Here is a 57671-nt window from a genome sequence, read left to right as displayed (position 1 = left end):
ATAGTTTGCAAAAAATAAAAGTCTAGAGAAATTTAAGGTTAACTAGCAAGTAATAACTTACAACTTGTTAGGTTACTTCGTCGCTTACGAGCAGTTTTACTACAATAACTTTCAATAGCACCCACTCGACCTGCAGCTCCACGAAATAAATTTTCAAATTGAGTTGTTAGTGTTAACCATTTTTCCGGTTCGAAATTCAGCCTTTCAAGAATAGGAGGTAAATGATGCTCTATATATCCAGGCTTATCCGCGCTGATACAACGCCCAGTTTTCTCTACCAGTAACAAGTATGACTTTAACTCAAAAGGTATACCCTTTGATTTATACTTACTCATTCCACCAATAAAACGAGCTAGTAATTTAGGTTGCTTTGACTCCTTCGCGCTCTGGCATCGCTTTTTAAAGCTGGTATAGTCCGATTGCTCCGGCGTGCTCTCAGCTTTAGCACGAACAGGGTTTAAATCAACATAGGCCATACATGCTAAAAGTGCTGACTCATCAAGCAATGCTTGGCTCTTAAATCGCCCTTCCCAAAAGTGACCTGTACACTCGTCTTCTTTATTTGCACGTCTAGCTATATATTCATTAAGCATTCGCATAAACCAACTAATGCTCGAAAGACGCGCTCTGTATTCTGCAACCTCTTTCTTTAAGAAGACTTGTTGGCCGTCACTTAAAGGCTGACCATGAAGGAACTTTTGACCTAAAGGCGTCATTTTACTGAGCTTAAACCAGCGTAAAAGAATGGCTTTATCCGATAACCTATTTGCTTTTTTATCATCAACATAAAGAACAAGATGCGTATGATTGCTCATCACTGCGTAAGCACACACATCAATACAAAATACCTTTGCAAGAAAAAGCAGGCGCTCTTCAACCCATCCTCTGCGGTGTTCATATGATTTACCAGTGAGTGCGTCTTCTCCACAAAGGTAAGCGCGTCTAACGCAACGGGATACGCAGTGATAATACTTAGTGTTCGACAAACAGATTTGCCGCTTCCTTGCTAAAGCCATCGTTCACTCCTTGAACTGATAATTTGAAATGCATTAGCTGTAACTAAAGTTTAGACAAAATCTTCTTTACTGCAAGAGTAAGTTAACAGATAAAAGTGACTGTCTATATAAAAATACAGTGACTGTCCTTGTAAAATTTAGCTATTAAAAAAGCGCCTTTGGGCGCTTTTTTGTGGTTAAAGAATTTGATTCTCTTTCCAGACTTGTTCTTTTGCCATGCGCTTTTTACGCTTGTCACATGGGTCGTCGCAGTCGCAGGCTTTGTCGATACCAACAGCGCCTAGGCCACCACAACTACTGGCCATAGATTTCTTTTGCACAATCATGCCGACAGCCATCGCTGCCACAATTAAAATGAGTAGACCAAATGTAAGAAGAAAAAGTGACATTGCTTTGCCCCTATCGTCAGCAATTAAATCGAGCCCAACTAATTAGGCTGCATGTATTATATACCCAAACCACCTCAAGGTGCGAGTTTCAGTTGGAATTAAAAGCGATTTAGGCAAGGCATTGATTGCAAGCAATAGTGGTTCTATTGTTAAAATCAATAACGCAGTATAAATCGCTTTTAAACCAACCCTTTGGGCGCTTCACAGGCGCTTAGTCTCATCGTTGTTACTTCTTAAAAGGGACTGCCATTGTTGCAAAGTAACGCCTTGATATTAAACACCTGTGAAACGCTGAATTCTGCATCTTGAGATGGCTTGGGTATGCACTGCTTCTTGCCCTGCTACAAATATGGTTTAAATGCAGGGCTTGAATAAGTTACTAAGCCATTGTCTGACTTACCAATTAAATACACTGGCAAATCGTGCTCTTCGGCGTATTTCTGCGCCTTTTCCATGCCCATCACAGTGATTGCCGTCGCTAAGCCATCTGCAGTCATCGCTGATGGGTGTAAAACAGTAACTGATACCAAATCATGACGGCTCGGCATGCCTGTTACAGGGTCAATTAAGTGGCTATAGGTTACACCATCCATTTCGTAAAAAATTCGGTAATCGCCCGATGTCGCAATACCATTAGTACCCGGCTCAATTACTTTATGTACTTTACGCACGCCTGGTTCAGCATCAGGCTGTTCAATAGCTATTTTCCAAGTAATATTATTTGGCTTAATACCCGACACACGAAGCTCACCACCAATCTCAACCATATAATTAGTGAAACCATGGCTTTCAATCACTTCTGCGACTTTATCAATACCATAGCCTTTTGCTGTAGCAGAAAACGACAGCTCTAAACCATCAATTGTTTTCATCAGGCCAGCATCTGTAAGTTCAAGCTTATCAACACCAATTTTGGCAACCATTGCAGCCAAAGCTTCATCGCTTGGGCGTTTAGTCGGCTTTTTATCTGGACCAAAGCCCCACAAGTCAATAAGTGGCCCCATAGTCACATCTAACGTTTTTGTTGATTCGCCAAGGCGAATTGATTCAGCGACCACGTTTCTAAAATCAGCGCTTATTGGCATTACCTGCCCTGCTGGTAACTGGTTGAACTGGTTAATTTCTGAATCGGGAATGTAAGTTGACATAGATTGATTTACACCTTTAAGCACTTGCTTAATTTCAGGATGTAAATCAACACCTGCAACCTTTGAAGACTCTGCAAACACCTTAATATGATAAGTGGTGCCCATTGTCTTACCTTCAAAATAAAGCTCTTCAGCCTTATCAGCTTGGCTGCAGCCAGCCATGAGTAAAGTCATAGTTAATAGAAAAAAGGCCATCAAGCCTTGGCGATAAAACACTCTATTCATAGCATTCACCTTTTAGATACCACAGGGTTAGGTATAGAAATAAAAAAGCCTCGTAACACTGAGTGTTACGAGGCCTGTATTCTAACCAAAACTTATTGTTTTGTGTATGGTGTTAGCCACCGAAGTCATCTAATAAGATGTTTTCGTCTTCTACACCAAGATCTTTAAGCATGTTGATAACAGCCGCGTTCATCATTGGAGGACCACACATGTAGAACTCACAATCTTCTGGCGCTTCATGATCTTTCAAGTAGTTTTCATAAAGTACGTTATGGATGAAGCCTGTGTAACCTTCCCAGTTATCTTCTGGTTGTGGATCAGACAGTGCTGTGTGCCATACAAAGTTATCGTTTTCTGCTGCTAAGCCGTCGAAATCTTCTACGTAGAACATTTCACGCTTAGAACGCGCACCATACCAGAAACTCATCTTACGCTTAGATTTTAAACGCTTAAGTTGGTCAAAGATATGTGAACGCATTGGTGCCATACCTGCACCACCACCTACGAATACCATTTCTGCATCAGTGTCTTTCGCGAAGAACTCACCGAATGGGCCAGAAATAGTCACTTTATCACCTTCTTTTAATGACCAAATGTACGAAGACATTTTACCACATGGAAGGCTTAGGTCTCTTGGCGGCGGCGTAGCGATACGCACGTTAAGCATGATGATGCCTTCTTCTTCTGGGTAGTTAGCCATTGAGTATGCACGAATTGTTTCGTCGTCTACTTTAGACTCCAGATCGAAGAAACCGAAGTGGTTCCAGTCGCCACGATACTCTTCTGGAATATCGAAATCAGCGTACTTAACGTGGTGAGCTGGTGCTTCAATTTGAATATAACCACCGGCACGGAAAGGTACTGACTCGCCATCAGGAATTTGTAACTTAAGTTCCTTGATGAACGTTGCCTTGTTATCGTTAGAGATAACGGTACAGTCCCACTTCTTAACACCGAAAATTGACTCTTCAAGTTCAATTTCCATGTCGTTCTTAACATTTACCTGACACGCTAAACGGCAGCCTTCACGAGCTTCACCTTTAGAGATGTGATCAAGTTCTGTTGGTAAGATATCGCCGCCACCTTCTTTGATGTGTACACGACACTGACCACAAGAGCCACCGCCACCACATGCAGATGAAACGAAGATACCTGAATCAGCTAGCGCGCCTAATAGCTTGCTACCTGCAGATGTTTTAATAGCTTTTTCTGGGTCGCCATTAATTCCGATGATGATATCGCCGCTTGCTACTAATTTAGATTTAGCACCAATGATAACTAAAACTAAAATAACAACGATAGCGATGAAAACACCAACGCCTAAGAAAATCTCATTCATGATTTATCCTCGCTACCTATTAAAGTGAAATACCAGAGAATGACATAAAGCCAAGACCCATAAGACCAACAGTGATGAAAGTAATACCTAAACCACGTAAGCCATCAGGAACGTCTGAGTACTTCATTTTTTCACGGATACCAGCAAGTAAAGTAATTGCTAGTGCCCAGCCCACACCTGAACCGATACCATAAACAACAGACTCGCCGAAGTTATAGTTACGCTCAACCATGAAAGATACCGCACCGAAGATCGCACAGTTAACTGTGATCAGTGGTAAGAAGATACCTAACGCGTTGTAAAGTGCAGGGAAGAACTTATCTAATGCCATTTCAAGAATTTGTACAAGTGCTGCAATAACACCGATGAAAGTCAAGAAACGTAAGAAGCTAAGGTCTGCTTCTGGGTAGCCAAGCCACTCTAATGCACCAGGTGCAAGAACAGCGTGATAAACCAAGTTATTTACAGGTACTGAGATACCTAGTACCACGATAACTGCCACACCTAGGCCGATTGACGTTGTTACTTTCTTTGATACAGCAAGGAAAGTACACATACCTAGGAAGAAGGCTAAAGCTAAGTTTTCAATGAAAACCGCTTTTACAAATAAACTAATATAATGTTCCACTGCTCGCCCCTTACGCTTTTGCTTCTACTTGGTCTTTCTTGAAGGTACGAAGTACCCAGATGAATAAACCAATAATGAAGAATGCACTCGGTGGTAAAATCAATAGACCCATTGGTTGATACCAGCCACCATTTTGAACTAATGGAATAATATCAACACCGAATAGTGAACCTTTACCGAATAACTCACGGATGAAACCAACAGTTAGTAGTACTACTGAGTAGCCTAAACCGTTACCGATACCATCTAAGAAAGACATTAACGGTGGTGACTTCATTGCGTATGCTTCAGCACGACCCATTACGATACAGTTTGTAATGATTAGACCAACGAATACTGAAAGCTCTTTAGCAGTTGCATAAGAGAATGCTTGCAGTACTTGGTCAACAACGATTACAAGTGATGCGATGATCGTCATTTGCACGATGATACGCACAGATGATGGGATGTGGTTACGAATTGACGAAATAAACAAGCTAGAAAACGCAGTTACTAGTGTCAATGCGATTGACATGATTAGTGCATTTTTTAAGCTTGATGTTACCGCTAGCGCAGAACAAATACCTAGTACTTGTAATGCGATCGGGTTATTTGCGAATACCGGGCCAAATAGGACCGACTTCATTTCTTTAGTATCAGCCATTATTTCAACGCTCCTTCACGTACTTTCGCAAGGAATGGACCAAAGCCATGCTCGCCAGTCCAGAAGTCAACTGTGTGATCAACACCGTTTGAAGTTAATGTTGCACCAGAAAGACCATCGATTTGATGTTCGTTCTTCGCACCGCTCTTCATGATATTGATTGGTAACTCTTTACCTTGCCATTTAGCAGTCCATTGTGGATTTTGGATTTCACCACCTAGACCTGGCGTTTCGTTGTGCTTGAAGAAGTTGATGTTTTTAACTGTTTCACCATCGCTTTCAAGCGCTAAGAAGCCGTACATTACACCCCAAAGGCCATAACCTTGGATTGGTAGAATGATTGCGTCTGTAGAACCATCAGGTTTCTTCGAAATATATACAGGTGAATTTTTTGTCATACGCTGAATACCAGCGATGTCTTTAATTCCTTCTGCTTTCAACGCAAAGCTACGAGCTTGGTCGAATTTTGTTTTCTCGAAGTCAAATGAGTTAGGATCAGCACCTTCAACAAACTCACCTGTGTTCATGTCTACAACACGTGCTTCAATTTTTGAGTTAAAGGTATCTGACACAGTACCTGATACTTCAATGCCTGCAGCCGCTAAGATATTGCGTTGAATATCTTGTGTTTTGTTAGCTTGCTGTAAAGGACGAAGCTGAACTGAAGCAAACGATACGATGATTGCACACACTAAACATAGTGCAACAACAACGGTTAGCGTTTTGCCGATTGATTCGTTATTACTAGACATTACGTGCCAACCTCCGCTTGATATTAGCTTGCACTACAAAGTGATCGAATAATGGTGCAAATAAGTTAGCAAATAAGATTGCTAGCATCATACCTTCTGGGAATGCCGGGTTAACAACACGGATCATTACAACCATAAAGCCGATTAACGCACCGTAAGCGAACTTACCTTTGTCTGTGAATGATGCAGATACTGGGTCTGTTGCCATGAAGAACATACCAAATGCAAAACCACCAAGAACTAAGTGCCAGTGCCAAGGCATAGCAAATACAGCGTTGGTTTCTGAACCAATTGTATTTAGTAAGAATGCCGTTGCAACCATACCTAGGAATACACCTAGTACGATACGCCATGAAGCGATACGCACGTAAATTAGGAATAAACCACCGATTAATAGTGCTAGTGTTGACGTCTCACCCATAGAACCTTGAATGAAACCGTAGAACGCATTCCACCATAGCTCCATGTTGCTGTAATCAAGTGAACCAACAACAGCTTGGCCAAGCATAGTTGCACCAGAGAATGAATCTACTGCTGTCCATACTGTGTCACCTGAAATTTGCGCTGGGTATGCGAAGAATAAGAACGCACGACCGGCAAGAGCAGGGTTAAGGAAGTTACGACCTGTACCACCAAAGATTTCTTTAGCGATTACAACACCAAACGTAATACCTAGTGCAACTTGCCATAAAGGAATCGTCGCAGGCAGGATTAGTGCGAATAATACAGATGTTACGAAGAAACCTTCATTTACTTCGTGCTTACGCACTGAAGCAAATAGTACTTCCCAGAAACCACCCACAGCAAACGTTACTGCGTATATTGGTAGGAAGAAGCAGGCACCGTAAAACATTTTCGCGCCCCAACCAGAGTCAGCAGTTAATTCACCACCGAATAATTGGAACAGACCAACTTGCCATGTGTTTGCTAGTTCAAAACCTTGCGCTAAAGCACCAGCGGCCTGATGACCGATGTTGAACATACCAAAGAACATTGCAGGGAACGTCGCCATCCACACTAAAATCATCATACGTTTTAGGTCGATGTTATCGCGAACGTGTGTTTTGCCTTTATTTACATAACCTGGCGTGTAGAAAATAGTCGCTGCAGCTTCGTAAAGCGCATACCATTTTTCGTGTTTACCACCCGGTTCAAAATGCGGCTCAATATCTTCTAGAAATTTCTTTAAACCCATCTCTCTAGCCTTCCTTCTCGATCGTAGTCAAGCAATCGCGTAGGATTGAACCGTACTCGTATTTACCTGGACAAACGAAGGTACATAATGCTAAATCTTCTTCATCAAGCTCTAGCGCACCTAACGAAATAGCACCATCAAGATCACGTGCGATTAAATCACGTAATAATAGTGTAGGTAGGATGTCTAAAGGCATAACACGCTCATAGCTACCAATTGGAACCATGGCACGCTTCGAACCACCTGTTGAAGTCGTCATGTTAAATAGACGGCTAGGAGCAAGGTGAGATAAGAAGGTACGTGTTACTGAGAACTTGTTAGCACCTGGTGCGATCCAACCGAATAGCTCTTTTTCGCGACCTTCAAGTAATACAGATACTTGAACATGGTAACGACCTAAGAACGCGTGTGGACCTTGAGAGATAGCGCCTGATAATACAGAACCAGAAATTACACGGTTATCACCGTCTTCTAATTCACCAGCAACTAAATCATCTAAAGATGCACCTAGCTGAGTTTTCACTAAGCGTGGGTTTTTAACACGTGGACCAGCAAGAGAAACAACACGGTCTGTGAAGATTTCACCTGTTAGGAATAAATTACCAAACGCGATTACGTCTTGGTAACCTAAGTGCCAAACCTGCTTGCTTGCAGAAACTGGGTCTAAGTTATGAATGTGTGTACCAACAAGACCTGCCGGATGCTTGCCACCAAACTCATGTACTTCTACTTGAGGGATTGATGAACTAGGCACTTGGCTACCAGCTTGTTTACAAACAAATACTTTGCCGTCAGTTAAACGAGATACCACAGCTAAACCAGCTTCAAATGCTTGAGTGTTCTCAGCAATGATTACTGCAGGATCTGCAGCTAGCGGGTTAGTGTCGATAGCCGTTACAAAGATAGAGCTAGGATTTGCATCCAAAGCAGCTACTCTGCTGAATGGGCGAGCACGTAGTGCTGTCCATTGACCTGACTGAACTAGTACTTCTTTAACTTTTTCACGGTCTAAGCCCGAAAGCTCGTCGGCCTTGAAAGAGTCAAAGGTGATTTGCTCACTGCCATTAACTTCAATAACAACAGATTGCAGCACACGTTTAGCACCACGATTGATTTCTTTAACTACCCCAGAAGCTGGTGCAGTAAATAAGACGCCTGGGTTCTTTTTGTCTTCAAAAAGTACCTGGCCTTTTTTGACTTGGTCATCCACGCGAACATGCATGGTTGGACGCATACCAATATATTCTTCACCTAGCACAGCTACACGTTTGACGGCAGAACCATCGTGAATAACTTGCTGAGGTGCGCCCTCTATCGGTAAATCCAGACCTTTTTTTATGTTGATCATACGCACTTGCATTACATTAACGGAAAGAAACTGAAAAATCGTACCAACCACGTCGCCATTTGATATGCTCAAGTTAAACTCTAAGTATCAAAGAATAGCCTGTTTAACACCCCAAACAAGCAACGCAGTAAACTCCTCACATATATTGCCCGAATTTTAACATCAATCAGGGTGACTATGCGAGAGCAAATATGAAATTTATACGACAGATACGGTTATTTAGACTACAAAAACCTTTTGAATAAAATTCAATATAGACCAAAGTGCTATTGATGATGTTTTATTTTCATCCAGAAACAAAAAAGTCGCTTAAAAAAGCGACTTTACAAAATCAAGTTTGTTTAGCAATTAATCGATTAATTGTGAAATCGCAACATCAGGATTCACATCTTGCTCGTAATCTACGCTGTCGATACCAAAGCCGAATAAACGTAAAAATTCATTGTGGTAACCCACGTAGTCCGTTAATTCGTCAATTGTATCTGTATCCACTGTATCCCAAACATGTTGTACACGAGCTTGAACATCATCTTCTAACTCTTTGTAGTTTTGGAATAAATGACCACCTTCGTCAAAACGTGGTGTTTCACCGTAAAGGTTTTCAGTAAATAGTGAATGAATTTGCTCAATGGTACCTTCGTAAGTACCGTCTGCTTTCATTACTTTGAATAAAGCAGAGATATATAAAGGCATAATTGGAATTGCCGAGCTTGCTTGTGTCACAACCGCATTTAATGAGGAAACATACGCTTCGCCATTTAAGCCTTTTGTAGACTCTTTGATTGCTTGTGTTGCACGGTCAAGATCTTCTTTCGCTTTACCAATTGTCGCATGACCGTAAATTGGCCACGTTAATTCTTTACCGATATATGTGTAAGCGGTTGTTTTGAAGTTATCTGCTAGCACATCCGCTTCTTTTAATGCGTCAATCCACATTTCCCAATCTTCACCGCCCATTACTTTAATTGTATTGTCGATGTCTTCTTGGCTTGCTGCTTCAACGGTTACTTCATCAATCACACGCTTTGAAGTGTTTAGGTTCTTCGTAGTGATATCTGAGCCAATAGGCTTAAGTGTTGATGAGTAAGTCTCACCCGTATTTGGATCAGTACGACGAGGTGACGCAAGGCTATAGATAACTAAATCAATTTTACCTAGATCAGCTTTGATAGTATCAATTGCTTTTTGCTTGATTTCGTTAGAAAACGCATCGCCATTGATATTTTTAGACCATAAACCTGCTTCTTCAGCAGCTGTTTGGAATGCTGCTGTGTTGTACCAACCTGCAGAACCCGTTTTGCGTTCGCTACCTTCTTTTTCAAAGAAAATACCTAACGTTTTGGCACCGCCACCAAATGCAGCTGTGATACGTGATGCTAGGCCGTAACCTGTAGACGCACCAATCACTAATACATTCTTAGGTGCATTGCTCAGTGGTCCTTGCGCTTTCACATAATTAATTTGTTCTTGTACGTGCTCAGCACACCCTACTGGATGCGCGTTAGTGCAGATAAATCCACGAATTTTCGGCTTAATGACCATTGATCATCCTATATCTATCACAATAAAAATTAGCGCTAGTTTAAAGGCTAATAGTTAAAATACAGGTCTGATCAGTAAAACTTTTCAGACCCACTTAAATCTTTCGAGCTTAAAACCCCAATTGACAAGCAGTTTAGAGTGACTGTCCTTCTAACTTAGAATGACTGTCCTTCTAACTTTGAGTGACTGTCCTTCTAACTTTAGGTGGCTGTCCTGCTAATTTAGTCGAACTTTGAGCCACCTAAGCATTTTGGTGATTCAGGTGCCTGTCCATGTTGTTCACTGAACTCTTCTGGAGTAAATGTGTGAATTGCTAATGCATGAATATGGTTTGCTAATTCATCTTTTAATAGCTCATTAATTTGACGGTGACGGGCAAGTAAACGTTTACCCGCAAATTCTTCACTCACAACCACCACTTTGAAATGCGATTCAGTTCCACGGCTATGCATATGGCTTTCATTGACAACATTCAGGTGTTTACATTCGATACCCGCAGCAAGCTTTTGCTCTATTTGTTGTTGCATTGACATGTGTCATAGACCTTTAATAAGAAAATAATTGGCAGCTACTATATCAAGGGCATGAGTCATTTTGCCAATGATTTTATATGATTGAACGAAAGGTAAGGTTAATTCGAGGGTGTTTGAGTCTTTGCTGCTTTGGCAAACTATGCTGGTAATCGCGCTGGCTAAAACCATTCATGATTAAACAGCTACCACTTTGCAGCACAATGCTATGTTGTTCATTATTATGTTTGTGCTTTATTTTAAATATCCGTTCGGCCCCTAGTGATACAGAAGCGATTGTCGGTTGCTCCCCAAGTTCTTTCTCATCGTCACTATGCCAACCCATACAATCATGACCATCTCGATACAAATTAACTAAAAGCGCATTGAATGGTATCTGCAAAGTTCTTGTTAAGCGTACACGCATAGCATCAAGCACCTCCGGCCATGGCTCAACGATTAACTGTGAACCCGAGTAGCCATAACTTACATTCTGATCAGCAATAAAGCATTGCAAACGTGGGATCACATGGCTTTTTCCGTACACTTTTATAGTTGGTTGTTGCCAATTTAGCTGCTGCTGAAGAAAGTAAAATAATTCGAGGCTTTTTTGTGCACTCAATGCATTAGCTTGGTAAGAAAACCCATCAGGTAAATGATTAGGGTTGGCGTTTGGCTGTTGCATGTTAGAATTTACCTATACATTAATACATTCGTAAAATCATGATGACCACCCAAGCACAGCTCGGTGATAACACCTATACCCTAGAACGCTTTCCGTTAGATCAAAAGAATCGCAGTCTTCAAGCGTGGGACTCAGGCGATGAGTACCTTGTCAATTATGTACAAGAGCACTATCCAGATGCAAATTCAATCCTGATACTCAATGACAGTTTTGGCGCTTTAGCCTGTGCCTTTAATACGTTAACAGTTTATTCAGTTAACGACTCGTATATTGGTCATCAAGCTACCCGCTATAATTTACAAGCTAATGAGTTATCAACAGATTCTTTAACGCAACTGGACTCATTAGCAGCATTACCTAATCAGGTTGATTTAGTGATATTAAAAGTGCCACGCAATTTAGGCTATCTTCAGCATCAACTTGCCGCAATCAGTGCAGCTTTACCTGCCGACATTGATGTTATTGCAGCTGGAAAAACGAAAGACATTCACAACTCAACTATAAAGGCTTTTAGTCAGTATATCGGTGAAACATCAACCAGCTTAGCGGTTAAAAAGTCCCGCTTAATTATCAGTAAAACCAGTGGTCTTAATAAAGTTGCCCCCTTCCCTGTTAACTGGCCACTTGAAGGAAGTGAGTTTGAAATCCAAAATCATGCCAATGTATTTTCTCGAGACTCATTAGACATTGGCGCGCGCTTTTTCTTTAACTATTTGCCACAAACAAGTAAAGCTCGCAGCATCATTGATTTAGGCTGTGGTAATGGTGTTGTTGGCTTAATGACCTTAAAGCGTTGCCCTAAAGCCCATGTGACCTTCGTTGATGAGTCGTTTATGGCCGTTGAATCAGCTAAATTAAACGTCGCTCACAATCTACCAGAGCAATTAGAGCAGTGTGAGTTTGTCCAAAACGATTGCTTAACCGATTTTCAACCTAACAGTGTTGACCTCGTTTTATGTAATCCGCCATTCCACCAAGCGCAAGCGGTTACTGATCATATTGCTTGGCAAATGTTCAAACAGGCAAAACACACATTAAAGCACGGTGGTGAATTAAGAATTATTGGTAATCGTCATCTAGACTATCATGAAAAGTTAAAACGCATGTTCGGCAATTGTAAGTTGTTAGGGTCTAACAAAAAGTTTGTCGTACTAAGTGCAACAAAGAATAATTAATGGAGCTAACTAAATGAAAAAAATACTTCCTTTATGTGCGGTGCTTGCGCTTGCGGCATGTAGCAACCAACCCAATCAATTAATTTTAAACCCCGTTTATCAAGGCGGCAAAATTTCAAACCTTAGTACTAGCGTTAGTACTAGCGTAATTGATTTACGCGGCGACAACGTGACCCTAAAAATTATTGAATCAGATAAAACTAAAACCCTTGCCAGCCCAGGTATTACTGATTCAGTGAAAAGCGCTCTAGACAGTGCGTTAAGCCGTAATGGGGCGAGTATCTCAAACTTGGCAACAAAACGCTTTGAATTAGATATTCATAAGCTACAAGCAGTTGTTACTGAAAAGATGATGACTCACACAAGTGACGCAACTATTGAATTAGGCTTAAGAGTAATCAGAAACTCAAGCACTTTCAGCAAGATATACCGTGGTAATGCAAACCTAGAAGGGCCACTCAGCCATGACCGTGCAAAAGTAGAAGGTCAGCTTAATAAGTTGACTGAGCAAATAATTACCCGCATTGTATCTGACCCAGAATTAATCGCCTATTTAGAAGGTTAACTATGAAGCGTATTTTATTACTTAGTTTTATATTGTTTTTTGCTCACAGTTCATTCGCAGCGACTGAGGGTAAATTTATTCAAAAAGATAATATGTTTCCACGCGTAGAAATTGTCACTACGCTTGGCAGTATTGTGGTCGAAATGGATCGTTCACGCGCACCAATAACCGTAAATAACTTTCTAACTTACGTTGCCGACGGTAGCTATCAAGGTAGTGTGTTTCACCGTGTAGAACGTGATGAAGACAACGAACGTGATTTTGTTATTCAAGGCGGTGGTTACGATAAAGACTATGATGGTCTGTACGAAGGTGACCCTATTTTTAATGAAAGTGGCAACGGGTTAAAAAACGATATGTATAGCATCGCAATGGCATATCAAGACCGTAAACCTCACTCAGGTACTCGTCAGTTTTTCTTTAATATGGACGATAACGATCATCTTAATCCTGGTCGCGACTGGGGCTTTGCCGTATTCGGTATGGTCATGGATGGCTATGACACACTAGACAAAATCATGCGTGTCGAAACCGCTTTTAACGAAAAAATCGGTTACAGCTTTGTACCCAAAGATCCTGTTGTTATCTTAAACGTAAAAGTGCTTGACGCTAATCAATAATAAATAGGGGCGCACGCCCCTTAAACTGGCAACACTATGACAAAACCCCTTTCTATTTCAGAGTATTTCTCGTACTTCAAAGATAAACGTTTAATCAATATATTCATCTTTGGTATCAGCAGTGGCTTTCCTTGGGTATTGATTGGCTCTGTCATGTCGGCTTGGCTAAAAGACGAAGGCTTAAGCCGCAGTATGATCGGGTTATTTGGCATAGTGTTTGGTGCGTATAGCATTAACTTTTTATGGTCACCGCTCGTTGACCGTGTAAAGTTACCTGTTTTATTTAACTGGCTAGGCCAGCGCCGTAGCTGGATTTTACTTTGCCAGTCAGTGATTTTTATTGGCACCTTTTCACTTGCTGGGCTCGATATCAAGGCCAACCTCTGGTTTGCTGCCGCGCTGTGTTTAGTTATTGCTATCGCTTCTGCGACTCAAGATATTGCTATTGATGCATTTCGTATCGACACTTTAGCCGAAAACGAAAGCCACAAAGCCACCGCAGCAGCTGCAATGGCCACTTCAGGTTGGTGGAGCGGTTACGCCCTATTAGGCGCCCTGCCATTTTATATGGCCGACATCCCTTCAATTGATTGGCCACAAGTTTACTTTTTCTTATCTGTGGTAATGCTGCTATTAATGAGCAGCGTATTGTGGGCAAAAGAACCCGAATCAAACCGTGATGCTGTTCAAGCTGAGCTTGAACAAACCTATCAACAAAAGCTAGCTGGTAGTACGCAGACTCGCTTTGCTAAAGTGATTGCATGGCTTGCTGTAACCGTTTTTGATCCTTTCAGAACCTTCTTTGCCCGTAATGGCGTAAAAACAGCATTGGCATTATTGGCCTTTATTTTCTTATTTAAAATCGGTGAAGCCTTTTTAGGGCGAATGTCTATCGTGTTTTATAAAGAAGTCGGCTTTTCAAATAGTGACATAGCGACCTTCTCAAAAGTGGGCACTGCAGTGCTCACCATCGCTTTTACTTTTTTAGGAAGCTTATTCAATCAACGCTATGGCATTGTAAAAGGCTTGTTTATTAGCGGTATTGCGATGGCAGCTTCAAACTTAGCTTTTGCCTGGATCGCTATTGCAGGCCCCAAACTGAGTCTGTATGCATTTGCTATTATTATTGATGGTTTTACCCAAGCTTGGTCACTGGTAGCCATGGTGGCGTTTATATCAATGTTATGCGACAGAGCATTTAGTGCGACCCACTATGCACTACTTGCTTCATTGGGTAATTTAGGCAGAACTTTACTGTCGAGCTACAGCGGCGTGGTTATTGATGACTGGTTAGGTGGAAACTGGGCGATGTTCTTTGTGCTAACTGCATTGATGGTGATCCCATCACTGGTATTTTTATTCTTAATTCGTCATAAGCTTTATGCGTTAGAAAACAACTATCACCAAAACAATTAACAAATCTGATACGTATGTGATTAAAGAGAGGATGATGCAAGGGAGAGGCTTTAAATAGCGCTTCCTTGCACTATTTATATTACTTTAAAAGCGGCGTTTCGCTTTTAGTAATGAATAATTAAGCGTCTTTAAGTAAATTAAGGCCTTCGTACGGGTCAACTTCTAAAGCATCACAATAACGCATGAATTCAATTACATCTAAACGACGTTCTTGGTTTTCAATTTTACCAATGAAAGAATGCGGCGTACCTAAAACCTGTGCAAGGCTACGCATTGTGTGACCTTTCTCATGACGCTTAGTTTTAAGCCATTTCGTTAATTTCGAGTTTTCTTCAGAAGAAACTGTTTTACCCATCATAAAATACATCTCCTACTAGATGATTCAAGTTAATAATTTAAGAGTGAAATTTGCCCGTCTCACTCTTGGACACATTATATACTAATAATTTTCAGTTTGAATGATTAATTATACAAATGTCCACCTTTTAGGTATGGACCGTTTTAGTATACAAGTCTAAGTGTAGCTAAAATTAAAGCATGTGCTCTATAGTTAACTGGTTAACTGTACCAAAAAATTGATCAATTGGAAGTGTAACAGGATGAAAGTATCACTTTAAAATCTGCATATTTATGCTTAAAGTGTATGTAAATACTGAAAAAGGTTAAGAAATGTTTCGTATATTATTTTTGTTGCCAATTGTACTGTGTGTCGCGTGGTACCTATTTTTAAAACAGAATCGTGTACCAATTAAGCAAGGTAAGAAGGGGTTTGTGTATATTTTGATCGCCTCTGCGTTAGTTTTAGGCTTCTTTTTACTGATGATTAAAGTGACCCAACACTAGGGTCACTCATTTTTAATTAATCAGTAACGAAATTACCGATTACCGACGACGATCTCGCAGCATTAACAAGCAAGGCGTAAGTACCAGTGTTAATACAGTAGCAAATGTTAATCCACCCGCAACAGCCGTGGCCAATTGCACCCACCACTGAGTAGATGGCGCACCAAAATCAATATGACGGTTAAATAAGTCAATATTCACTTGCAGTACCATCGGCATTAATCCCAATATGGTGGTTACGGTAGTTAATAGTACTGGCCTTAAACGCTGAGCACCAGTTCGTAAAATCGCATCTTTTGCAGCAAGACCTTGGCTACGTAAAACATTATAGGTATCAATCAATACAATATTGTTATTAACCACAATACCTGCAAGCGAGATAACCCCGATGCCTGACATCACGATACCAAACGGTTGCTGTAATACGATTAAACCTAAGAACACACCCACAGTTGAAAACAGTACAGCACTTAAAATCAAAAATGCTTGATAAAAGCTATTAAATTGCGTTACCAGAATGATCCCCATCACAAACAGGGCAACCACAAAAGCCTGCTCAAGGAAGGCTTCTGATTCATCTTGATCTTCTGTTTCACCACGCACTTTAATTTTCACGCGCGGATCTAGCCCTTGCTTCTCTAGTTGCGCTTGTAAGCGTGGCAACGCTTTAGCAAGTTGTTCACCCGGTTTCATGTCTGCATTAACGGTAACAACGCGCTGAGAATCAACACGGCGAATTGTATCGACCTTAGGGGCTGCTTGGCGCTCAACAAAGTGACTAATTGGCACTTGCCCGTGCATAGTTTTTACACGCAACGTTTCAAGACGTCCTAAATCTCGCTTGTCATGAGGAAAGCGTACGCGAATATCAATCTCGTCATCAACATCATCGGGGCGGTATTCCCCTAGTTTTAAACCATTAGTAATAAGCTGAACATTCGCCCCTAGCATACTGGCATCCGCACCAAAACGAGCCGCATCCGAACGATTCAATTTAAGTTGCCACTCAATGCCCGGTTTTGAAGCACTGTCATCAACATTTCGAAACGCGCCATCATTTTCGATAGCTTGTCTTACTCGTTTTGCTTCACTGTTAAGCACATCAACAAATCGAGAGCTGAGTTCAATACTCAGCGCTTTGCCACCACCGGGGCCGTTTTCATCTTTACGAAGTTCAATTTCGACACCAGCATAACTTGCCGTGATTTCGTTAACTTGACTGATTATATCTTCTGCAGGTGGGCGCTCATCCCAGTCTTTTAGATTCATTCTAAACGTGCCTACCTGATCTTTACCGCCAGTACGGGCATACAAGGTTTTAATACCTTCCACTTTTAAGATGCGTGACTCAATGTCTTTCATGATCACGTCTTTTTCAAAAATAGATAAGTCACTGTAAGAGCGTACTTTGATATTGACGCCATTTGGCTCAACATCAGGAAAGAACTCAACCCCTAACTTAGAAACAGCAAATGCAAAGAACACCAAAATAGAAAACACGATTGCAGCAGCAAGGCTCCACCAAGGACGCTCTGTTGCATAATCAAGCACTCGAATATAACGCCCAAGCATCCCTTTAATTTGTGTTAAGTCACCAGACTCAGCTAACTCTAAATCATGTTTTTGCTGCTCAGAAAGCGGCCTTGATTTTCCTATTAATCCACCAATGGTTGGCACAAAAACCAATGCCATAAGTAATGACGCAGTCAAGGTGGCAATAAGCGTAATCGGCAAGTATTTCATAAACTCGCCCATCATTCCCGGCCAAAATATTAGCGGTGCAAAGGCAGCTAATGTCGTTGCCGTAGAAGCGATGATTGGCCACGCCATTCGCTCAGCAGCTAGTTTATAAGCAGCCTTGCGTGGTTTGCCTTCACTCATCGCTCTGTCAGCAAACTCACTGACAACGATTGCACCGTCCACCAGCATACCGACAGCCATGATGAGTGCAAAAAGCACCACGATATTCACCGTTAAACCAAATACAGAGATCACTAAAATCCCGGTTAAGAATGAACCAGGAATGGCAATACCTACTAAGAAGGCGGTGCGCGCGCCAAGTACCGCCACAATCACAATAACTACCAACAATACAGCAGACAGCACATTATTTTGCAGATCAGAGAGCATCATTTTCACGTCTTTTGACATGTCGCCGGTGTAATCCACTCGTATATGCTCAGGCCAAATTTCCTTGGCCTCATTCACCACTTTTTTAACTTGATCGACCGTATCAATAATATTTTCGCCAGCACGTTTTTTTACTTCCAGCGAAACCGCGTGGCGGCCATTAATACGTGCGATTGAGGTTGGATCTTTATATGCTCGGCAAATTTTTGCTACGTCCATAAAACGCACCACCCTATCGCCAACAACTTTCACAGGTTGCTCCATCACATCCTGAATCGTCTCAAATACCGATGGGATTTTTACAGCAAAGCGGCCTTTACCAGTATCAAGGGTGCCAGCAGCAACTAAGCGGTTGTTATTTGATAGCAGTTGAATAATGTCATTCGGTTCAAGGCCATAAGAAATCATCGCCAATGGATCGACCTCAATTTCGACCATATCCTCGCGGTCACCACCTACATCAACTTCTAATACACTAGAAATGCTTTCTAGTTCATCTTTTAGATTACGGGCCAGGGTTAGTAAACCTCGCTCTGGCGCATCGCCTGACAAGGTTAATGTAATGGTTGGCTGCTGATCTTCCATCAAGATTTCATGAACTTCTGGTTCTTCTGATTCAGAAGGCAGTTTTGCCTTAGCTAAACTAACTTTATCTCGTACATCAGCTAAGGCTTCTTTGGGATCCATACCCGCAATAAACTCAAGGGTCACAGAGGCATGTCCTTCACTTGCCACCGCTGACATTTCTTTTACGCCTTCAATCGAGCGTAGCTCAATCTCCATTGGCCTAACTAATAGCCGCTCAGCATCTTCAGGGGAAATACCGTCATGAATAATCGACACATAAATAAAAGGAATAGTGACATCAGGATTCGCTTCTTTAGGGATGGTTTGATATGTCACCCACCCCGAGATCAGCAACAAGATGAAAATAGATAAAACTGTACGCGTGTGAGTCAACGACGCTTCAATTAAGTTTTTCATACTTAGTTGCTCGTTGCTTCAGTAAACACAGGCTCAACTTTGTCACCGGCACGCACAAAACCTTGACCAAGGGTAATAACATTCGCTTGCTCACCTAAACCCCAAAGCCAAACGCCCTGCTCGGTGCTTTTAGCTAGATTTACTGACTTAAACTCTACAATATTGTCGTCATTCAGGACTTTTACGCCGATATTACCTTGTTCATCTAGGGCCATAAAAGCCGGGCTTAATAACATGGCAGGCTCAGTTGGCAACTCAATATTAAGCTGAGTCGAAAAACCTGCTTTATATTTCATACCCGGGTTTTCAAACGCCGCTTCGATGCGAAATGTATTAGTGCTGTCATCAGCAACAGAGGCAATATAACGAATTCGACCCGGATAGGTTTTGTCATTTAACACATGAGCAAAGGTAGCTTGCCCAACTTCTAAGCCTTGCACTTCTTTTTGAGTCGCATCGGCTCTGACAATTAACGGGTCTAAATCAGCAAGCTGCAAAATAGGGTCGCCTATGCCAACATAATCACCAATTTCGACTAAACGTTTGTTGATAACGCCATCAAAAGCAGCACGTACTTCAGTGCGCTCTAGCTTTAATTCAAGGCTTACCAAAGTTGCTTTTGCTTGTTGCAACATAGCTTGTGCTTGCATGGTCAATACTTTGTTTTGTAAACCTTGCTGATTAAGTTTAAGCGCGCCTTCGTATTCAGTTTGATACTGGGCAACTAAGGCTTCTGCTGATGTGATTTGGGCGGCTAAATCAGATTTATCGAGACGTAAAATAACCTGATCTTGTTTTACAAACTGACCTTCTTCAACCAAAATTTCGAGTACTTGCCCTGCTTGCCTAGCGCTAATGTTCGAGATTTTGTCAGGCTCTGACTTTCCATAAAAAGTTAGGTTTTTATTAATATTCTTAGCGACCAACGGCATCACTTGCACTTTAGGTAAGCGCTCTTGAACTTGCTCATCACCTTGCAGTGCTTTTTGATCTGCTTTGCTATCCCCAGACAGCATCCACAGTACAATCACCAAAACAATGGCGATAGCTAAAATATAGGGTTTCTTTTCTATAATTGTAGTTATATTTGGCAACGCAAAATTCCTTCTAATAATGCGTAAAATTTAGCAGAGGCGGGATACTATGAGAAGTTAAAGCAATAAAAAAGCCACATAAAGTGGCTTTTTTAAATAATTCATTAAACGCTGAAGCTGGCTCCGCAACCACAGGTTGTTGTTGCATTCGGGTTATTAACAAAAAAGCGTGCGCCTTCAAGCCCTTCAGTGTAATCCACGGTACCATCAACTAAATATTGAATACTCATAGGGTCAATTACTAGCGTTACACCATTTTTAACAATTTCTAAATCGCCAGGGTTAGCTTTTTCATCAAAAGTAAAACCATATTGGAAACCTGAGCAACCACCACCTGTTACATAAACACGTAGTTTAAGATCTGGATTCTCTTCTTCTTCGATTAACTGTTTAACACGAACAGCTGCTGCATCGCTGAACTTGATTGGCAACTCATCTGACATACCAAAACCCTCAAAACCTATATTGGCCGCAATTATCTAATACCCGAGTGTTTTAATCAAGTATCACCAGAAGAGCATCTCAATTATGGTGAGGGCAACTGGCTAAGCCATTCGACTTGGACTAAAGTTAATTTGTACTACATTTGGGCTGGCATGAGTTTGCACTGAGGGAAGATAATTGTGATAGAGCATTTCAAGCTGCATTTTATAACTGATAATTTAAGCAGTGCGCAGGTCATTCCAGCTGAATACGATTTACTCCTTGTTTTTGCTTCAATCCTCACAGCCGTATTTGCTTCGTATATCTCATTTTTATTATCTGCTCGTATCAAACACTCTTATCTAAAAAATGAAAGTCAGATCTGGACCATCATGGCATCGTGTTTTTTAGGTATAGGTATTTGGGGTATGCATTTTGTAGGTATGCTTGCCTATACCTTACCCATCCCTATTGAATACAACATTAGCATTACCTTGATATCAATTTTGCCAAGTGTGTTTGCCAGTTACATCGTACTCTCACCAGCACTACAAACCGACAAAGGGCTACTATTTAGAAGTGTGCTAATGGGTGCTGGGATTGGCTCGATGCATTTTGTTGGCATGATGGCGATGGTGATGCCTGCAAAAATGGCTTATGAGCCTTGGTTGTTCTCTTTATCTATTATCGTCGCTATTGTACTGTCAGGTATCGCATTAAAAATTAATGATTTTCGACTTGCTAAAGGGGTTCATCAAACACGGATGAACTTGGTGGTGGCTTTGATAATGGGCAGTGCAATTTCGGGAATGCATTACATCGGCATGATTTCGATGTCTGTTTTTGAAACTGAATACACCACCTATGTTACAACCCACGACTACTCGACGTTAGCACAACTTATTATTTTTATTCTGGTGGCATTAAGTCTGTTTGTATTGGGTGCTGTTGAGCTCAGAGCAAGGAGCTTATTATCAGCAAAACTAAAAGCAGTACTTAATACCGTACAAGATGTGGTAATTAGCTTTAATAATGAAGGAAAAATTGAATTTGCAAACCCGGCTGTTAACCAAGTTTTTGGCTATCAGCCACATGATTTAATAGGCAAACATATTCGTACCCTGATCCCCGAAAGATCGTTAGAACTTGATGAAATCCTCAGAGATTCACAGCTCAGTAAAAAAACGGCGGGTAAAAGTAGCAGTCGGCTCTTAAAAGGACAACGAGCCAATAAAAAACGATTTCCCATTACATTAACAATCAGCTCAATTGGTAAAAAAGAGTCAGGTCCTTATGTGGCGACAATAAAAGATCTCTCTGATATTCGAAACCAAGAAGCCTTTACACAAACTATTTTCGATAATTTACCCATCATGTTGTTTGTAAAAGAAGCTGAGCATCTTACATTTAGCCATGTAAATAAAGCGGGTGAGCAACTCCTCGGTAAAAATAAAGACCAACTAATCGGTTTAAATGACTTTGATATTTTCAGTAATGAACAAGCAGTCAGTTTCGTGCAAACCGATCGGGATGTATTGAAAAGTGATGACACTCTAACTATAGAGGAAAAGCCGGTTACTATTGATGACAATACTCATTACTTAAGAACACGGAAACTCACAATTAAAGACAGTAATGGTAAAGCGCAATATTTATTGGACGTTTCTGAAGATGTTACTGAATTAAAACAAGCAAAAACCGAGCTTGAAAGCTTACACCAACGCATGTCTATGGCTGCAGATGCTGCTCATATTGGTATATGGGAGTGGAATTTTGACACTAATGAACTGATTTGGGATGACTGGATGCATACCTTATTTGAAATTCCAAAATCAGAATTCAAAGGGGACTATTCAGCATGGGCAAATAGCTTGCATCCAGATGAATATGAAGACGTGACTAACAAGCTAAAACTCGCAATTTTAAATGGCGAAGAGTTTCACGCAGAGTTTCAGATTGTTCTACCCTCTGGCAAAACACGCTATATCAATGCAGATGGAAGAATATACGGCAACCGCATGATTGGCGTTAACTTCGATATCACGAAACGCGTCATGGCAGAGAAGAAAATTAGGCAATTAGCACAAACAGACTACCTTACTGGTTTAGCAAATCGTAGTGCGCTTGAGCGATTCATCAAGCAAGAATTTGCCCGTGTTGAGCGCACAGGCTCTAAGGTAGGTTGTCTGTATTTTGATCTTGATAAGTTTAAGCCGATTAACGACACCCATGGCCATGCAGTGGGAGATAAAGTACTGGTAGAAGTTGCTAAACGCTTACAAGATACTGCTCGCAAAACCGATTGTGCTGCACGCATTGGTGGTGATGAGTTTGTAGTTATTGTTACCGACATAGAAAACCAAGTACAAATAAACCGTGCACTATCACGATTGATCTGTGCGATTAAGGCGCCGATAAAATCAGAGTATGGTGACTTGCTCGTTGAGGCGAGTGTTGGCTTTGCATTATATCCTGACGATGCGCAATCATTTGACGAATTACTTAGCATGGCCGATAAGCGTATGTATGACCAAAAACATCACTGCTTTAGTTGTAATGTTATGAACTGCAAATAAGCAAATTAATAATGCTAAAAAATCTAATTTAGACGTATACTTATTAAACAATTAATAATGATTCTTTTTCCATGCTTTCTCGCTTTTATTATTTTATGGTACTTGTTTTTAGCTCGCTTGCAGCTGCTGATAGCACGTACCAAGAAACATGGGAAATCACCTCTTTAGAAGCCCCGCCGTATGCAAGTAGTACAATGGAAAATGGCGGTGATGCTATTGCACTACTAAGAGACAGGCTTGCCAAAAAATCGATAAACCTCGAAGTTGAATATTTACCTTGGCAAGATGCAATAAAAAAAGCCCAGTTAACCGGCTACCTGGGTTATTACCCTGCTTGGCCATCTGAAATGATGCCCGGCTTTGTTGCTTCACCCACTATTTTAAATTCTCAACTAGCTGTCATTACCACTCAGTCTAATCCACAAGATTTTGAAATCCTTGAACAGCTTTTTAATGAGCACAAAGTTGGCGTTGTTGAGCCTTATATTTACCCGGGTGTGGTCGAAAAAGTAATTCAATCCTATGCTGACAGCATAGTGCAAACAGCAAACGATGAAGAACTATTTCACTTATTTCAAACTAAGCAGATTAATTTTGCGATTACTGCACCAAAAGTGCTTAACTATTTTGCTGAGCAACAAAACCTATCTGAGCCAAAAATAGTAACTCAGTTTACCGACTCCCCATTAGTGATTGGCATACGCAATGACGCTGAAAACAAAGCTAAAATAGCCTTACTCAATGATTTATTTACTGACGCAAAGCCATCTGCAACAAATTACTCTCGGCCAAAAAAGCTGTTGTTAACCTATATAGATATTCCGCGTGTAGCACCATTTAAAGCGTTAATGAGTGATGTTTATAATGATTTAAATATCAAAGTCCAGATGCAAGCAACACCATCTCGAAGAGGCGTATTGTTATTAAATGCAGGCATCGTTGACGGCGATATTGTGCGCTCACAAAGTAATATGCGTAAATTCGAGAATATTATTGTCGTAGAACCTAGCCTTGGCGTTATTAACTTAGTGCTTCTATGTCGAAAAGCGCTGCCATGCGATAGAGATAATTTATACAACCCAAACAACCGAATTATGAGCTCGATTGGTGATATCGAAATTCTTAATGAGTTTGATATTAAAGCCGAGATCATTCATAACGAAGACTTGAGCCATACGCTTACTATGCTAAAAAAAGGTCGTGTCGATTATGCACTTTATCCTGCGCTCAATAACGATATAACTACCTTTAAAAAAGATTTTTCTGTAATTGTACTAAGGCAAATGGCTATCAACACGGTTATTCATAAAAAACATGCCCCGTTGGTAGATGAAATATCAAAAGCCATTACAGCTCGCTTACCTGAATTAACGCAGCGAATTAATAACGACAGCAAAGATTAGCTAGATTTACCCAAAATGCAGATAAAATTATAAAATCCCAACGACTTAGTTAATTTGATTTGCTAAACTGCGGCTCAAAAGTGCTGTGAGGAAATATGCATGTGGCTTGAGAGACTAAGACGTCGCCTAGCAAAGCCTAAAACATCTGTGCAATTGTGCTTACTTGGTGTAAGTGCAGGGTTAATTGCGGCAGTGTTGATCATACTTTTTCGCCTCACAATCATGTTTTTTCAAAGCTTATTTTTAGATAAGCCTGATGACTTCACCACTTTACCAACCTATGAGCGGATGATACTGCCAGTTGGTGCAGCCTTACTAATTGCCTTATTCGCCGCCCTAACAGGCTTTAAGCATTATCGTCTTGGCATTCCATTTGTAATTCACCGTATTAAAAAACATTATGGCCATATGCCGCTTTACAACACGGTAAACCAATTTGTCGGCGGTGCATTAGCCCTTATTAGTGGCTTTTCGGTCGGTCGAGAAGGCCCCTCAGTACATATGGGTGCAACGGGTGCCAGTTTACTGGCCGATAAACTACACCTTCCGCACAATGCAATGCGTACCCTCACCGGTTGTGGTGTTGCAGCTGGTATTGCTGCTTCATTTAACACCCCACTTGCAGCCGTTATCTTTGTCATGGAGGTGGTACTGAGGGAGTATAAGGTGCATATTTTCGTGCCCATTATGCTCGCAGCGGTTACCGGCGCATTAGCCACTCAATTTGTCTTTGGTGACGCTTCAGAGCTTGCACTTATCACCATGAACCCATTGAGTGGTTGGCATTACCCATTTTTAATCATTTTTGGTATGGCACTTGGCGCTGTTGCTTATGCATTTAACCAAAACTTGATGCTTATAATCCGTACCTTCAAACCACTAAGTATGTTCCCTCGTCTATTACTAGCAGGATTAATAGCTGGTTTAATTGCTTATATGGTTCCTCATGCAATGGGCTCTGGTATGAGTGCTATCACTATTGCTATTGAATCACCAGATGATGTGCAGTTTTTAACTACCATCTTGATTGCTAAATTACTCGCCACCTTATTTGCCATTGGTTTAGGTATTCCAGGTGGGATCATCGGCCCTGTTATTGGACTTGGGGTATTAATGGGCACCTTAATGGCCTTTTTCGCGCAGTTTATTAGTCCGGGTGTTGATATCACAGGTACCTATAGCATGCTTGGCATGGCAGGGTTATTGGCAGCAACATTACACGCACCACTGGCAGCTCTCACTACGGTTATGGAATTGACCTCAAGCCCCGAGATCATTGTGCCAGCCATGTTGGTGATCTCAACGGCTTATGTCACGGCGTTGCAGTTTTTTGGTAACCGCTCTATTTTCATGCAACAACTTGATTTCCAAGGGCTTGAATATCAAATATCACCAGCTACCGAAGCATTACAAAAAGTAGGTGTGATGGATGAAATGGATGAGCAATTCAAGCTGCTTTACAGTGACGACAAACAACAAATTAAAGAGTCGCTCGATGCCCTTGATAGCCAAACCCCGCTGATTGTTCATGATGAAGAGAATGGCTATCGTCTTGCAGAATATGATTTAAGCCTGATGTCTGACCAAGAAAGTAATATCAAATATGTCAGCCTTGCCGGCCTTAGTAGCCAAGCAACATTAGCCGATGCTTTTGACTTATTAAAAGATAAACGCAGCGGTGCGGTATATATTTACAACCTGCTTGATAACCAACAGATTATGGGCCTTTTGCGTTGGGACCAAATCAGACATATCCTTACCATTCGCAACAGTTTGTTATAACAATTAAAATGGATGCTTAAATGACTGCGCTATTAGTTTATAAAACCTTCCACGTATTCTTTATGATTGCTTGGTTTGCCGGTATTTTTTACCTGCCACGTCTTTTTGTTTACCACGCAATGAGTGAAGAAAAAGCCTGTAACTCAATGCTGAAAGTAATGGAACGCCGCTTACTGTTTTTTGTGACACCGTTTGCTGTTTTAACATTGGTATTTGGCGTACTGACCATTTTTGAATATGGTCGAGACTGGTTTAGATACAGCATGTGGCTGCACTACAAACTGGTGTTAGTGATTATTCTCTATATCTACCACGGCTATTGCTTTAAATTACTGGCTGACTTTAAGCATGATCGCAATACACGTAGCGATCGCTTTTACCGTATTTTTAATGAAGTTCCGGTACTCATCCTTTTAGCTATAGTGGCACTGGCAATTATTAAACCTAACTTATAATTTGCTGCTGTGAACGCTAAAAATTTGCTATAGTACTGCGCAAATTTATGCGGCCTCCCATACCGAGTGCCAGCGCCCTATAAATGTGATTAGGAACAAACCCCATGCTAAGTTTCCAAGGTGAAAATATCCTGTCGGTCAATCAGCTTGATCGAGATTGTATTGAACGTATTTTTGCAGTTGCTAAGAAAATGGAGCCTTATGCTAAAAAGCAAAAGCGCACCAATGTTTTAGAGGGCGCAATTTTAGCGAACTTGTTCTTTGAACCAAGCACGCGTACTCGCGTAAGTTTTGGTACTGCATTTAACTTACTAGGTGGTTTAGTTCGTGAAACAACGGGCATGCAAAGCTCAGCGCTTGCAAAAGGTGAATCTTTGTATGATACCGCACGCGTGATCTCAGCGTATGCAGATGCAGTCGCAATGCGCCACCCTGACGCAGGCTCTGTTGCCGAGTTTGCCACCGGGTGTGACGTGCCAGTGATTAATGGCGGTGACGGCCCGAATGAGCACCCAACACAAGCCTTACTAGACTTACTAACGATTGAACGTGAGCTAGGTCGTTTCAACCAAAGTATCGACGGTATGCATATTGCCCTAGTAGGTGATTTAAAATACGGCCGTACTGTGCACTCTTTATCTAAATTACTTTGTCATTATAAAGACGTTAAATTCTCTATGGTGGCACCTGATGGCTTACAAATGCCAGACTACATTTTAGATGCTGTTGATAACGCAGGTCATAAAATTCAAGTAGTAGATAAAATGGAAGGCAACTTGGCCGCCGATATTGTTTATCAAACCCGTATCCAAGAAGAGCGCTTTCCTTCACAAGAAGAAGCTAACAAATACCGTGGTGGTTTCCGTATCAGTCAGGCAATTTACAACGCACACTGTAAGCCTAACTCAGTACTGATGCACCCACTTCCTCGTGATAGCCGTTTAGAAGCAAACGAGCTAGATAACGATTTAAATAGCAACGACAACCTAGCGATTTTCCGCCAAGTGCAAAATGGCGTGTTAATTCGCATGGCGTTGTTTGCTCTAACCTTAGATGTTGCCGACAAAGTTGAGCAATATGAAGTCGACGTGCCTTGGTTTAGCCGTAAACGTAATAGCTAAGCTACTTCGTTTGGGCTCTTTGAGCCCTTGCAAACCAACTCATTTAACGTGACAACCCAATAGGACTATTCATGACAATTAGCCAAGATCTTTTTAATCGCGCGCAAGAATCAATCCCAGGCGGTGTTAACTCACCAGTTCGTGCCTTCAATGGCGTTGGCGGTACTCCTTTATTCATCACTAAAGCTGAAGGCCCTTTTACCTTTGATGCTGATGGTAACCGTTATATCGATTACGTTGGTTCATGGGGACCAATGATCATGGGTCATAACCACCCAGCTATTAAGCAAGCGGTATTAGAAGCCGTTGAAAATGGCTTAAGTTATGGTGCACCAACCGAAACTGAAATCTTAATGGCCGAAAAAGTAAAAGAGCTAGTACCATCAATCGAAAAAGTACGTATGGTAAGCTCAGGTACTGAAGCAACAATGAGTGCAATTCGCTTAGCACGTGGTTTCACTGGCCGTGACAAAATCTTAAAGTTTGAAGGCTGTTACCACGGTCATGCTGACTCACTACTAGTAAAAGCAGGCTCAGGCGCACTGACTATGGGTGTACCAAACTCACCGGGTATTCCTGAAGACTTTGCTAAGCACACATTAACTGTGTCGTTTAACAACCTTGATGAAGTAAAAGCAATTTTCGCAAAATACGCTGACGAAATCGCTTGTATCATCGTTGAACCAGTTGCTGGCAACATGAACTGTATTCCACCTGTACCTGGCTTCTTAGAAGGTTTACGTGAGGTGTGTGATGAATACAAATCTGTGCTTATTTTTGATGAAGTAATGACAGGTTTCCGTGTTGCTTTAGGCGGCGCACAAGCTTACTACAACATCAAGCCAGACCTAACGTGTTTAGGTAAAGTGATCGGTGGCGGTATGCCAGTGGGTGCATTTGGTGGTAAGAAAGAAATCATGGATTACATCGCACCTGTTGGCCCAGTTTATCAAGCAGGTACATTATCAGGTAACCCAATTGCCATGGCTGCTGGCTTAAAGTCTTTAGAGCTATTAAGTGCTGAAGGCCTGCACGATGAACTTGAAGCAAAGAGCAAAGCAATTTGTGAAGGCTTTGAAGCCGCTGCGAAAAAAGCAGGCATTGCACTTACAACAAACTACGCAGGTGGTATGTACGGCTTCTTCTTTACTGATAAAGAAAAAGTAACTAGCTACCAACAAGCGACTGAGTGTGATTTAGAGCGCTTCAAGAAGTTCTTCCACTTAATGCTAGAAGAAGGTGTTTATCTAGCTCCTTCGGCGTTTGAAGCAGGCTTTGTGTGCGCTGAGCACTCTGAAAAAGAGATCAACGACACCATTGCTGCCGCAGAGCGCGCATTCGCGAAGCTTTAATAAGCGTTAAGCAAGTTAATAAAAAGCCCCAGCATTTTTCAATGCTGGGGCTTTTTTTATTCTTTGCCAATTCGTTTATTTAAGTATTAATGCGAGTTGGTGTTATTAATCTCTAACGCAAGTTGGTCTAGGCTCAAACTCACTGGCACGTATAGGTAGCTGCACTACTTTGCCGCAACCCGGAGGCGCTTGCAGACCAGTCTCTTCGTTAATAAAGGCCCAACGAATAGAAGCAGGGCGAGTATCCGCTATGGCTTCAGGGTTGAGTGGCTTAAGGTAACGAATGTAAGCTTCTAGTGCGCCAACACTTCCTGTTAAACCTGTGCTCTTGTTATCGTCGCGACCAATCCATGCAACAGTCACGGTGTTTTGGTCAAAACCTGCAAACCAACTATCGCGTAAGTCATTACTGGTGCCTGTTTTACCAGCAAGCTGAATTGATGGGAAATGAGCATTTAGGCGTTTAGCCGTGCCATCTTTAGTCACGCGCTTCATTGCATACTTAGTCATGTAGATTGATGCATCATCAAAACGTTTTTGTGAGCTGACATCATGTTTATAAAGCACCTTACCTACTGAGTCTGTCAGTGCTGAAATAGACGTTAATTCGCGGTACTGACCATCAGCAGCAAGGGTTGTATAAAGCTGCGCTACCTCAAAGCTTGAAAGCTCAAGAGCGCCTAATAACAATGATGGATATTGATCAATTCGCCCTTCTACACCTAAACGCTTCAAGGTATCAGCTACTTTATCAACCCCAACATCAAGGCCCGTGTTAACCGCAGGAATATTTATACTGTTACTAAATGCTTTGTATAGTGGCATAGGGCCGCGAAACTGCTTGTCGAAGTTCTCTGGTTGCCATACTTTCCCCTGCTCATTAGTCACTTGCAGCGGTGAGTCATCCACCAACGTAGCAACATTAAACTGACCACTTTCAAATGCCGTTAAATAAACGGCAGGCTTAACGAGTGAGCCAATATTACGCTTGGTATCAAGCACACGGTTAAAACCAAAATAACGTACGTCACGGCCCGCAACTAATGCCGACACCCCACCCTTTTCAACGTTAACAGAGATCATCGCCGCTTCAAGCTCTTCTGTTTTAGGGCGTCTTTCTAGATAAGGTAAACTTGCCTCAATCGACTCTTCCATGGCCGTTTGCTTTTGTAAGTCAAAATAGGTGAATACACGCACCCCGGCATCTAACACTTGCTGATCAGGTAGCAGGCGCTTTAATTCTCGATTAACTAATTCTAAGTAACCCGGATACGACTTTTGCAGACTGTCTTTCATTGGTGCAATATCAATTGGTCGCTTTAATGCCGCACGATATTCACGGGTATCAATCAATTTATTTTCAACCATTAAGCGCAGTACTAGATCACGACGCTCCATTGCGCGCTCACTATAACGACGTGGGTTGTAATACGATGGACCTTTCACCATAGCCACTAAAAGCGCAATTTGGTCGTATTCAAGCTCATCCACAGGCTTTGAGAAATAAAACTCAGCGGCAAGGCCCATACCATGAACGCCTTGATTGTAAGACTGACCTAAATACACTTCATTGAGGTAAGCTTCTAAAATGTCATCTTTGCTGTAGCGGTAATCCAATATCAAGGCGATAAGCGCTTCATTAAACTTACGCACCAGAGAACGCTCACGGGTAAGGTATATATTCTTTGCTAATTGCTGGGTTAAGGTACTGCCCCCTTGCACTGTACGTCCGGCTTTAATATTGCTGTATAAAGCGCGCATAATTGACCACACAGATACGCCATGGTGTTGATAAAAATTACGATCTTCAACCACTAGTAAAGTGTCTTTTAGCATCGGCGGAAATTTATCTAGCGGCACAAACTCGCGGTCTTGTTTTGAATCATTACCAATGCGAGCTATTTGAACTGGCTCTAATCGAGCGCTGTTTAAACGACGACCAAATTTATCTTTGATAGTTGCTAATTTCTGCCCTGAAAAACGCAGCTCAATCACTTGTGAATCTTCAAGGCCATCATAAAATTCAAATTCACGGCGGTACACTTTAATACTGTTAGCTGATTTAACATACTGGCCAGTTCGGCTTAGCTTGTTTACAGATGAGTAATTTAAACGGTTTAACTCCCAAATAACCTCTTGCTGAGACAAATACTGCCCAGGATAAAAGCTCATTGCACGAGCATACACTTGTGCAGGTAACTGCCATTTATTGCCTTCAAATTGGCGAGTAATTTTTGCATCTAAATAAATTAGATACAGCACCATGGCAACAATCACAGCAAGTGAAAGCTTCCAAAAAATTGACCAAAGTTTTCTTAATACACTAGCTTTAGCTGGCCCTTGAGGTGCGCGTGAGCGCTTAGCGGTAGTTTTTTTTGATGTCGCCTTCGGTTTACTAGACGATTTTTTTGCAGGAGTTTTTTTATCAGCCATTGAGTTCGCTATTGGTCAGTTAATTTTACAGGATTACGCCTTGAACAGCGCAATATTAACACCTGTAAAATTAACAGTCACTTAAACTCGTTTAGCGTGTACACAACCAGAGTGAGTGGATCACAGCAGGTATAAAGAAGATAAAGCATAGAATAATGTTAATCACTAAGTCTTTACCTGCGCCCGCTTTTAAGAATACCGCAACAGGCGGTAAAAATAGCGAAATAATTATAAGCAAGAGTTTGTTATCCATCGTTTTTCCTTGTTAGAAATGAACATTAAGCATAGTCAAAAAATAGCGATTTCGCCTATCAGAAAAGACTTATTTAAACGCAAAAAAGCCCTACCTAAGTAGAGCTTTGTTTTGAACACACAATGATATTGTTATGGGCGTGCTATTTGCACGCACCAAGATTAGTTACTGCGAACTGATACAAACTCAGGGTAAGCATCAATACCACAATCATGTTGATCCATACCGTTTAGTTCTTCTTCTTCGGTAACACGGATACCCATGGTATTTTTCAGGATTGCCCATACGATTGATGACGCGATGAACACAAATCCTAAGATACATACTAAGCCAATTAATTGATTAACAAAGGTTGCATCAGAATTTGAAAGTGGTACTAACATGATACCTAGTGCACCACACACACCGTGTACAGAGATAGCACCTACAGGGTCATCGATTTTCGCTTTATCAAGAGCAACGATGCTAAATACAACCAGTGAACCACCTAATAGACCAAGTAAACAAGCAAGTAATGGCGTTGGAGATGCAGGCTCTGCAGTAATCGTTACTAGACCTGCTAGTGCACCATTAAGAACCATAGTTAAATCAGCTTTACCCCATAACACTTTACATACGAATAGTGCTGCAATTGCGCCACACGCTGCTGCTGCGTTAGTGTTTAAGAAGATTTTACCAACCGCTGTTGCGTTTTCAGCGTCAGAAACAAGTAGCTGTGAACCACCGTTAAAGCCGAACCAACCCATCCAAAGGATTAATGTACCTAGAGTTGCTAACGGTAAGTTAGAGCCAGGAATTGGGTAGATTTCACCGTTTTTACCGTATTTCCCCTTACGAGCACCTAGGAAAAGTACACCAGCTAGCGCTGCCGCAGCACCTGCACCGTGAACGATTGCAGAACCAGCGAAGTCAACAAAGCCCATTTCAGATAAGAAACCTGCGCCCCAAGTCCAGTAACCTTCGATTGGGTAGATGAAACCAGTTAAAACAACAGTGAAAATTAAGAATGCCCATAACTTCATACGCTCAGCAACCGCACCAGATACGATTGACATAGCTGTTGCTACGAACACAACTTGGAAGAAGAAATCAGACTCTAAAGAGTGATCCGCATCAGCAGCTTGAGTGCCGATTAATGCGCCAAATGAAGGGATGAAACCACCTTCTGCGTTATCAACATACATGATGTTGTAACCCACTAATAAGAACATAGTGCAGGCAATAGAAAATAGTGCAACGTTTTTAGTTAGGATTTCTGTTGTATTTTTTGCACGAACTAAACCTGCTTCAAGCATAGCGAAACCAGCCGCCATCCACATTACTAAAACACCCGACATTAAAAAGTAAAAAGTGTCGAGTGAGAACTTCAACTCTACGATAGTGTTTTCCATAATTCCCCCTTAAATTGCTTCTTCATCAAGTTCGCCCGTACGGATACGAACGATTTGGTCTAAGTCGTAAACAAAAATTTTGCCGTCACCAATTTTGCCTGTTGAAGCAATTTTTGTGATGGTTTCAACAACGCGTTGACAATTTTCGCTACGAGTTGCAATTTCAAGTTTGATTTTTGGAATAAAATCGACTTGGTATTCAGCTCCACGATATAGCTCAGTATGACCACGTTGACGGCCAAAGCCTTTAACGTCGACAACTGTCATCCCCTCAATGCCTAAATCAGCCAATGCTTCACGTACATCATCAAGTTTGAATGGCTTTATTATTGCACTAATCATTTTCATAGTGGCCCCCTTCGGACGCTTATTGTTATCCTGTTGGCTTATACAATCCAACCTTTGTGCCACTATTTTTTATTACTTATTTTCAATAACTTAAAAATAAAAATTGGTTTTTGCACAAAAAAAATGCACCCTATTGGTGCATTTTTTTAACAATTAACCAGCGCTGGTGCAATTAGCACAACTATAGTTTAACTAAGCAGTTCCGATCTTGCTGTTTGGCTTGATATAAGGCCTTGTCAGCAATGCGCATCGCAGCTGTAAGCGATACTTTTTGGAATTGAGTCATACCAATACTCATGGTTAATGAGTAAGGCTCACCGTTAATTGAAAAGGCATGGCTTGCTAACTGCTCTCTGAAGGTATTGAGCCTTGATTCGGCCTTAGCTAAGTCCATATTATGCAGTACCACGGCAAATTCTTCGCCGCCGATTCTCGCGATAGTGAAGTCATCAAACTTAGTCTTTAAAAATGAAGACACTTGTTTTAGCGCCTGATCACCCGCCTCGTGACCAAACTGGTCGTTCACATTTTTAAAAAAGTCGATATCAAGCAAAGCCAATACGTTTTCTTGCTCAACATTTTTAAGCAGTTTTTCTGCGTATTGATAAAAATAACGACGATTATACAAGCCAGTTAAATGGTCGCGGTATGCGCTTTCTTTTATATCGGCTATTAAAGCAAGCTGCTCCATGGTTTGCATAACACGGCAATGAAACTCTTCATTCATAAACGGCTTAGTTAAAAAGTCGTTAGCGCCGTATTTAATAAAACGCGCCGATAAACCATGCTTACCGGCACCTGATAAACCGATAATAGCTAAATCATCACGGCCGCGGAAATTACGCACCGCTTTAACGAGCTCAAAACCATCCATTGTTGGCATTGCATAGTCCGTAAGAAGCAGCTTGATTTCAGGATCGTCTTTAAGCATTTGTAGTGCTTGTTCACCATCTTGAGCATCGCGTACATCAAACAACTGCTTTTCGAGCATTTGCTTCATCAAAGTGCGACTTAGTACTGAGTCATCAGCCACCAGCGCTTTGCTACCATCGTTTCTAAGTAATTGTGCAACAAGTTTGATCGCATAATGGTATGAGTCGCGGTTATCTTTAACCACGTAATCAACCACACCAAGCTCTAACATCTGCTGGCGAATGTATTCATCAATTTTTGATGTTAGAACAACGGTCGGGATGTTTTTTGATAAGGTGTATTTAGCTACTTCGCCATTCATCGCATCAGGTAGCGTTAAATCGACTAAAGCCAAGGTGTAATCGTGCTCGGAAATTAAAGAGACGCCCTCTTTTAAAGACCACGCAAAGTCGACAGCCACATCTAAATAGTGAGCAGCGAGGTGACGTAACACTTGCTGTACTACTTTACTGTCTTCAACTACTAATACTCTTTGCATTGCAACTTCTCTTTCTTAAGCACGTGTACACAGATTATAAAAACGCTAAATATACGCCATTTTTTAATCTAGCTAAATAATTAAGCAAAATATCTTTGCTAAAAAAATGCACTTTTTTGTAACCAGCTCAGCATTTTCAGTTATTTTTCTGTTTAACAGCTAATATTGGTCACTAGTCTCATTAGTTTGTCATCGAGTTTGCTTTACTTTTTAATAGCTGCAATTCGAATAATAAGGAATCAACATGAAACTAGTTAGTTTTATTGGCTTGTCAGTGACAGCACTAACACTGACCTTCAGTACTCCAAGCTTTGCTGATAACGGACGTCGTATTGACGTTGACAGCAAAGTGGTAACAGAGCACAAAGCCCGCATTAATGGTGAGCGTTTTTCATATACCGCAACCACAGGTACACAACCGGTTTGGAATGAGCAAGGCGATGCCGTTGCAACGCTGCAATATACTTATTATACCCGCGATAAAGTAGACGATAGAACAAAACGTCCTTTAGTTTTTTCGTTTAATGGTGGCCCAGGTTCTGCGTCAGTATGGATGCACCTTGCCTATACTGGACCACGTGTATTAAAAATTGATGACGAAGGTTACCCTGTTCAACCTTATGGCGTAAAAGATAACCCTTACTCAATTTTAGACGTGGCTGATATTGTTTATATCAACCCAGTTAACACCGGTTACTCGCGCGTTCTTGAAAACGAAAAAGGTGAGTTGCCAAGTAAGTCAGACCAACAAAAAATGTTCTTTGGTGTTAACGCTGACATCAAATACTTAGCTGAATGGTTAAATACCTTTGTTTCTCGCAACGAGCGCTGGCGTTCACCTAAGTTCTTAATTGGTGAGAGCTATGGTACGACTCGTGTTTCTGGTCTTGCTCACGAATTACAAAATCGCCAATGGATGTATATCAACGGCGTTATTCTAGTATCACCAACTGAAATTGGTATTAAACGTGAAGGCCCTGTAGAAGCTGCTAACCGCCTACCTTACTTTGCAGCAACCGCTTGGTACCACAAAGCCCTTAGCGCAGACTTACAAGCAAAAGACTTAGACGAGTTACTCCCTGAAGTTGAACAGTTCACCGTGAACAAGTTCTTACCTGCAATTGCTAAAGGTGGTTTCTTACCTGCTGATGAAAAACGTGCAATCATCAAGCAAGCAGCAAAATACGCAGGTTTATCTGAAAAGTTTGTTGAGCAAAATAACCTTGATATTCCAAATAACTTCTTCTGGAAAGAGCTATTACGCGAGCGCGGCCAAACTGTGGGCCGTTTAGATTCTCGCTATTTAGGTATCGACAAACGTGATGCAGGTGAGTCACCTGATTACTGGGCTGAGCTTACATCATGGTTACACTCATTCACGCCAGCGATAAACTATTACCTACGTGAAGAGCTTAACTACAAAACCGATATCAAATATAACCTATTTGGTAATGTTCACCCTTGGGATCGCTCAGGCAACAACACAGGTGAAAACTTACGTTTAGCAATGGCACAAAACCCATACTTAAACGTGATGATTCAATCTGGCTACTACGACGGTGCAACAAACTACTTTGATGCTAAATACACAATGTGGCAGTTAGATCCAAGTGGCAAAATGAAAGATCGTTTAAGCTTTAAAGGCTATCGCAGTGGTCACATGATGTATTTACGTCATGCAGATTTAGAGTCATCAAATAATGACTTACGTGATTTCATCCTGAAATCACTACCAGCCGAAGGCAAAGCAGCAAAATACTAAACAGCGTATTTGCAAAACCATAATAGAAAAAGCCCGTTTTATACGGGCTTTTGTTTTTCCACTAATCTTTTTGGGTATATACTCAAGTCATTGATTTAAGGATTTGGATAATCAGCAAATGGCAGAAAAATTTCGCGTAATGTTTGCAGGGCTTGAAGCCGGTGTCGACCAAGTACAAGCAACAGAACAACTAGCTGCAAAACTAAAAACAACAAAAGACAAAGTTGCGACCCTGTTTGAGCATAAGCCATTATTTGCACCAAGCGAGCAAGATAAAGCACTAAAACAAGCAAAGTTACTCGCCAGTGTTGGCATTAAAGCCAAGCTCCAACCGATTAACCAAGCAGCCACCAGCAGCCAATCAGACAATACAGCTGCACAGGCCAAAGAGCGTGAAGAACGTATTTTTGATGCCCTCGATTACATCACCAGTAGTCTTATTCGGCTAGAAGAAAAACTTGATGACTTAGAGCAGCGTTTACCTGAGCTTGAAAATAACAGCGTTGCTGATAGCGACGATAGCTGGCAAGAAGATGACTTGCTACTTGAAGACGAATTAACAGAGCCTGTTAAAAAACGCTCAAATACCCTACTCTATTCGCTTATTGCAATGGTCATTGTGTTATTGATCATTTTGGGTGTAGTGGAGCTTTTCCCTGAACTTTTCTCCTTTTTAGAAAGTTAACACTAATATTGACATGAGCAACACACGAGCAGAAATCAGACAATCTATTCGAAAAAAGCGCAATTCACTGACTGTTGAACAACAAAAAAATGCAGCAATTGCGCTAAAAGTGAATTTTACTCAACACTTAAAATCGCTAAAAACACCTAAAAACGCCCATATTGGCATTTATTTCAGCAATGATGGCGAATTAGACACTTCATTGTTAATTAAAGAATTATGGATGCAAGAGCAGCATTTATATCTGCCTATTATCCACCCCTTCAATGGCACAACTTTATACTTTCAGAGGTATGAAGAAAATTCACCCATGACTGCAAACCGCTATGGTATCTTGGAGCCCAAGTTAAATTGCAGTCAAATATGCCCTTTAGACAAGCTTGATATTTTACTTATGCCATTAGTGGCATTTGATGATCAAGGTAACCGTTTAGGAATGGGCGGTGGGTTTTATGACAAAACGTTGGCTCGGTATTACCAAGAAAACTGGCAAAAACCGATTTTGATAGGCCTTGCCCATCAATGTCAGCATGTTTCAGCATTGCCAATTGAATCGTGGGATGTACCGTTAAAACACATTATAACCCCAGAGAAAATCTACCAATGGTAAGCAAACTGTTTGTATACTATAGGCCCTCTCTGACAGCTAACTGAGCACATAATTATGACGCAAGATGAATTAAAAAAAGCCGCTGCCTGGGCAGCCCTAGAGTTTGTAAACGAAAATACCATTGTTGGTGTAGGTACAGGCTCTACAGTGAATCACTTTATTGATGCACTTGATACAGTAAAAGACACCATTACTGGTGCGGTTTCAAGCTCTGAGGCTTCAACTGAAAAGTTAAAAGCACTGGGTATTGAAGTATTCGAACTAAACGATGTATCAAGCCTTGATGTGTATGTTGATGGCGCAGACGAAATCAATCCACACAATGAGATGATCAAAGGCGGTGGTGCAGCGCTGACACGCGAGAAAATCGTTTCAGCGGTAGCAAAACAATTTGTTTGTATTGTTGATGAATCTAAAGAAGTTACAACATTAGGCGCATTTCCACTGCCGGTTGAAGTAATCCCAATGGCACGCAGCTATGTAGCTCGTGAACTAGTAAAACTAGGCGGTGACCCTGTTTACCGTGAGGGTGTTGTAACAGATAACGGTAACGTCATTTTAGACGTGCACAATTTAGATATCAGCAACGCCAAAGAATTAGAACTAACAATCAACCAGATTGTTGGTGTAGTAACAAACGGCTTATTTGCCCATCGCGGCGCAGATAAAGTCATTATCGGCACCAAAAATGGGCCGCAAATAAAGTAAATAGGAATGAGGATATGAGTAAGGTATCGTTAGCAAAAGACAAAATTAAAATTCTCTTGCTGGAAGGCGTGCACCAAAGTGCTGTAGAAACGCTTAAGCGTAATGGCTACAGTAATATTGATTACGTAAAAACATCCTTACCTGAAGACGAGCTGATTGAACGCATTAAAGATGTGCACTTTGTAGGCCTTCGTTCTCGCACTCATATTAATGAAGCGGTATTAGAATCAGCTGAAAAGCTAGTCGCAATCGGCTGCTTCTGTATCGGTACTAACCAAGTCGATCTACAAGGTGCGCGTGAACGTGGTATTGCGGTATTTAACGCACCATTCTCAAACACACGCTCTGTAGCAGAATTAGTACTTGGTGAAATCTTATTATTACTTCGTGGTATTCCAGAGCGTAATGCCCTAGCACACCGCGGTGGTTGGTTAAAATCTGCCAACGGCTCATTTGAAGCACGTGGTAAAACGTTAGGTATTATTGGTTACGGCCACATTGGTACACAGCTAGGTATCATGGCTGAAAATATCGGTATGAACGTTGAGTTTTACGATATCGAAGACAAGCTAACGCTGGGTAATGCAACACAAGTTCATAACCTAACTCAGTTACTACAACGTGCTGACGTTATTAGCTTACACGTACCAGAAACACCGCAAACGAAGAACCTAATTGGTATGGCTGAGCTTGAAGTAATGAAGCAAGGCGCCATCTTGATCAATGCTTCTCGCGGCACTGTTGTTGATATCGATGCATTAGTAGAATCACTTCGAGATAAAAAGCTGAGCGGCGCTGCAATCGACGTGTTCCCTGTAGAACCAAAATCAAATGATGAAGAGTTCGTATCACCGCTGCGCGAGTTCGATAACGTGATTTTGACTCCGCATATTGGTGGTTCAACACAAGAAGCACAAGAAAATATCGGTATTGAAGTAGCAGGCAAACTTGCTAAGTACTCAGATAATGGTTCAACTATTACTGCAGTTAACTTCCCTGAAGTATCACTGCCAGAGCTTGCAAACCGCAGCCGCTTATTACACGTGCACCACAACCGCCCAGGTGTTCTAACGCAAATTAACCAAGCGTTTGCACAGCACGGCATTAATATCGCAGCCCAGTACTTACAAACTGACGAATCAATTGGTTACGTTGTAATTGATGTCGATACAGACCAATCTGAAGTCGCTCTTAAAGAGCTAAGTGCTGTTGAAGGTACAATCAGAGCACGTATCCTTCACTAATCTTTGATATAACAAATAAATAAAAAGCGCAAACAGTTAAACTGCTTGCGCTTTTTTGTAGGACAAAAACTTTAAGCCCGTAGGTTGGTTTGAGTGTAGCGAAACCTAACACGGGAACCCAGCTTTAAACCGTAAATTTTAAGCTCTAAGGCAAAAATAGCTCACCGTAGGCGTGAAATTTATTTCGCGCGAGGGTTAATTTCTAACAAATAAAACGCCAATCATTTCTAATAAACAGTAAAAGTGAGAGCAAGCTTGTATTTGGACAAAAAGTTTTTAGAGGCAAAAACCATTCACTTTATCTAGTCAAAAATAAACTCTCCCCCACCCCTCAAACACTTCCCTGTGTAAATCACGCCGATGAGTCAGTAAATTTTACTCATCGGTTTGCGGTGCCTCAGCGTCTTTATCTTGCTGTTTTTCGCTTATCATGGCATTTAATTTCTCGCCGCCTTTGATGCCAAAATCTAACGTGCGGATTGGGAATGGGATGGTCATGTCAGCTTCGCTTAGAGCGTTTCTAACTGCCACAACAGCCTTGTGGCGAACGGTCATGAAATCTGCTTCGCCGGGGTATTTAATCCAAAACCAAACTAGTAAGTTAACGCTGCTATCACCAAAGCTTTCGGCGTAAACGGCGGTTTCTTCTTGTTTAATCACAAAATCAAACTCATTGATTTTTTTAACAATCACCTCAGCGGCTTGTTCTGGATCGTCAGCATACGAAATACCTACAGGCACTTCGATACGACGCACACCTAAGGTACTGTAGTTACTGAGTATATTTCTAAATAGAATCTTATTAGGCACTAAGATAAGTTGCCCATAAAAGTTCTCAATGAGGGTATTTCTAAGGTTAATCGCCTTAACGGTACCAAACACGCTTTCGGTGCGGATTACATCACCTGTTTTAAATGGTTTGCGAATACCCATGGCAATACCCGCTATAAGGTTCTCTGTCATGTCCTGAAAGGCAAAACCAATTGCAAGACCTACGATACCAGCACCAGCAAGTAATGAGGTGACAGTGCCTCTAAGACCCAAGAAATCAAGGGCTACAAATAAGCCTACGCATAACACGATGACTTTTACTATCGATGACATTAAGTCTGCTATTTGCGATGACTCTAACGAGCGGCGTAATAGCTTTCTGAGCATTGACCCAACGATACGCGCCAGCAATGAAAACACGATAGTAATAATTACTGCGACAATAAAGTTTGGAATATGGCTTATGATGATATCAACCCAGCCACCGAGTTTTTCTTCTATCAGCTTTTCGGCTTCACTTACTGTCGGAATTTTTAACATTTTTGTACCTTGTTGAATTAATTGCTCAACAAAGTACTTAGCAAGATGAACGCCATTTCTAATTTAGAGTATTAAAACCATAAAAAAGCCGTGCTAAGCACGGCTCTTCTAATTCATTTTACTAAAAAATTAGTTCTGCTCTTCTCGTAAGAAAACAGGCTCTAATTCTTTTGTTGTTGCATCGCTACTAAAGTAATAACCCGCCACAGTGAAATCTTTTAAATCACTTAATTGGGTGATTTTATTTTCAATGATGTAACGTGCCATCATGCCGCGAGCTTTTTTCGCATAAAAGCTAATCACTTTATATTGACCGTTTTTACAGTCTTTAAAATGTGGAGTGATGATTTGTGCGTTTAATGCTTTTTTATCAACCGCTTTAAAATACTCATTCGAAGCAAGGTTTACCAAGTATTTGCTATCTTGCTCAGCAAGCACTGTATTTAGCTTTTCGGCGATAACACTGCCCCAAAACTCATATAAGTTTTTACCACGTGGGTTTTCTAACTTAGTGCCCATTTCAAGGCGGTAAGCTTGCATTAAATCTAATGGTTTAAGCACACCATAAAGGCCAGACAAAATACGTAAGTGCGACTGTGCATAATCAAGATCAGCACCGCTTAGAGTTTGCGCATCTAAGCCACCGTATACATCACCATTAAAGGCTAGCACGGCTTGTTTTGCATTGTCTTGGGTAAATGGCTGTGACCACTCGGCGAAGCGTGCCGCATTCAAACCAGCTAGTTTATCGCTGATTTTCATTAGGCTACCAATTTGCGCTGGTGTTAAATCACGGCAAACTGACATTAACTCTTCGCTGTGCTCGAGTAATTCAGGTTGAGTGAATTTATCGGTCGTGGCTGGTGTTTCGTAATCTAAATTTTTTGCAGGTGAAATAACAGTGATCATACTTAGCTATTGACTTGTAATTTGTTTGATGTCAATTTCAACATTAATTGAATCAAAATGCACGTTTTGTTTCGTCCTGCCTTTATCCGCTGTTCTTTTCATACATAATGTTCTAGTTTTCTGTATTAAGGACATTTGACCTATTAAACACTGTCATAGTGTTGCAGCATAAAGGCCGCTATAATGGATTTTCTTTTAACTTGCTTGGAATGAGGAAAGCAAATGACTTCAGCACTACAAAGGCTTAAACAGCATTCATCTATTGTTGCAGATACAGGTGATATCGAAGCTATCAAAAAGCACCAACCAGAAGATGCAACAACAAACCCATCTCTACTTTTAAAAGCCAGTGAAATTGAAGCGTATAAGCCTTATTTAGATAAAGCGTGGCAATATGCCAAAGAAACCGAGCAAGATGCAGCTAAACAACTTGAGTTAGCATGTGATTACTTTGCTGTATTAATTGGTAAAGAAATTAGCGAAATCGTACCGGGCTATATCTCAACAGAGGTAGACGCACGTTTATCATTTGATACCCAAGCGACTATCGATAAAGCCCACACTTTACTAAGCCTTTACGAAAAAGAAGGTGTTAGCAAAGATAAAATCCTAATCAAAGTTGCATCAACGTGGGAAGGTATCAAAGCCGCTGAGCAGCTTGAAAAAGAAGGCACTAAGTGTAACTTAACGCTGTTATTCTCTGAAGCACAAGCACGCGCATGTGCCGATGCAAATGTATTTTTAATTTCACCATTCGTTGGCCGTATCTTAGACTGGCACGTTGCTAACGGTATGGAAAAACCAACTGATCCGCTAAACGATCCAGGCGTGCAATCTGTACGTAGCATTTACGAATTCTACAAACGCCACGATTACAAAACAGTTGTTATGGGCGCAAGCTTCCGTAACACAGGCGAGATCATCGCACTTACTGGCTGTGATAAGTTAACGATTAGCCCAGGTCTTTTAGAGGAGTTAGGCCAATTAACGGATGCACAAGAGTACCTACTAGAGAGCGACTTTACTGTTGAAGAAAAACCAGCACCACTAACTGAAAGCCAGTTCCGTTGGTTACATAACCAAGATGCTATGGCGACAGAAAAACTTGCTGAGGGTATTCGCTCTTTTGCACAAGCACAGCTTGAATTAGAAGCACGCTTTAAAGCAATGTAATTCAAATTACAGCATTTTTTAAACGCCACCGCTAGGTGGCGTTTTTGTTTCTAAAATAACTAATCCTTTGATCTATTCATCTATCAATCACACTTCTGTAACAGTATTGTCACTTTTTTATTCTATTTTTGAGCAGCCTGTGGTATAGGTATTTCCGAGGTTCAAAAAATCAATAGGAGAAGTTCATGGATAGCCTAGACGATATTTTAGAAATATTAGAAGGTCCTAGTAAAACAAAAAAGACCTCTACAAAAAATAAAAAGAGAAAATGGCGCGAAATCGAAGCTTTGAAAGACAAGCATAGACTTCGCAAAGAACTACAGGAGTTAGACTATTTCACAGACAGCATTGAGCTTGATGAATTAGACTTTTAATTAAAGGCCCGCAAGGGCCTTTTGCATTTGCGGCAACGACCAATTTACTGGCGCTTTATTTTGATCAGTAAGTAGCTGGTTTGTCTTTGAAAAATGCTGACAACCAAAAAAGCCACGATGTGCAGAAAGCGGTGATGGATGCGGGCCTTGGATCACATGATGACGCGAGGTATCAATGTGTTTACCTTTTTTCTGAGCATGTGCCCCCCATAACACAAACACCACACCGTCACAGTGCTGATTAATAAGCGCAATTACTGTATCAGTAAATTTTTCCCAACCAAGGTGCTTATGAGAATGAGCTTGCCCTTGCTCAACAGTTAATACCGTGTTGAGTAAGAACACGCCTTGCTCAGCCCAGCTTTGCAAATAGCCATGATGAGGGATCTCAAAACCATCGATATCAGTTGCCAGCTCTTTGTACATATTCTTCAAAGACGGTGGTAATTTTTTAACCTCTGGTAATACCGAAAAGCACAAACCATGGGCTTGCCCTTCTCCGTGGTAGGGATCTTGGCCTAAAATAACCACCTTAACTTCATTTAAAGGTGTAGCATCAAAAGCTGAAAATACCTGTTCGTCTTTCGGATAAACGGTAACGCCTGCTGCGCGTCTATCGGCCACATATTGCAAGGTTTCTTGCATGTAGGGCTTAGCAAGCTCGGTATCTAGAAATGTTTGCCAATCGATCATTTTGAAGCCTGTATTTGCTGACGAGAAACATCTATTTTACCACACATATCAGTTAAACCATCAAGCATACGGGTTGTAAAACGGTGCAATAAGTCTGCGTTTACACTAATAAACTGGTTATGCTGTACCGCTGGTAATTCAGGCCATTGTCGCCAATCAATTTTAGGCTGAGGCTTTTTCGATTTTTCATCTGGAATAATCACTACCTCTGGATTGGCAACCAATACATTTTCAATACTAATGCGCGGGTAGTCTGTATCGCTATTAGCAAACACATTATCCGCATGACAAATAGTTAATAGCTGATTGATCCAAGTATTTCCACCAACTGTCATCATCGGCTCAGGCCATAATTGATAAAACACCGACACTTTCGGTTTGCCTTCTTGCGCTGTACGAATAGCTTCGAGTTTAGTTTCAAACTCTTTAGCTACTTTATTTGCCTTGGTTTGCAAATGCGTAAGCGTGCCTAGTTTACGTAGTTCATCAGCCACATTATCAACCTGATTTGGATTGCTGTACGCTACCGGAATACCTAATTTTTCAATGTAAGCGAGATCTTCGGCTTTGTTACCCGTTTTCCAAGCCAGAACTAGGTCTGGTTTTAACGACAACAGTTTTTCCATGTTAATTCCGTAATAGCCGCCGACCCGTTCGATATCATTCGCTTGCTGAGGAAAATCTGCATAGTCAACGGTACCGACAATGCGCTCTCCTGCTCCAATCGCAAATAGGTTTTCAACGATGTGCGGTGCTAAGGCAACGATACGCTGCGGCTCTTTAATTTCATGAGCCTGAGCCAATGCAGGTAAATAAAATAAAACCCCTAAGAGTGCAAACTTGATGGTTCTCATATTAAAAATCGAACCCTTTTTGTGCTTTGATCCCTGCATCAAAAGCGTGTTTTACGTTTCTGACTTCACTGACTGTATCAGCTAAGTCGGTCAGTTTACGGTGCGCACCACGACCTGTAATTATCACCGATTGCATAGCAGGACGAGAGCTAACTGCTTCTAGCACTTCGTCTAAATCAATATAGCCGTAGGTGATCATATAGGTTATTTCGTCGAGCATAACGAGGTTAATCGACTCATCTTTCAGCATTCTTTTCGCTTCTTGCCATGTCACTTGCGCAGCAGCAGTATCTGACTCTTTATTTTGTGTTTCCCAAGTAAAACCAGTGTTCATTATAACAAATTCAACCCCTGCTTTTTCGAGTAGGTTGCGTTCACCACACTCCCATGTGCCTTTAATAAACTGGCACACAGCTGCTTTCATTCCGTGACCTACCGCACGTGCAACAGTACCAAACCCAGAAGTCGATTTCCCTTTACCGTTGCCAGTTATAACCTGAAAAATACCCTGCTCTTTTTGTGCAGCAGCAATCCGTTCGTCGACTTTTTCTTTTACTTTTTGCTGGCGTTGTTGGTGCTTATCTTGATTCTGTTCGCTCATTGTTGTTCCTTATGTCTCTAAATTGAAGTTCTCATAAATATTGATGATTTGTTCAATATCGAGATTCTCTGCTACCACGTTTGCTAAACGGCTTAACTGCTGTTCACGGTTTAAATTAATATCAATTGGTTTAATTTGGTTATTTGTTGCAAGCCAAGTTATTAGCTCAGATACGCCCTCAGGGGTATCGAACAAGCCATGTAAGTAAGTACCTGCTATTTGGTTATCATCACTAATAAAACCATCTACTTTGAATCCACTTGGGTGATCATTAAAGCTCAAAAATGGCTTTTCAAGTGCTGGCCCTTGGCTGATCCCGGCGTGAATTTCATAACCAGATATTGCTTTATCGCTATTGTTTAAATGAAGTATGCCAGAGACTTGGCTTAGTATTTTTTGTTGCCCTAATTGCGTTTCAAAGTCAGCAAGCCCAAGCCCTACTGCGCTGCCTAAATTAGACTCCACTGCATGTGGATCAGCAAGGTAGTTACCTAACATCTGCAGCCCACCGCATACTCCAAGCACTTTACCGCCATAGCGTAAATGACGTGTTATTTGTTTATGCCAACCTTCATTTTTTAAAAACGCTAAATCGCTGAGTACATTTTTACTGCCCGGTATAATAATCAGATCAACACTTGGAATAGCCTGAGTATGACGTACATACTGTAAATCGATTTCTGGTTGTAGTCGCAGTGCATCAAAGTCTGTGTGATTACTAATATGAGGAAGTAGCAGCACTGCTATGCATAATTGCGGTTTATCGACCTGATTAGTTATAGCAACGGCATCTTCAGCATCTAGTGCTAAGTCATGTAAATAAGGTAATACCCCAAGTACTGGCTTATTGGTGTATTGCTCTAACCAATCAAGGCCACCTTGCAATAACGCAATATCGCCCCGAAAACGATTAATCACAAAGCCTTTAACGCGAGCCTGCTCTGACTCAGACAACAAGGCTAACGTTCCGACTAAATGAGCAAACACACCGCCTTTGTCAATATCGGCAATAATGATCACTGGGCAATCTACCGCCTCGGCGTAACCCATATTGGCAATATCGTTTTCGCGCAGGTTAATTTCTGCAGGGCTCCCAGCACCTTCAACAACCAGTAATTCAAAACGCTCACTTAAGCGCTGCTGCGAAGTAAGAACTGCATCCATCGCCACTTTTTTGTAGTCGTGATAACTGCCTGCTTCCATATTCGACAGCGCTTTACCATGAACGATTACCTGCGCCCCAGTATCACTGTTAGGTTTTAATAAGATAGGGTTAAAATCGACTTCTGCGGGGACTTTTGCCGCTACAGCTTGCAAAGCTTGTGCGCGACCTATCTCGCCACCATCTGCGGTTACAGCGCTATTTAACGCCATATTTTGTGGCTTAAAGGGCGCAACCTTTATGCCTCGCTCAGCAAAGATCCGGCAAAGTGCTGCTACAAGAGTACTTTTACCTGCATCTGAGGTCGTGCCTTGCACCATTATTGTTTTCATCATTGTTCTCTTTTTAAGGTTTGTGCAAGACCTGCAATCACAAACTCAACACGTGCAACTTGCTGTGCTAAGGCTTGATGCAACCAACCTGAATGATCAACAAACTGACGGCTTAATTCACCGAGCGGCACAATGCCATGACCCACTTCATTGCTGACAAAAATAACCTCACCCGGCAATTGCGATAACACATCGAGTAAGGACGCTTTTTGCTCAAGCCAAAATGCTTCACCCTGCTGGCATAGGCAATTACTCAACCACAGCGTTAAACAGTCCACTAAAATACAGTTTTCAGCTTGGCTATGTTGTTGTAGTGCTTTAGCCAAATACAAAGGCTCTTCAACAAGTTGCCAATGCTTAGCCCGCTCAGCTTGATGCCTATTAATTCGGGCTGTCATTTCTTCATCACCCGCATTGGCTGTGGCGATGTAGATAAGCGGCTTGTTTGAATTTGTTGCCAGCTGCTCAGCAAAACGGCTTTTACCGCTGCGAGCACCACCTAAAATTAAAGTATTTTGCTGGCTCATAATAAACTCACCAAGCAAAGGTAGGTAACAAGCTCAGATACTTGCTGGGCTGCTCCTAAGCAATCGCCGGTGTAGCCAGATAACTGTTTTTCAAACCAGCGCTTTAATAGTAAACGAGTAACAAAAAGCACACTGATGAGGATTAATAATTGCCCTAAAGTAAAGCCAAAAAACAACCATGCAATTGCTAACACCGCACCGCCAGTTGCTAGCAGTATTTGATAACTTTGCGTGCTTAAATGCATCGCAATTGGCTTTACTTTAGATGTGGCGTCCTGACTTACATAGTCCATACCTGCAATTAAACTTGTTGCTACAACCCGACTTAAGCTTTGCCCTAAAACAAGTGCAATAATCACAGTACTGGTTACTTCACTAAGTGCAACGAGTGTTTGGTATTTAATTAATAAGGCCATCACAAGCGCCGCTGCACCATAGGTACCTAAGCGACTATCTTTCATAATGCTCAGCTTATCTGCAACGTGCCAACCACCACCAAAGCCATCCCAGACATCAGCAAGGCCATCTTCATGAAATGCCCCTGTGATTATCAAGCTAAACGCCATAACTAAGGCAACTGAAATGGCTGCGGGGAATAACCAACTTAGCAGTAAAAAACTCAGCGCTAAAACTACACCTAAAATCACGCCGACCAATGCAAAATAACGGCTGGCCTGATTGAGTGCCTGACTCGATACTGCAAAGTTTAACTTAACGGGTATACGCGTTAAAAAACTAAGCGCCAGTAAAAATAGTTGAAACTGACTTGGGGTAGAGTCAGAAGTGTGTTGTTCAGCGCTCATATCAGACAACTTGCTCAACATTGGCATCGGCAAAACTTGCCATGTCATTGTAAAACGCCAAAGATGCTTGCAGTAAAGGTAAGGCAAGCGCAGCCCCAGTGCCCTCTCCTAACCTTAAATCAAGCTGCAATAAAGGTGATGCGTGCAAGGCATTGAGCATTGCTTTGTGCCCTTGTTCATCAGAGGCATGAGCAAATAACATGTAATCACGAGCGTTTGCATTAATGTGAGTTACAACAAGCGCTGCAGCAGTACAAATAAAGCCATCCACGATCACTGCCATGCCAAGCTCCGCAGCAGCTAAAATAGCACCGGTGATCTGTACAATTTCAAAACCACCTAATGCCGCAAGCGTCATTAGCGGATCGCTAAAATGAGCTTGGTGTAATTGAAGGGCTTGCTCAACAACTTTAATTTTTTTAGCAACAACCTCGTCGCTCACACCTGTGCCTTTACCAACACATTGGCTAGCAGGTAACGACAACAAGGCAGCCATTAATGCCGCAGCACTTGTGGTATTGCCAATACCCATCTCACCAAAGGCGATGGTATTACAACCTTGCTCATAGAGTGAATGAACTCGCTGTTTGGCTAATGCAAACCCTTTTTCAACCTGGCTAAGTGACATGGCCATTTCAGTATTCAGTGGTGCAGTGATTTCACCTAAACGCTGGTTATGCACACTTTTATTGTGTGAAGTACTGAGTGTTCCAGCGTCTACAACTTCTAGCTGCCAGCCAAGCTGGCGACAAAATACATTAATCGCTGCACTTCCTGCTGCAAAGTTTGCCACCATTTGAGATGTAACGCAGCTAGGAGCAATCGACACACCTTGGCTTGCCACACCATGATCACCCGCAAATACAACTAGAGAAGGGTTTGAAATAACCGGTTTAAAGGCAACTAGCGCCTGCTCACTATCAAGTTGCTTTGAAAAAATAAGCGTTAATTGTTTAGCACAACTTTCAAGCTGACCCAAAGCTCCTAACGGCTTTGTTTTGAGGTCTATTTTTTGTTGAATTACAGCTGAAAATCGCTGATTAATAGGCATGATATTAAACATTAGCTACCTGCTCTGTTTACGAAAATAAAGTAAGAATAAAAAGAACACGCTACCAATAGCGGCTGTGATCACACCTACGGGTAGTTCTTGGTTATTCAATAGGGTTCGGCATAACACATCTACCCACACCATAAAAATACCTCCGACCAAGGAGGTCATAACTAAGTTATGGCTGCTGCCTTGCGGTGAAAAGTAGCGCACAATATGTGGGATCATCAGGCCGACAAAACCAACGCCACCGCACATAGCAACAAGCACAGCTGTAATTAATGAACTTAGCAGCAGCATCATGATCCGAAAGCGTTGCACATGAATCCCCAAGGTTGCAGCACTTTCATCACCAAGCAGCATTGCATTAAGCTGACGACGAAATGCAATCATCAGCGTCATACAGGCAATAATTACTGTAAACGGCAGCCAAAGAGTGTCCCACTGTGCACGAGAAAAACTGCCCATCGTCCAAAACAAAATAGCGGTTATAGCTTGAGGGTCGCTAAAATAAAGCAGCAGACTAGTCAGAGCACTAAATAAAAAAGATAAAGCAACACCAGCGAGTAACATGGCTTCAACTTGGCCAACATGGCGACGCCCTGCAATAGCAATAAGCAACAGCATAGAAAGTAAGCTTCCGACAAATGCTGCAACTGACATACTAAAGCCAAAACTCACACCGGTTAGGGCTATAAAGCACACCACACCAAATGAAGCCCCAGAAGAAATACCAAACAAGTAAGGGTCAGCAAGCGGGTTTCGGGTTACGGTCTGTAAAATTAGTCCTGCCAGAGCAAGCCCTGAGCCTGCTAAAAATGCCAGCACCGTTCTTGGCATACGCAATTGCCAAATAATACGCTGCACAAATTCATCGCTATCTTGGCTAAACAAACCATTAAAAACATCACTCAGTGGCGTATTTGCAGCACCAAAGCTCAATGCTAAAAAACAACTAATAAGCCCTACGACAACACAGATACTTAAACGCATTGCATCAGTCATTTTGATGCTCCTGTGTCTGATAGCCATAAAAATAAGTGATGTGCGGAATAAACTTATCAGTGCTTGATTGCGGGTGAGCAGATACCGCTGCGCAGACACCAAATACATCACTCAACAGCTGCTCAGTAAGCACCGCTTTTGGTTGCCCCTGACAAACCAAACGCCCTTCATCAATCACCAATAATTCATCACATAAACTCGCTGCGAGATTTAAATCATGGAAAGAGGCAAGCACTGTCACATCGAGGGACTTTGCTAATTCCATTATTTGAATTTGGTATTTAACATCAAGGTGACTGGTAGGCTCATCCATGATGAGCAACTTAGGTTGTTGTACGATAGAGCGTGCAATAAGCGCTCTTTGCTTTTCGCCACCAGAGAGCGAATCAAATGCTTGCTCACTATGATGAGACAAACCTACCTGCTCTATCGCTTGATATATTCGCTGCTTATCATTGGCAGACGTGGCGCTGAAAAGTCGCTTATGAGGCGTTAAACCTAAACTCACTACATCGAACAAAGACAAATTAAACTGCGATGGAGACTCTTGTAAAACCACTGCAACCTGCTTTGCATATTCATCAGCACTGATTTGCCAAATATCTTGACCGCTCAGCAGCACAACCCCATGCTGAGGCTTCAAGTAACGATAAAGACAACGCAGCAAGCTTGATTTACCCGCACCATTAGGGCCGAGTAGACCGATAAATTGCCCTGCTTTTAACTCAAGGCTAATTGATTTAAGTATCGTTTTATTCGCAGTACCCCAACTTAAATCAGACACTGATATTAATGGCGCAGCGCTAAGGCTATTTTGTTGCAAGCTTATTCTCTCTTGGCGAGTAATCGCAACGCACAAGAAAGCACTGGTAAGTACCAGAAAATGATGTGAGTTGACCCGCTCGATGATTAATTGTTAGTGCTAAGTATCTGGCTGACCATTATTTAGATGGATTACAGTTGCGGGAACAGCTGGAGAATTTCACTCCATTCCATAGCATATGAGTATTATGGCGGGCTAAGTAAATAATTCAATGAATATCGCTCTAGATGGCTAAAAAACAATTTTAGGCCAAGCTTGTCCTTGTTCATCTATATATACATCGAGTGTAATAAGCCCCGCATAAGGAAGGTGAAAAACATTTAAATGCGTGGCTGATTGTTTTGGCATCTGACATACAATAGCGAGAATTTGTTTAATCACACCTGCATGACTTATTACCAATGACTGTTCATGCTTAGATTCACACAATGATTGCAAAAACGTGTGCCACCATGCCTCTACCCGAGCGTAAAAATCAGCCATAGATTCACCATTGGGCACTTTTACTTGCCAAGGGTGTTGCCAAAAATCACCAATATGAGGCTTACTCGTTTGCTGCCAAAGCTGTTGGTAATCTTGGCCATCCCAATCACCAAAATTAAACTCTTTCAGAGCGTTATAATAGTGTACATGCAGTGAGTGTTGATTTGCTAAATAATCAGCGTGGACTGAGCAACGCTTTAGCGGTGAACTATATATGGCATTTAAATTTATGAACTCAGCAGAGGCTTGGCGCATTTGTTCAAGGCCTTGCTCAGATAAACCGACATCGATTTGCCCAGAAAGAATTCCAGGCGTAGCGATTTCGCCATGGCGAAGAAAGTAAACTCGTGAAGTAAATGCGCCCATAATGTTCCTCAGTAAACCAATAGTGAACGTTAACGCGTTTTAAGTAGTCTGTCGACTTATGCTAAGGGACTCATCCGAAGAGAGTTAAGCTAAACGCATTAAACGAACGTCAAAATGTAGCACTGCATTTGCGCCAATCTTGCCACCGTTACCTTTTTTACCCCAAGCAAGCTCTGGAGGGATCACAAATTCATAGCGAGAGCCGATATTCATTAATAATAAACCTTCTCTTAACCCTTCTATAGCTTCAGATAAAGCGAACACTTCGGGCATACCCGCTTTATAACTGTCGGCAATCACATTGCCATCAGCAAGCATAATACGTTGGTTAATAACCACTGTATCGAATTCTGATATGCGTTCTCCTTCAACATCATCAATCACTTTATACATTAAACCCGACGGGCATAGATGTGTATCTGGATGCGAAGAGAACTTAGCAATAAATGCTTCACTATTTTTACGATTTAAACCTGAAGAGCCTTTTGACTTGGTCGTTTTCTTACGAGACACAGCACACCTTAATTGTATTACAAATATAAAACGCTTTATCGCATAACAAGGTTAGGGAAGCAAGTTTGCGAGAGTAAAGTTGCAAGTTAGAAAGGGGAAAGTTTGAGGGTCTGGCGTAGGTTGGGTAGAGCGCAGCGAAACCCAACACAGAGCTATCAGCTTTCAGCCGTCAGCGATCAGCCGCGCGGTGTGGGTGTTTGGTTCTGCGTCTTCCTCTGCCGGAGGCTCTAGGCTCTAGGTTTTAGGTTTTAGGTTTTAGGTTTTAGGTAAAGTGTACTTGTAGGAATGGCTTTAGCCATGAATGTGTTTGTTATAGTTTAAATTCGGCACTGAAGTGCCTTATATGGACTCCTCCTATTGCACAATACCCTTCGTTAATTTTGTCAGACTGCGTGCTTATATGCGGGCTCATAATGAGGAGCTACCTCGGCCCTTTGATGTATTCGCGCCCTTGTGCCTCTTCTCCTACTCGGTGTTTTAACACGCCAGGCACTTTACAGGCTATCAAGGGTGGGTCTAACCGCTTAACGCAGGTTCTTGGTCAATACTGTTGTTTCTGTTATTGAAGGCTAAATATTAATTGGCTAGTAAACTGGGTTCATAACTCGTGCCCTTTTTCAGCATGGCATACGCTGTCCTAACTGTTTTATTTGCTAATGCAATGGCGGCGCACTTCACACCGCGTCTTTCAACTAATGCTTTGAGCCATTGTTCTTTTTTCGTTTTTGGCTCTCGATGCTTTAACTGACTGATAACCGCTCTGGCTCCGAGAAACAAGTGACTGCGTAATGTTATCTCTCCACGGTATTTGGCTATATGACCTATTCGTACTTTTCCACCACTTGAGTGTTGCCGAGGGGTGACACCAACATTGGCTGCCGCATTACGTCCACTCGTAAAATGGGTTGTGTCACTTAAGCTTATTAATAAACCAACCGCTGTGATAGGCCCGACCCCCTCAAGCGCCAGTAAACGTTCACACTGCTCATCTTGTTTTACTAAACCTGTCAGTAACTCATTTAATGTTTCTTTTAATGTTGATTGCGCTTTAAATAATTCATAGCACTGAGCTAGACACTGCCTTAAACCAGCGGTTAATCCATTATCGCTATCCTCTAGAATCTCAGGGATAGCTTGCCTAAACGCGCATTCCGATTGCTTGATTACAATCCCAAATTCAAGTAACAAGCCTCTGATTTGATTAGCCAGCTGTCGTTTCTGCTTTTCAGCTAAGGCGCGCATTCGCTCTATTGACTGTAAGCTTTGCTGTGCTTGTGTCAGTGATTTACACGGGCGGACATTAGGTGAGAAAGAAGCGGCAGCTATTGCAATGACATCATTTGCATCTGTTTTCTGGCCAACTCTAAATGCTTTGACAAATCGAGGATCTAGAATCACGACTTCATGACCAACACTACGTGCTTTGCGTGCCCAATAATGAGCACCACCACATGATTCCATAACAACTTTACAGCGAGGTGACGTAGTGAGTATGGTCAGTAGCTCTTTTCTGCCCACCGCTTTATTACTTTGAAGTTTTTGATGAAAAAACTTACCGACTTGAAAAACATTTTTTGCCAAGTCGATGCTAATTAGGTTAAATTTTGACATGTATGGATTCCTTATTGGTAAAAGTAATTGTCCAATCTCTTTATACCGTACTCACCCCATTTGGGGGAGGAGTCCATACATCTCCTACGGGGTTTGTTGCTGAGGGTGACTCTGTACTAAACAACCAAACAGTTCAACTTTACCCTTGCTAACTAGCAACTCGCTAACTCATGTTGGGTTTCGCTCCGCTCTACCCAACCTACCTGGCGAATGAATAGGGCACGTTGTGTGGATAGCTCCCAGACGCAAAAAAGCCCGACTCTTTCGAATCGGGCTTTCTTTAATAGGATCCTGGCGATGACCTACTTTCACATAGCAGCTGCTACACTATCATCGGCGCTGTTTCGTTTCACTACTGAGTTCGGCATGGGGTCAGGTGGGTCCAAAACGCTATTGTCACCAAGAAAATTCTTTTCAACTTTCTTATTATTTTTTTATAGTCTTTCGACTTAATTTAAAGTCTTGCGACTGAATTTGGAGCCTGGCGATGACCTACTTTCACATAGCAGCTGCTACACTATCATCGGCGCTGTTTCGTTTCACTACTGAGTTCGGCATGGGGTCAGGTGGGTCCAAAACGCTATTGTCACCAAGCAAATTTGGTTTTAATTCGCTCATCTGAGCAAATTAATAAATCTGGAATTCTGATATCAAGTAAAATCTACTTTAGTAACTTAACTTCTGTTCGTTACGCTGTCATAAAACGCGTTTGGCGTTGTATGGTTAAGCCTCACGGGTAATTAGTACAGGTTAGCTTAATGGCTCGCACCACTTCCACATCCTGCCTATCAACGTTGTAGTCTTCAACGGCCCTTCAGAGACTTTAAAAGTCTAGTGAGAACTCATCTCGAGGCCTGCTTCGCGCTTAGATGCTTTCAGCGCTTATCAGTTCCGAACGTAGCTACCGGGCAGTGCCATTGGCATGACAACCCGAACACCAGCGGTTCGTTCACTCCGGTCCTCTCGTACTAGGAGCAACCCCTCTCAATTCTCAAACGCCCACGGCAGATAGGGACCGAACTGTCTCACGACGTTCTAAACCCAGCTCGCGTACCACTTTAAATGGCGAACAGCCATACCCTTGGGACCGACTTCAGCCCCAGGATGTGATGAGCCGACATCGAGGTGCCAAACACCGCCGTCGATATGAACTCTTGGGCGGTATCAGCCTGTTATCCCCGGAGTACCTTTTATCCGTTGAGCGATGGCCCTTCCATTCAGAACCACCGGATCACTATGACCTACTTTCGTACCTGCTCGACGTGTCTGTCTCGCAGTTAAGCTGGCTTCTACCATTACACTAACCGTACGATGTCCGACCGTACTTAGCCAACCTTCGTGCTCCTCCGTTACTCTTTGGGAGGAGACCGCCCCAGTCAAACTACCCACCAGGCACTGTCCGTAATCCCGATTAGGGACCAACGTTAGAACATCAACACTACAAGGGTGGTATTTCAAGGACGGCTCCACAAAAACTAGCGTTTCTGCTTCAAAGCCTCCCACCTATCCTACACATGTAGGGTCAATGTTCAGTGCCAAGCTGTAGTAAAGGTTCACGGGGTCTTTCCGTCTAGCCGCGGGTACACAGCATCTTCACTGCGATTTCAATTTCACTGAGTCTCGGGTGGAGACAGCGTGGCCATGGTTACACCATTCGTGCAGGTCGGAACTTACCCGACAAGGAATTTCGCTACCTTAGGACCGTTATAGTTACGGCCGCCGTTTACCGGGGCTTCGATCAAGAGCTTCGTCCGAAAACTAACCCCATCAATTAACCTTCCGGCACCGGGCAGGTGTCACACCGTATACGTCATCTTGCGATTTTGCACAGTGCTGTGTTTTTAATAAACAGTCCCAGCCACCTGGTCACTGCGGCTCCCGTCCGCTTAGAGAGCAAGTCTCATCACAGATAGGAGCGTACCTTCTCCCGAAGTTACGGTACAATTTTGCCTAGTTCCTTCACCCGAGTTCTCTCAAGCGCCTTAGTATTCTCTACCTGACCACCTGTGTCGGTTTGGGGTACGATTCGGTATAATCTGAAGCTTAGAGGCTTTTCCTGGAAGTATGGCATCAACAACTTCACACCCTTGGGTGCTCGTCTCGTGTCTCAGTCTTAAGAGTCCGGATTTTCCTAAACTCTCAACCTACTCACTTTCACATGGACAACCAACGCCATGCTTGTTTAGCCTGCTCCGTCCCCCCATCGCAATTATACCAAGTACGGGAATATTAACCCGTTTCCCATCGACTACGCCTTTCGGCCTCGCCTTAGGGGTCGACTTACCCTACCCTGATTAACATGGGATAGGAACCCTTGGTCTTCCGGCGTGCGGGTTTTTCACCCGCATTATCGTTACTCATGTCAGCATTCGCACTTCTGATACCTCCAGCATACCTCCCGGTACACCTTCAACGGCTTACAGAACGCTCCCCTACCACTCAAACATAGTTTGAATCCGCAGCTTCGGTGCATAGTTTAGCCCCGTTACATCTTCCGCGCAGACCGACTCGACCAGTGAGCTATTACGCTTTCTTTAAAGGATGGCTGCTTCTAAGCCAACCTCCTGGCTGTCTGGGCCTTTCCACATCGTTTCCCACTTAACTATGACTTTGGGACCTTAGCTGGCGGTCTGGGTTGTTTCCCTCTTCACGACGGACGTTAGCACCCGCCGTGTGTCTCCCGGATAGTACTTTACGGTATTCGGAGTTTGCAAAGGGTTGGTAAGTCGGGATGACCCCCTAGCCTTAACAGTGCTCTACCCCCGTAAGTATTCGTCCGAGGCTCTACCTAAATAGATTTCGGGGAGAACCAGCTATCTCCCGGTTTGATTAGCCTTTCACTCCTAGCCACAGGTCATCCCCTAACTTTTCAACGTT

General features: G+C 42.0%; 52 protein-coding genes, 3 rRNA genes and 1 riboswitch (1 of these 56 running past the window's edge). Of the genes, 17 read left to right on the top strand and 38 right to left on the bottom strand.

Annotated features, from left to right (window positions below; genetic code table 11):
* Nucleotides 1-38: 38 nt before the first annotated feature.
* The 12 genes from J8Z28_RS04550 to J8Z28_RS04495 all read right to left on the bottom strand — a co-directional run bounded on the left by J8Z28_RS04550 (nt 39) and on the right by J8Z28_RS04495 (nt 11419).
* Complete coding sequence (locus J8Z28_RS04550; protein WP_054562301.1) at nt 39-1016, bottom strand: transposase; 978 nt, start codon at nt 1014-1016, stop codon at nt 39-41.
* A gap of 176 nt (nt 1017-1192) precedes the next feature.
* The gene (gene nqrM, locus J8Z28_RS04545; protein WP_055020649.1) at nt 1193-1405 is read right to left on the bottom strand and encodes a (Na+)-NQR maturation NqrM; all 213 of its coding nucleotides are present in this window, start codon (nt 1403-1405) and stop codon (nt 1193-1195) included.
* 341 nt (nt 1406-1746) lie between these two features.
* Nucleotides 1747-2778, bottom strand: a complete 1032-nt coding sequence (locus tag J8Z28_RS04540; protein ID WP_055020648.1) for an FAD:protein FMN transferase — start codon at nt 2776-2778, stop codon at nt 1747-1749.
* Nucleotides 2779-2890: 112 nt separating this feature from the next.
* Nucleotides 2891-4117 carry an NADH:ubiquinone reductase (Na(+)-transporting) subunit F gene (nqrF, locus tag J8Z28_RS04535; protein WP_054562303.1) on the bottom strand — a complete coding sequence of 409 codons (1227 nt, stop codon included), beginning with the start codon at nt 4115-4117 and terminating at the stop codon, nt 2891-2893.
* Nucleotides 4118-4136: 19 nt separating this feature from the next.
* Nucleotides 4137-4745: an NADH:ubiquinone reductase (Na(+)-transporting) subunit E gene (nqrE, locus tag J8Z28_RS04530; RefSeq protein ID WP_016708692.1), complete on the bottom strand. Its 609-nt coding sequence runs from the start codon at nt 4743-4745 to the stop codon at nt 4137-4139.
* Between the two features lie 10 nt (nt 4746-4755).
* Nucleotides 4756-5388: an NADH:ubiquinone reductase (Na(+)-transporting) subunit D gene (locus J8Z28_RS04525; protein WP_054554281.1), complete on the bottom strand. Its 633-nt coding sequence runs from the start codon at nt 5386-5388 to the stop codon at nt 4756-4758.
* On the bottom strand, nt 5388-6140 hold the full coding sequence (locus tag J8Z28_RS04520) for a Na(+)-translocating NADH-quinone reductase subunit C (protein WP_054562304.1): 753 nt from the start codon (nt 6138-6140) through the stop codon (nt 5388-5390). The genes J8Z28_RS04525 and J8Z28_RS04520 overlap by 1 nt, the downstream gene beginning before the upstream one ends.
* The gene (locus tag J8Z28_RS04515; RefSeq protein WP_054554279.1) at nt 6133-7335 is read right to left on the bottom strand and encodes an NADH:ubiquinone reductase (Na(+)-transporting) subunit B; all 1203 of its coding nucleotides are present in this window, start codon (nt 7333-7335) and stop codon (nt 6133-6135) included. The genes J8Z28_RS04520 and J8Z28_RS04515 overlap by 8 nt, the downstream gene beginning before the upstream one ends.
* Before the next feature lie 4 nt (nt 7336-7339).
* Nucleotides 7340-8683: a Na(+)-translocating NADH-quinone reductase subunit A gene (locus J8Z28_RS04510; RefSeq protein ID WP_054562348.1), complete on the bottom strand. Its 1344-nt coding sequence runs from the start codon at nt 8681-8683 to the stop codon at nt 7340-7342.
* Between the two features lie 348 nt (nt 8684-9031).
* Nucleotides 9032-10225: an enoyl-ACP reductase FabV gene (fabV, locus tag J8Z28_RS04505; RefSeq protein ID WP_054562305.1), complete on the bottom strand. Its 1194-nt coding sequence runs from the start codon at nt 10223-10225 to the stop codon at nt 9032-9034.
* A 221-nt stretch (nt 10226-10446) separates the two neighbouring features.
* Nucleotides 10447-10758, bottom strand: coding sequence for a BolA family protein (locus J8Z28_RS04500; protein ID WP_054554277.1), 312 nt, complete (start codon nt 10756-10758; stop codon nt 10447-10449).
* Nucleotides 10759-10831: 73 nt separating this feature from the next.
* Nucleotides 10832-11419 (bottom strand): alpha-ketoglutarate-dependent dioxygenase AlkB family protein, encoded by a 588-nt coding sequence (locus tag J8Z28_RS04495; RefSeq protein WP_054562306.1) that lies wholly within the window; start codon nt 11417-11419, stop codon nt 10832-10834.
* A gap of 41 nt (nt 11420-11460) precedes the next feature.
* On the opposite strand from J8Z28_RS04495, the gene J8Z28_RS04490 reads away from it, so the two are divergent.
* From J8Z28_RS04490 to J8Z28_RS04475, 4 genes are read left to right on the top strand one after another with little or no spacing between them, the layout of a single operon-like run.
* Complete coding sequence (locus J8Z28_RS04490; RefSeq protein WP_054562349.1) at nt 11461-12594, top strand: methyltransferase; 1134 nt, start codon at nt 11461-11463, stop codon at nt 12592-12594.
* Nucleotides 12595-12607: 13 nt separating this feature from the next.
* A complete protein-coding gene (locus J8Z28_RS04485) occupies nt 12608-13159 on the top strand; it encodes a YajG family lipoprotein (protein ID WP_250659978.1) in 552 nt (183 codons plus the stop codon).
* Nucleotides 13160-13161: 2 nt separating this feature from the next.
* The gene (locus tag J8Z28_RS04480; RefSeq protein WP_054562308.1) at nt 13162-13779 is read left to right on the top strand and encodes a peptidylprolyl isomerase; all 618 of its coding nucleotides are present in this window, start codon (nt 13162-13164) and stop codon (nt 13777-13779) included.
* A gap of 36 nt (nt 13780-13815) precedes the next feature.
* Nucleotides 13816-15195 (top strand): AmpG family muropeptide MFS transporter, encoded by a 1380-nt coding sequence (locus J8Z28_RS04475; RefSeq protein ID WP_054562309.1) that lies wholly within the window; start codon nt 13816-13818, stop codon nt 15193-15195.
* Between the two features lie 118 nt (nt 15196-15313).
* Here J8Z28_RS04475 and J8Z28_RS04470 read toward each other — a convergent pair whose 3' ends face one another.
* From J8Z28_RS04470 to erpA, 4 genes are all read right to left on the bottom strand, one after another.
* Complete coding sequence (locus J8Z28_RS04470; RefSeq protein ID WP_054562310.1) at nt 15314-15553, bottom strand: helix-turn-helix domain-containing protein; 240 nt, start codon at nt 15551-15553, stop codon at nt 15314-15316.
* Between the two features lie 524 nt (nt 15554-16077).
* Nucleotides 16078-19152: an efflux RND transporter permease subunit gene (locus J8Z28_RS04465; RefSeq protein WP_250659977.1), complete on the bottom strand. Its 3075-nt coding sequence runs from the start codon at nt 19150-19152 to the stop codon at nt 16078-16080.
* Between the two features lie 2 nt (nt 19153-19154).
* Nucleotides 19155-20246: an efflux RND transporter periplasmic adaptor subunit gene (locus J8Z28_RS04460; RefSeq protein ID WP_250659976.1), complete on the bottom strand. Its 1092-nt coding sequence runs from the start codon at nt 20244-20246 to the stop codon at nt 19155-19157.
* A 104-nt stretch (nt 20247-20350) separates the two neighbouring features.
* Nucleotides 20351-20689 carry an iron-sulfur cluster insertion protein ErpA gene (erpA, locus tag J8Z28_RS04455; RefSeq protein ID WP_054562313.1) on the bottom strand — a complete coding sequence of 113 codons (339 nt, stop codon included), beginning with the start codon at nt 20687-20689 and terminating at the stop codon, nt 20351-20353.
* 180 nt (nt 20690-20869) lie between these two features.
* Here erpA and J8Z28_RS04450 point away from each other — a divergent pair, with 180 nt between their 5' ends.
* The 6 genes from J8Z28_RS04450 to hemL all read left to right on the top strand — a co-directional run bounded on the left by J8Z28_RS04450 (nt 20870) and on the right by hemL (nt 29358).
* Entirely contained in the window at nt 20870-23245 is a 2376-nt protein-coding gene (locus J8Z28_RS04450; RefSeq protein WP_055197868.1) for a diguanylate cyclase domain-containing protein, read from the top strand.
* A 71-nt stretch (nt 23246-23316) separates the two neighbouring features.
* Entirely contained in the window at nt 23317-24648 is a 1332-nt protein-coding gene (locus J8Z28_RS04445) for a type 2 periplasmic-binding domain-containing protein (protein ID WP_250659975.1), read from the top strand.
* A gap of 99 nt (nt 24649-24747) precedes the next feature.
* The gene (locus tag J8Z28_RS04440) at nt 24748-26430 is read left to right on the top strand and encodes a chloride channel protein (protein ID WP_054562317.1); all 1683 of its coding nucleotides are present in this window, start codon (nt 24748-24750) and stop codon (nt 26428-26430) included.
* A 20-nt stretch (nt 26431-26450) separates the two neighbouring features.
* Nucleotides 26451-26885 carry a CopD family protein gene (locus J8Z28_RS04435; protein ID WP_054562318.1) on the top strand — a complete coding sequence of 145 codons (435 nt, stop codon included), beginning with the start codon at nt 26451-26453 and terminating at the stop codon, nt 26883-26885.
* Between the two features lie 104 nt (nt 26886-26989).
* Nucleotides 26990-28006: an aspartate carbamoyltransferase gene (locus J8Z28_RS04430; protein WP_054554265.1), complete on the top strand. Its 1017-nt coding sequence runs from the start codon at nt 26990-26992 to the stop codon at nt 28004-28006.
* A 71-nt stretch (nt 28007-28077) separates the two neighbouring features.
* A complete protein-coding gene (gene hemL / locus J8Z28_RS04425) occupies nt 28078-29358 on the top strand; it encodes a glutamate-1-semialdehyde 2,1-aminomutase (protein WP_054562319.1) in 1281 nt (426 codons plus the stop codon).
* A gap of 105 nt (nt 29359-29463) precedes the next feature.
* Here hemL and mrcB read toward each other — a convergent pair whose 3' ends face one another.
* The 5 genes from mrcB to J8Z28_RS04400 all read right to left on the bottom strand — a co-directional run bounded on the left by mrcB (nt 29464) and on the right by J8Z28_RS04400 (nt 35194).
* Nucleotides 29464-31791, bottom strand: coding sequence for a penicillin-binding protein 1B (mrcB, locus tag J8Z28_RS04420; RefSeq protein ID WP_055020644.1), 2328 nt, complete (start codon nt 31789-31791; stop codon nt 29464-29466).
* Between the two features lie 91 nt (nt 31792-31882).
* The gene (locus J8Z28_RS04415) at nt 31883-32044 is read right to left on the bottom strand and encodes a YqaE/Pmp3 family membrane protein (RefSeq protein WP_082401591.1); all 162 of its coding nucleotides are present in this window, start codon (nt 32042-32044) and stop codon (nt 31883-31885) included.
* 161 nt (nt 32045-32205) lie between these two features.
* On the bottom strand, nt 32206-33435 hold the full coding sequence (locus J8Z28_RS04410; RefSeq protein WP_054562321.1) for an ammonium transporter AmtB: 1230 nt from the start codon (nt 33433-33435) through the stop codon (nt 32206-32208).
* A gap of 9 nt (nt 33436-33444) precedes the next feature.
* Nucleotides 33445-33783 carry a P-II family nitrogen regulator gene (locus J8Z28_RS04405; RefSeq protein WP_054554260.1) on the bottom strand — a complete coding sequence of 113 codons (339 nt, stop codon included), beginning with the start codon at nt 33781-33783 and terminating at the stop codon, nt 33445-33447.
* Between the two features lie 181 nt (nt 33784-33964).
* Complete coding sequence (locus tag J8Z28_RS04400; RefSeq protein WP_054562322.1) at nt 33965-35194, bottom strand: diguanylate cyclase; 1230 nt, start codon at nt 35192-35194, stop codon at nt 33965-33967.
* A gap of 244 nt (nt 35195-35438) precedes the next feature.
* Here J8Z28_RS04400 and J8Z28_RS04395 point away from each other — a divergent pair, with 244 nt between their 5' ends.
* The 5 genes from J8Z28_RS04395 (at nt 35439) to serA (ending at nt 40203) form a co-directional block, all read left to right on the top strand.
* Nucleotides 35439-36956, top strand: coding sequence for a S10 family peptidase (locus tag J8Z28_RS04395; protein ID WP_054562323.1), 1518 nt, complete (start codon nt 35439-35441; stop codon nt 36954-36956).
* Between the two features lie 118 nt (nt 36957-37074).
* Entirely contained in the window at nt 37075-37641 is a 567-nt protein-coding gene (locus J8Z28_RS04390) for a hypothetical protein (protein ID WP_239962711.1), read from the top strand.
* A gap of 13 nt (nt 37642-37654) precedes the next feature.
* Entirely contained in the window at nt 37655-38251 is a 597-nt protein-coding gene (locus J8Z28_RS04385; RefSeq protein WP_054562325.1) for a 5-formyltetrahydrofolate cyclo-ligase, read from the top strand.
* A gap of 54 nt (nt 38252-38305) precedes the next feature.
* Nucleotides 38306-38959, top strand: coding sequence for a ribose-5-phosphate isomerase RpiA (gene rpiA / locus J8Z28_RS04380; RefSeq protein ID WP_054554255.1), 654 nt, complete (start codon nt 38306-38308; stop codon nt 38957-38959).
* 14 nt (nt 38960-38973) lie between these two features.
* Entirely contained in the window at nt 38974-40203 is a 1230-nt protein-coding gene (gene serA, locus J8Z28_RS04375) for a phosphoglycerate dehydrogenase (RefSeq protein WP_250659974.1), read from the top strand.
* A 375-nt stretch (nt 40204-40578) separates the two neighbouring features.
* Here the strand turns inward: serA and J8Z28_RS04370 are convergent, their stop codons facing one another.
* Together J8Z28_RS04370 and yaaA are read right to left on the bottom strand one after the other, a co-directional pair.
* Nucleotides 40579-41514 carry a mechanosensitive ion channel family protein gene (locus J8Z28_RS04370; protein ID WP_054562327.1) on the bottom strand — a complete coding sequence of 312 codons (936 nt, stop codon included), beginning with the start codon at nt 41512-41514 and terminating at the stop codon, nt 40579-40581.
* A gap of 129 nt (nt 41515-41643) precedes the next feature.
* Nucleotides 41644-42423: a peroxide stress protein YaaA gene (gene yaaA, locus J8Z28_RS04365; protein ID WP_054562328.1), complete on the bottom strand. Its 780-nt coding sequence runs from the start codon at nt 42421-42423 to the stop codon at nt 41644-41646.
* A 222-nt stretch (nt 42424-42645) separates the two neighbouring features.
* On the opposite strand from yaaA, the gene tal reads away from it, so the two are divergent.
* Together tal and J8Z28_RS04355 are read left to right on the top strand one after the other, a co-directional pair.
* A complete protein-coding gene (tal, locus tag J8Z28_RS04360; protein ID WP_054562329.1) occupies nt 42646-43596 on the top strand; it encodes a transaldolase in 951 nt (316 codons plus the stop codon).
* 185 nt (nt 43597-43781) lie between these two features.
* Complete coding sequence (locus J8Z28_RS04355; protein WP_054562330.1) at nt 43782-43970, top strand: DUF3545 family protein; 189 nt, start codon at nt 43782-43784, stop codon at nt 43968-43970.
* On the opposite strand, the gene ung is transcribed toward J8Z28_RS04355, so the two are convergent.
* The 15 genes from ung to J8Z28_RS04280 all read right to left on the bottom strand — a co-directional run.
* Nucleotides 43971-44663 (bottom strand): uracil-DNA glycosylase, encoded by a 693-nt coding sequence (ung, locus tag J8Z28_RS04350; protein ID WP_054562331.1) that lies wholly within the window; start codon nt 44661-44663, stop codon nt 43971-43973. It abuts the gene before it with no gap.
* Entirely contained in the window at nt 44660-45517 is an 858-nt protein-coding gene (locus J8Z28_RS04345) for a cobalamin-binding protein (protein WP_054562332.1), read from the bottom strand. The genes ung and J8Z28_RS04345 overlap by 4 nt, the downstream gene beginning before the upstream one ends.
* A gap of 1 nt (nt 45518) precedes the next feature.
* Nucleotides 45519-46118 carry a cob(I)yrinic acid a,c-diamide adenosyltransferase gene (gene cobO / locus J8Z28_RS04340; RefSeq protein ID WP_054562333.1) on the bottom strand — a complete coding sequence of 200 codons (600 nt, stop codon included), beginning with the start codon at nt 46116-46118 and terminating at the stop codon, nt 45519-45521.
* Between the two features lie 9 nt (nt 46119-46127).
* A complete protein-coding gene (locus tag J8Z28_RS04335) occupies nt 46128-47612 on the bottom strand; it encodes a cobyric acid synthase (RefSeq protein WP_054562334.1) in 1485 nt (494 codons plus the stop codon).
* The gene (cobU, locus tag J8Z28_RS04330) at nt 47612-48139 is read right to left on the bottom strand and encodes a bifunctional adenosylcobinamide kinase/adenosylcobinamide-phosphate guanylyltransferase (protein ID WP_054562350.1); all 528 of its coding nucleotides are present in this window, start codon (nt 48137-48139) and stop codon (nt 47612-47614) included. Before cobU ends, J8Z28_RS04335 begins: the two co-directional genes overlap by 1 nt.
* A complete protein-coding gene (locus tag J8Z28_RS04325; RefSeq protein WP_054562335.1) occupies nt 48136-48942 on the bottom strand; it encodes an adenosylcobinamide-GDP ribazoletransferase in 807 nt (268 codons plus the stop codon). Before J8Z28_RS04325 ends, cobU begins: the two co-directional genes overlap by 4 nt.
* A 1-nt stretch (nt 48943) precedes the next feature.
* Complete coding sequence (gene cobT / locus J8Z28_RS04320) at nt 48944-50005, bottom strand: nicotinate-nucleotide--dimethylbenzimidazole phosphoribosyltransferase (RefSeq protein ID WP_054562336.1); 1062 nt, start codon at nt 50003-50005, stop codon at nt 48944-48946.
* Between the two features lie 3 nt (nt 50006-50008).
* Nucleotides 50009-50998 carry a FecCD family ABC transporter permease gene (locus J8Z28_RS04315; RefSeq protein ID WP_250659973.1) on the bottom strand — a complete coding sequence of 330 codons (990 nt, stop codon included), beginning with the start codon at nt 50996-50998 and terminating at the stop codon, nt 50009-50011.
* Nucleotides 50991-51821, bottom strand: a complete 831-nt coding sequence (locus J8Z28_RS04310; protein ID WP_250659972.1) for an ABC transporter ATP-binding protein — start codon at nt 51819-51821, stop codon at nt 50991-50993. Before J8Z28_RS04310 ends, J8Z28_RS04315 begins: the two co-directional genes overlap by 8 nt.
* Before the next feature lie 103 nt (nt 51822-51924).
* Nucleotides 51925-51992, bottom strand: a riboswitch (cobalamin riboswitch).
* 60 nt (nt 51993-52052) lie between these two features.
* Nucleotides 52053-52670, bottom strand: a complete 618-nt coding sequence (locus J8Z28_RS04305) for a histidine phosphatase family protein (RefSeq protein WP_250659971.1) — start codon at nt 52668-52670, stop codon at nt 52053-52055.
* Nucleotides 52671-52754: 84 nt separating this feature from the next.
* Nucleotides 52755-53183 carry an FKBP-type peptidyl-prolyl cis-trans isomerase gene (locus tag J8Z28_RS04300; protein WP_054562340.1) on the bottom strand — a complete coding sequence of 143 codons (429 nt, stop codon included), beginning with the start codon at nt 53181-53183 and terminating at the stop codon, nt 52755-52757.
* A 576-nt stretch (nt 53184-53759) separates the two neighbouring features.
* Nucleotides 53760-54794 carry an IS110 family RNA-guided transposase gene (locus J8Z28_RS04295; RefSeq protein WP_250659528.1) on the bottom strand — a complete coding sequence of 345 codons (1035 nt, stop codon included), beginning with the start codon at nt 54792-54794 and terminating at the stop codon, nt 53760-53762.
* 289 nt (nt 54795-55083) lie between these two features.
* Nucleotides 55084-55198, bottom strand: a 5S ribosomal RNA gene (gene rrf, locus J8Z28_RS04290).
* 75 nt (nt 55199-55273) lie between these two features.
* Nucleotides 55274-55388, bottom strand: a 5S ribosomal RNA gene (gene rrf, locus J8Z28_RS04285).
* Between the two features lie 125 nt (nt 55389-55513).
* Nucleotides 55514-57671: ribosomal RNA gene (locus J8Z28_RS04280) — 23S ribosomal RNA — on the bottom strand (it continues 725 nt past the right edge of the window).

This window comes from Pseudoalteromonas sp. SCSIO 43088 (assembly GCF_023650795.1).
Lineage (GTDB): Bacteria > Pseudomonadota > Gammaproteobacteria > Enterobacterales > Alteromonadaceae > Pseudoalteromonas > Pseudoalteromonas shioyasakiensis.
Note: the sequence above shows the minus strand (reverse complement) of the source record. Positions and strands in the feature narration are given on the sequence as shown.

What these genes read in the sequence shown, in the direction of transcription:
- J8Z28_RS04550 (WP_054562301.1), bottom strand. Translation starts at nt 1,016, where the DNA reads ATGGCTTTAGCAAGGAAGCGGCAAATCTGTTTGTCGAACACTAAGTAT.
- nqrM (WP_055020649.1), bottom strand. Translation starts at nt 1,405, where the DNA reads ATGTCACTTTTTCTTCTTACATTTGGTCTACTCATTTTAATTGTGGCA.
- J8Z28_RS04540 (WP_055020648.1), bottom strand. Translation starts at nt 2,778, where the DNA reads ATGAATAGAGTGTTTTATCGCCAAGGCTTGATGGCCTTTTTTCTATTA.
- nqrF (WP_054562303.1), bottom strand. Translation starts at nt 4,117, where the DNA reads ATGAATGAGATTTTCTTAGGCGTTGGTGTTTTCATCGCTATCGTTGTT.
- J8Z28_RS04525 (WP_054554281.1), bottom strand. Translation starts at nt 5,388, where the DNA reads ATGGCTGATACTAAAGAAATGAAGTCGGTCCTATTTGGCCCGGTATTC.
- J8Z28_RS04520 (WP_054562304.1), bottom strand. Translation starts at nt 6,140, where the DNA reads ATGTCTAGTAATAACGAATCAATCGGCAAAACGCTAACCGTTGTTGTT.
- J8Z28_RS04515 (WP_054554279.1), bottom strand. Translation starts at nt 7,335, where the DNA reads ATGGGTTTAAAGAAATTTCTAGAAGATATTGAGCCGCATTTTGAACCG.
- J8Z28_RS04510 (WP_054562348.1), bottom strand. Translation starts at nt 8,683, where the DNA reads ATGATCAACATAAAAAAAGGTCTGGATTTACCGATAGAGGGCGCACCT.
- fabV (WP_054562305.1), bottom strand. Translation starts at nt 10,225, where the DNA reads ATGGTCATTAAGCCGAAAATTCGTGGATTTATCTGCACTAACGCGCAT.
- J8Z28_RS04500 (WP_054554277.1), bottom strand. Translation starts at nt 10,758, where the DNA reads ATGTCAATGCAACAACAAATAGAGCAAAAGCTTGCTGCGGGTATCGAA.
- J8Z28_RS04495 (WP_054562306.1), bottom strand. Translation starts at nt 11,419, where the DNA reads ATGCAACAGCCAAACGCCAACCCTAATCATTTACCTGATGGGTTTTCT.
- J8Z28_RS04490 (WP_054562349.1), top strand. Translation starts at nt 11,461, where the DNA reads ATGACCACCCAAGCACAGCTCGGTGATAACACCTATACCCTAGAACGC.
- J8Z28_RS04485 (WP_250659978.1), top strand. Translation starts at nt 12,608, where the DNA reads ATGAAAAAAATACTTCCTTTATGTGCGGTGCTTGCGCTTGCGGCATGT.
- J8Z28_RS04480 (WP_054562308.1), top strand. Translation starts at nt 13,162, where the DNA reads ATGAAGCGTATTTTATTACTTAGTTTTATATTGTTTTTTGCTCACAGT.
- J8Z28_RS04475 (WP_054562309.1), top strand. Translation starts at nt 13,816, where the DNA reads ATGACAAAACCCCTTTCTATTTCAGAGTATTTCTCGTACTTCAAAGAT.
- J8Z28_RS04470 (WP_054562310.1), bottom strand. Translation starts at nt 15,553, where the DNA reads ATGATGGGTAAAACAGTTTCTTCTGAAGAAAACTCGAAATTAACGAAA.
- J8Z28_RS04465 (WP_250659977.1), bottom strand. Translation starts at nt 19,152, where the DNA reads ATGAAAAACTTAATTGAAGCGTCGTTGACTCACACGCGTACAGTTTTA.
- erpA (WP_054562313.1), bottom strand. Translation starts at nt 20,689, where the DNA reads ATGTCAGATGAGTTGCCAATCAAGTTCAGCGATGCAGCAGCTGTTCGT.
- J8Z28_RS04445 (WP_250659975.1), top strand. Translation starts at nt 23,317, where the DNA reads ATGCTTTCTCGCTTTTATTATTTTATGGTACTTGTTTTTAGCTCGCTT.
- J8Z28_RS04440 (WP_054562317.1), top strand. Translation starts at nt 24,748, where the DNA reads ATGTGGCTTGAGAGACTAAGACGTCGCCTAGCAAAGCCTAAAACATCT.
- J8Z28_RS04435 (WP_054562318.1), top strand. Translation starts at nt 26,451, where the DNA reads ATGACTGCGCTATTAGTTTATAAAACCTTCCACGTATTCTTTATGATT.
- J8Z28_RS04430 (WP_054554265.1), top strand. Translation starts at nt 26,990, where the DNA reads ATGCTAAGTTTCCAAGGTGAAAATATCCTGTCGGTCAATCAGCTTGAT.
- hemL (WP_054562319.1), top strand. Translation starts at nt 28,078, where the DNA reads ATGACAATTAGCCAAGATCTTTTTAATCGCGCGCAAGAATCAATCCCA.
- mrcB (WP_055020644.1), bottom strand. Translation starts at nt 31,791, where the DNA reads ATGGCTGATAAAAAAACTCCTGCAAAAAAATCGTCTAGTAAACCGAAG.
- J8Z28_RS04415 (WP_082401591.1), bottom strand. Translation starts at nt 32,044, where the DNA reads ATGGATAACAAACTCTTGCTTATAATTATTTCGCTATTTTTACCGCCT.
- J8Z28_RS04410 (WP_054562321.1), bottom strand. Translation starts at nt 33,435, where the DNA reads ATGGAAAACACTATCGTAGAGTTGAAGTTCTCACTCGACACTTTTTAC.
- J8Z28_RS04405 (WP_054554260.1), bottom strand. Translation starts at nt 33,783, where the DNA reads ATGAAAATGATTAGTGCAATAATAAAGCCATTCAAACTTGATGATGTA.
- J8Z28_RS04400 (WP_054562322.1), bottom strand. Translation starts at nt 35,194, where the DNA reads ATGCAAAGAGTATTAGTAGTTGAAGACAGTAAAGTAGTACAGCAAGTG.
- J8Z28_RS04395 (WP_054562323.1), top strand. Translation starts at nt 35,439, where the DNA reads ATGAAACTAGTTAGTTTTATTGGCTTGTCAGTGACAGCACTAACACTG.
- J8Z28_RS04390 (WP_239962711.1), top strand. Translation starts at nt 37,075, where the DNA reads ATGGCAGAAAAATTTCGCGTAATGTTTGCAGGGCTTGAAGCCGGTGTC.
- J8Z28_RS04385 (WP_054562325.1), top strand. Translation starts at nt 37,655, where the DNA reads ATGAGCAACACACGAGCAGAAATCAGACAATCTATTCGAAAAAAGCGC.
- rpiA (WP_054554255.1), top strand. Translation starts at nt 38,306, where the DNA reads ATGACGCAAGATGAATTAAAAAAAGCCGCTGCCTGGGCAGCCCTAGAG.
- serA (WP_250659974.1), top strand. Translation starts at nt 38,974, where the DNA reads ATGAGTAAGGTATCGTTAGCAAAAGACAAAATTAAAATTCTCTTGCTG.
- J8Z28_RS04370 (WP_054562327.1), bottom strand. Translation starts at nt 41,514, where the DNA reads ATGTTAAAAATTCCGACAGTAAGTGAAGCCGAAAAGCTGATAGAAGAA.
- yaaA (WP_054562328.1), bottom strand. Translation starts at nt 42,423, where the DNA reads ATGATCACTGTTATTTCACCTGCAAAAAATTTAGATTACGAAACACCA.
- tal (WP_054562329.1), top strand. Translation starts at nt 42,646, where the DNA reads ATGACTTCAGCACTACAAAGGCTTAAACAGCATTCATCTATTGTTGCA.
- J8Z28_RS04355 (WP_054562330.1), top strand. Translation starts at nt 43,782, where the DNA reads ATGGATAGCCTAGACGATATTTTAGAAATATTAGAAGGTCCTAGTAAA.
- ung (WP_054562331.1), bottom strand. Translation starts at nt 44,663, where the DNA reads ATGATCGATTGGCAAACATTTCTAGATACCGAGCTTGCTAAGCCCTAC.
- J8Z28_RS04345 (WP_054562332.1), bottom strand. Translation starts at nt 45,517, where the DNA reads ATGAGAACCATCAAGTTTGCACTCTTAGGGGTTTTATTTTATTTACCT.
- cobO (WP_054562333.1), bottom strand. Translation starts at nt 46,118, where the DNA reads ATGAGCGAACAGAATCAAGATAAGCACCAACAACGCCAGCAAAAAGTA.
- J8Z28_RS04335 (WP_054562334.1), bottom strand. Translation starts at nt 47,612, where the DNA reads ATGAAAACAATAATGGTGCAAGGCACGACCTCAGATGCAGGTAAAAGT.
- cobU (WP_054562350.1), bottom strand. Translation starts at nt 48,139, where the DNA reads ATGAGCCAGCAAAATACTTTAATTTTAGGTGGTGCTCGCAGCGGTAAA.
- J8Z28_RS04325 (WP_054562335.1), bottom strand. Translation starts at nt 48,942, where the DNA reads ATGAGCGCTGAACAACACACTTCTGACTCTACCCCAAGTCAGTTTCAA.
- cobT (WP_054562336.1), bottom strand. Translation starts at nt 50,005, where the DNA reads ATGTTTAATATCATGCCTATTAATCAGCGATTTTCAGCTGTAATTCAA.
- J8Z28_RS04315 (WP_250659973.1), bottom strand. Translation starts at nt 50,998, where the DNA reads ATGACTGATGCAATGCGTTTAAGTATCTGTGTTGTCGTAGGGCTTATT.
- J8Z28_RS04305 (WP_250659971.1), bottom strand. Translation starts at nt 52,670, where the DNA reads ATGGGCGCATTTACTTCACGAGTTTACTTTCTTCGCCATGGCGAAATC.
- J8Z28_RS04295 (WP_250659528.1), bottom strand. Translation starts at nt 54,794, where the DNA reads ATGTCAAAATTTAACCTAATTAGCATCGACTTGGCAAAAAATGTTTTT.